General features: G+C 73.4%; 58 protein-coding genes and 1 tRNA gene (1 of these 59 only partly in view). 32 read left to right on the top strand and 27 right to left on the bottom strand.

The window, feature by feature from the left end; all coding sequences use genetic code 11:
• Positions 1–408: 408 nt before the first annotated feature.
• Positions 409–1,941, bottom strand: coding sequence for a MocR-like pyridoxine biosynthesis transcription factor PdxR (gene pdxR, locus ABD385_RS33950; RefSeq protein ID WP_425585540.1), 1,533 nt, complete (start codon positions 1,939–1,941; stop codon positions 409–411).
• On the opposite strand from pdxR, the gene ABD385_RS33955 reads away from it, so the two are divergent.
• From ABD385_RS33955 to ABD385_RS33965, 3 genes are all read left to right on the top strand, one after another.
• A complete protein-coding gene (locus ABD385_RS33955) occupies positions 1,940–2,980 on the top strand; it encodes a methyltransferase domain-containing protein (protein ID WP_344583201.1) in 1,041 nt (346 codons plus the stop codon). The genes pdxR and ABD385_RS33955 overlap by 2 nt on opposite strands.
• Positions 2,981–3,124: 144 nt before the next feature.
• Entirely contained in the window at positions 3,125–3,376 is a 252-nt protein-coding gene (locus tag ABD385_RS33960; protein WP_344583203.1) for a hypothetical protein, read from the top strand.
• An 11-nt stretch (positions 3,377–3,387) separates the two neighbouring features.
• Positions 3,388–4,551, top strand: coding sequence for an SPFH domain-containing protein (locus ABD385_RS33965; RefSeq protein ID WP_344583205.1), 1,164 nt, complete (start codon positions 3,388–3,390; stop codon positions 4,549–4,551).
• A 105-nt stretch (positions 4,552–4,656) separates the two neighbouring features.
• Here ABD385_RS33965 and ABD385_RS33970 read toward each other — a convergent pair whose 3' ends face one another.
• Positions 4,657–5,154: a MarR family winged helix-turn-helix transcriptional regulator gene (locus ABD385_RS33970; RefSeq protein WP_344583207.1), complete on the bottom strand. Its 498-nt coding sequence runs from the start codon at positions 5,152–5,154 to the stop codon at positions 4,657–4,659.
• 261 nt (positions 5,155–5,415) lie between these two features.
• Between ABD385_RS33970 and ABD385_RS33975 the strand changes: the two genes are divergently transcribed.
• Positions 5,416–6,627 (top strand): cytochrome P450, encoded by a 1,212-nt coding sequence (locus tag ABD385_RS33975; protein WP_344583208.1) that lies wholly within the window; start codon positions 5,416–5,418, stop codon positions 6,625–6,627.
• A gap of 51 nt (positions 6,628–6,678) precedes the next feature.
• Entirely contained in the window at positions 6,679–6,873 is a 195-nt protein-coding gene (locus ABD385_RS33980; RefSeq protein WP_344583209.1) for a ferredoxin, read from the top strand.
• A 126-nt stretch (positions 6,874–6,999) separates the two neighbouring features.
• On the opposite strand, the gene ABD385_RS33985 is transcribed toward ABD385_RS33980, so the two are convergent.
• Positions 7,000–7,845, bottom strand: coding sequence for a helix-turn-helix domain-containing protein (locus ABD385_RS33985; protein ID WP_344583285.1), 846 nt, complete (start codon positions 7,843–7,845; stop codon positions 7,000–7,002).
• A 139-nt stretch (positions 7,846–7,984) separates the two neighbouring features.
• Here ABD385_RS33985 and ABD385_RS33990 point away from each other — a divergent pair, with 139 nt between their 5' ends.
• The 9 genes from ABD385_RS33990 to ABD385_RS34030 all read left to right on the top strand — a co-directional run bounded on the left by ABD385_RS33990 (position 7,985) and on the right by ABD385_RS34030 (position 14,570).
• Positions 7,985–9,040: an NAD(P)-dependent alcohol dehydrogenase gene (locus ABD385_RS33990; protein ID WP_344583210.1), complete on the top strand. Its 1,056-nt coding sequence runs from the start codon at positions 7,985–7,987 to the stop codon at positions 9,038–9,040.
• Between the two features lie 217 nt (positions 9,041–9,257).
• The gene (rpmF, locus tag ABD385_RS33995) at positions 9,258–9,428 is read left to right on the top strand and encodes a 50S ribosomal protein L32 (RefSeq protein WP_344583211.1); all 171 of its coding nucleotides are present in this window, start codon (positions 9,258–9,260) and stop codon (positions 9,426–9,428) included.
• Between the two features lie 7 nt (positions 9,429–9,435).
• On the top strand, positions 9,436–10,665 hold the full coding sequence (locus ABD385_RS34000; RefSeq protein ID WP_344583213.1) for a GTP-binding protein: 1,230 nt from the start codon (positions 9,436–9,438) through the stop codon (positions 10,663–10,665).
• A gap of 122 nt (positions 10,666–10,787) precedes the next feature.
• A complete protein-coding gene (locus ABD385_RS34005; RefSeq protein WP_344583215.1) occupies positions 10,788–11,327 on the top strand; it encodes an LPXTG cell wall anchor domain-containing protein in 540 nt (179 codons plus the stop codon).
• Between the two features lie 26 nt (positions 11,328–11,353).
• Positions 11,354–12,028, top strand: coding sequence for an RNA polymerase sigma factor (locus ABD385_RS34010; protein WP_344583217.1), 675 nt, complete (start codon positions 11,354–11,356; stop codon positions 12,026–12,028).
• The gene (locus ABD385_RS34015; RefSeq protein ID WP_344583219.1) at positions 12,025–12,606 is read left to right on the top strand and encodes a hypothetical protein; all 582 of its coding nucleotides are present in this window, start codon (positions 12,025–12,027) and stop codon (positions 12,604–12,606) included. The genes ABD385_RS34010 and ABD385_RS34015 overlap by 4 nt, the downstream gene beginning before the upstream one ends.
• 45 nt (positions 12,607–12,651) lie before the next feature.
• Entirely contained in the window at positions 12,652–13,302 is a 651-nt protein-coding gene (locus ABD385_RS34020) for a DUF4232 domain-containing protein (protein WP_344583220.1), read from the top strand.
• A gap of 178 nt (positions 13,303–13,480) precedes the next feature.
• Positions 13,481–13,780, top strand: a complete 300-nt coding sequence (locus ABD385_RS34025; protein ID WP_016572550.1) for a type II toxin-antitoxin system VapB family antitoxin — start codon at positions 13,481–13,483, stop codon at positions 13,778–13,780.
• Between the two features lie 148 nt (positions 13,781–13,928).
• Positions 13,929–14,570: a LytR C-terminal domain-containing protein gene (locus ABD385_RS34030; protein WP_344583221.1), complete on the top strand. Its 642-nt coding sequence runs from the start codon at positions 13,929–13,931 to the stop codon at positions 14,568–14,570.
• A 60-nt stretch (positions 14,571–14,630) separates the two neighbouring features.
• On the opposite strand, the gene upp is transcribed toward ABD385_RS34030, so the two are convergent.
• Entirely contained in the window at positions 14,631–15,266 is a 636-nt protein-coding gene (gene upp / locus ABD385_RS34035; protein WP_016572552.1) for a uracil phosphoribosyltransferase, read from the bottom strand.
• Positions 15,267–15,483: 217 nt separating this feature from the next.
• Between upp and ABD385_RS34040 the strand changes: the two genes are divergently transcribed.
• The 4 genes from ABD385_RS34040 (at position 15,484) to ABD385_RS34055 (ending at position 17,962) form a co-directional block, all read left to right on the top strand.
• Positions 15,484–16,011 (top strand): tRNA adenosine deaminase-associated protein, encoded by a 528-nt coding sequence (locus ABD385_RS34040; RefSeq protein WP_344583222.1) that lies wholly within the window; start codon positions 15,484–15,486, stop codon positions 16,009–16,011.
• Positions 16,012–16,078: 67 nt separating this feature from the next.
• Positions 16,079–16,621: a tRNA adenosine(34) deaminase TadA gene (tadA, locus tag ABD385_RS34045; RefSeq protein WP_344583223.1), complete on the top strand. Its 543-nt coding sequence runs from the start codon at positions 16,079–16,081 to the stop codon at positions 16,619–16,621.
• A 68-nt stretch (positions 16,622–16,689) separates the two neighbouring features.
• Positions 16,690–16,777, top strand: a tRNA-Ser gene (locus tag ABD385_RS34050).
• A 297-nt stretch (positions 16,778–17,074) separates the two neighbouring features.
• Positions 17,075–17,962: a LysR family transcriptional regulator gene (locus ABD385_RS34055; RefSeq protein WP_344583224.1), complete on the top strand. Its 888-nt coding sequence runs from the start codon at positions 17,075–17,077 to the stop codon at positions 17,960–17,962.
• Positions 17,963–17,969: 7 nt separating this feature from the next.
• Here the strand turns inward: ABD385_RS34055 and ABD385_RS34060 are convergent, their stop codons facing one another.
• From ABD385_RS34060 to ABD385_RS34090, 7 genes are all read right to left on the bottom strand, one after another.
• Positions 17,970–18,713: an SDR family oxidoreductase gene (locus ABD385_RS34060; protein WP_344583226.1), complete on the bottom strand. Its 744-nt coding sequence runs from the start codon at positions 18,711–18,713 to the stop codon at positions 17,970–17,972.
• Between the two features lie 107 nt (positions 18,714–18,820).
• On the bottom strand, positions 18,821–19,597 hold the full coding sequence (locus ABD385_RS34065) for an oxidoreductase (RefSeq protein WP_344583228.1): 777 nt from the start codon (positions 19,595–19,597) through the stop codon (positions 18,821–18,823).
• 200 nt (positions 19,598–19,797) lie between these two features.
• The gene (locus ABD385_RS34070; RefSeq protein ID WP_344583230.1) at positions 19,798–20,982 is read right to left on the bottom strand and encodes a SagB family peptide dehydrogenase; all 1,185 of its coding nucleotides are present in this window, start codon (positions 20,980–20,982) and stop codon (positions 19,798–19,800) included.
• Positions 20,983–21,041: 59 nt separating this feature from the next.
• Complete coding sequence (locus ABD385_RS34075) at positions 21,042–23,165, bottom strand: YcaO-like family protein (RefSeq protein WP_344583232.1); 2,124 nt, start codon at positions 23,163–23,165, stop codon at positions 21,042–21,044.
• An 88-nt stretch (positions 23,166–23,253) separates the two neighbouring features.
• Positions 23,254–23,373 (bottom strand): azolemycin family RiPP peptide, encoded by a 120-nt coding sequence (locus ABD385_RS34080; protein WP_344583234.1) that lies wholly within the window; start codon positions 23,371–23,373, stop codon positions 23,254–23,256.
• A 402-nt stretch (positions 23,374–23,775) separates the two neighbouring features.
• Positions 23,776–24,258: a hypothetical protein gene (locus ABD385_RS34085; RefSeq protein ID WP_344583235.1), complete on the bottom strand. Its 483-nt coding sequence runs from the start codon at positions 24,256–24,258 to the stop codon at positions 23,776–23,778.
• Positions 24,259–24,286: 28 nt separating this feature from the next.
• Positions 24,287–25,072, bottom strand: a complete 786-nt coding sequence (locus tag ABD385_RS34090; RefSeq protein WP_344583286.1) for a DUF2127 domain-containing protein — start codon at positions 25,070–25,072, stop codon at positions 24,287–24,289.
• Positions 25,073–25,702: 630 nt separating this feature from the next.
• Here ABD385_RS34090 and ABD385_RS34095 point away from each other — a divergent pair.
• The 5 genes from ABD385_RS34095 (at position 25,703) to ABD385_RS34115 (ending at position 29,349) form a co-directional block, all read left to right on the top strand.
• The gene (locus ABD385_RS34095; RefSeq protein ID WP_344583237.1) at positions 25,703–25,867 is read left to right on the top strand and encodes a hypothetical protein; all 165 of its coding nucleotides are present in this window, start codon (positions 25,703–25,705) and stop codon (positions 25,865–25,867) included.
• Positions 25,868–25,922: 55 nt separating this feature from the next.
• Positions 25,923–26,216: a Dabb family protein gene (locus ABD385_RS34100; RefSeq protein WP_344583239.1), complete on the top strand. Its 294-nt coding sequence runs from the start codon at positions 25,923–25,925 to the stop codon at positions 26,214–26,216.
• Between the two features lie 264 nt (positions 26,217–26,480).
• On the top strand, positions 26,481–27,290 hold the full coding sequence (locus ABD385_RS34105) for an RNA polymerase sigma factor SigF (protein ID WP_344583240.1): 810 nt from the start codon (positions 26,481–26,483) through the stop codon (positions 27,288–27,290).
• Between the two features lie 190 nt (positions 27,291–27,480).
• Complete coding sequence (locus tag ABD385_RS34110) at positions 27,481–28,320, top strand: RNA polymerase sigma factor SigF (protein ID WP_344583242.1); 840 nt, start codon at positions 27,481–27,483, stop codon at positions 28,318–28,320.
• Positions 28,321–28,572: 252 nt separating this feature from the next.
• Positions 28,573–29,349 (top strand): hypothetical protein, encoded by a 777-nt coding sequence (locus ABD385_RS34115; RefSeq protein ID WP_344583244.1) that lies wholly within the window; start codon positions 28,573–28,575, stop codon positions 29,347–29,349.
• A gap of 42 nt (positions 29,350–29,391) precedes the next feature.
• Here the strand turns inward: ABD385_RS34115 and ABD385_RS34120 are convergent, their stop codons facing one another.
• The gene (locus ABD385_RS34120) at positions 29,392–29,619 is read right to left on the bottom strand and encodes a UTRA domain-containing protein (RefSeq protein WP_344583288.1); all 228 of its coding nucleotides are present in this window, start codon (positions 29,617–29,619) and stop codon (positions 29,392–29,394) included.
• A gap of 114 nt (positions 29,620–29,733) precedes the next feature.
• Complete coding sequence (locus ABD385_RS34125) at positions 29,734–30,885, bottom strand: methyltransferase domain-containing protein (RefSeq protein ID WP_344583246.1); 1,152 nt, start codon at positions 30,883–30,885, stop codon at positions 29,734–29,736.
• Between the two features lie 324 nt (positions 30,886–31,209).
• Here ABD385_RS34125 and ABD385_RS34130 point away from each other — a divergent pair, with 324 nt between their 5' ends.
• Entirely contained in the window at positions 31,210–31,686 is a 477-nt protein-coding gene (locus tag ABD385_RS34130) for a VOC family protein (RefSeq protein WP_344583248.1), read from the top strand.
• Between the two features lie 58 nt (positions 31,687–31,744).
• Here the strand turns inward: ABD385_RS34130 and ABD385_RS34135 are convergent, their stop codons facing one another.
• From ABD385_RS34135 to ABD385_RS34150, 4 genes are all read right to left on the bottom strand, one after another.
• The gene (locus tag ABD385_RS34135; RefSeq protein WP_344583250.1) at positions 31,745–32,890 is read right to left on the bottom strand and encodes a methyltransferase domain-containing protein; all 1,146 of its coding nucleotides are present in this window, start codon (positions 32,888–32,890) and stop codon (positions 31,745–31,747) included.
• Entirely contained in the window at positions 32,887–33,018 is a 132-nt protein-coding gene (locus ABD385_RS34140) for a hypothetical protein (protein WP_275463716.1), read from the bottom strand. Before ABD385_RS34140 ends, ABD385_RS34135 begins: the two co-directional genes overlap by 4 nt.
• 254 nt (positions 33,019–33,272) lie before the next feature.
• Positions 33,273–33,491, bottom strand: coding sequence for a DUF397 domain-containing protein (locus ABD385_RS34145; RefSeq protein WP_344583252.1), 219 nt, complete (start codon positions 33,489–33,491; stop codon positions 33,273–33,275).
• A complete protein-coding gene (locus ABD385_RS34150) occupies positions 33,488–34,312 on the bottom strand; it encodes a helix-turn-helix domain-containing protein (protein WP_344583254.1) in 825 nt (274 codons plus the stop codon). Before ABD385_RS34150 ends, ABD385_RS34145 begins: the two co-directional genes overlap by 4 nt.
• Positions 34,313–34,669: 357 nt before the next feature.
• Between ABD385_RS34150 and ABD385_RS34155 the strand changes: the two genes are divergently transcribed.
• Positions 34,670–35,008: a hypothetical protein gene (locus ABD385_RS34155; RefSeq protein WP_344583256.1), complete on the top strand. Its 339-nt coding sequence runs from the start codon at positions 34,670–34,672 to the stop codon at positions 35,006–35,008.
• Between the two features lie 243 nt (positions 35,009–35,251).
• Here the strand turns inward: ABD385_RS34155 and ABD385_RS34160 are convergent, their stop codons facing one another.
• Positions 35,252–35,992 carry an SDR family oxidoreductase gene (locus ABD385_RS34160; protein WP_344583257.1) on the bottom strand — a complete coding sequence of 247 codons (741 nt, stop codon included), beginning with the start codon at positions 35,990–35,992 and terminating at the stop codon, positions 35,252–35,254.
• A 71-nt stretch (positions 35,993–36,063) separates the two neighbouring features.
• On the opposite strand from ABD385_RS34160, the gene ABD385_RS34165 reads away from it, so the two are divergent.
• On the top strand, positions 36,064–36,990 hold the full coding sequence (locus ABD385_RS34165; protein WP_344583259.1) for a LysR family transcriptional regulator: 927 nt from the start codon (positions 36,064–36,066) through the stop codon (positions 36,988–36,990).
• Between the two features lie 26 nt (positions 36,991–37,016).
• On the opposite strand, the gene ABD385_RS34170 is transcribed toward ABD385_RS34165, so the two are convergent.
• Positions 37,017–37,250 (bottom strand): hypothetical protein, encoded by a 234-nt coding sequence (locus ABD385_RS34170; protein ID WP_344583261.1) that lies wholly within the window; start codon positions 37,248–37,250, stop codon positions 37,017–37,019.
• 433 nt (positions 37,251–37,683) lie between these two features.
• Here ABD385_RS34170 and ABD385_RS34175 point away from each other — a divergent pair, with 433 nt between their 5' ends.
• From ABD385_RS34175 to ABD385_RS34185, 3 genes are all read left to right on the top strand, one after another.
• The gene (locus ABD385_RS34175) at positions 37,684–38,166 is read left to right on the top strand and encodes a MarR family winged helix-turn-helix transcriptional regulator (RefSeq protein ID WP_344583262.1); all 483 of its coding nucleotides are present in this window, start codon (positions 37,684–37,686) and stop codon (positions 38,164–38,166) included.
• A gap of 110 nt (positions 38,167–38,276) precedes the next feature.
• A complete protein-coding gene (locus ABD385_RS34180; protein WP_486388774.1) occupies positions 38,277–40,808 on the top strand; it encodes an MFS transporter in 2,532 nt (843 codons plus the stop codon).
• A gap of 323 nt (positions 40,809–41,131) precedes the next feature.
• Positions 41,132–41,974 carry a YceI family protein gene (locus tag ABD385_RS34185; RefSeq protein WP_344583266.1) on the top strand — a complete coding sequence of 281 codons (843 nt, stop codon included), beginning with the start codon at positions 41,132–41,134 and terminating at the stop codon, positions 41,972–41,974.
• A gap of 83 nt (positions 41,975–42,057) precedes the next feature.
• Here ABD385_RS34185 and ABD385_RS34190 read toward each other — a convergent pair whose 3' ends face one another.
• A complete protein-coding gene (locus tag ABD385_RS34190; RefSeq protein ID WP_344583268.1) occupies positions 42,058–42,885 on the bottom strand; it encodes a TrmB family transcriptional regulator in 828 nt (275 codons plus the stop codon).
• Between the two features lie 499 nt (positions 42,886–43,384).
• Here ABD385_RS34190 and ABD385_RS34195 point away from each other — a divergent pair, with 499 nt between their 5' ends.
• Positions 43,385–44,629 carry a S53 family peptidase gene (locus tag ABD385_RS34195; protein WP_344583290.1) on the top strand — a complete coding sequence of 415 codons (1,245 nt, stop codon included), beginning with the start codon at positions 43,385–43,387 and terminating at the stop codon, positions 44,627–44,629.
• A gap of 192 nt (positions 44,630–44,821) precedes the next feature.
• Positions 44,822–44,980: a hypothetical protein gene (locus ABD385_RS34200; RefSeq protein ID WP_344583270.1), complete on the top strand. Its 159-nt coding sequence runs from the start codon at positions 44,822–44,824 to the stop codon at positions 44,978–44,980.
• Between the two features lie 38 nt (positions 44,981–45,018).
• On the opposite strand, the gene ABD385_RS34205 is transcribed toward ABD385_RS34200, so the two are convergent.
• From ABD385_RS34205 to ABD385_RS34230, 6 genes are all read right to left on the bottom strand, one after another.
• The gene (locus ABD385_RS34205) at positions 45,019–45,798 is read right to left on the bottom strand and encodes a TetR/AcrR family transcriptional regulator (protein WP_344583271.1); all 780 of its coding nucleotides are present in this window, start codon (positions 45,796–45,798) and stop codon (positions 45,019–45,021) included.
• 123 nt (positions 45,799–45,921) lie between these two features.
• A complete protein-coding gene (locus ABD385_RS34210) occupies positions 45,922–47,481 on the bottom strand; it encodes an MFS transporter (RefSeq protein WP_344583272.1) in 1,560 nt (519 codons plus the stop codon).
• 130 nt (positions 47,482–47,611) lie between these two features.
• Positions 47,612–49,936: an ArnT family glycosyltransferase gene (locus ABD385_RS34215; RefSeq protein WP_344583274.1), complete on the bottom strand. Its 2,325-nt coding sequence runs from the start codon at positions 49,934–49,936 to the stop codon at positions 47,612–47,614.
• Positions 49,933–51,312: a bifunctional glycosyltransferase family 2/GtrA family protein gene (locus ABD385_RS34220; RefSeq protein WP_344583276.1), complete on the bottom strand. Its 1,380-nt coding sequence runs from the start codon at positions 51,310–51,312 to the stop codon at positions 49,933–49,935. The genes ABD385_RS34215 and ABD385_RS34220 overlap by 4 nt, the downstream gene beginning before the upstream one ends.
• Before the next feature lie 90 nt (positions 51,313–51,402).
• Positions 51,403–52,878, bottom strand: coding sequence for a sensor histidine kinase (locus ABD385_RS34225; RefSeq protein ID WP_425585541.1), 1,476 nt, complete (start codon positions 52,876–52,878; stop codon positions 51,403–51,405).
• A 252-nt stretch (positions 52,879–53,130) separates the two neighbouring features.
• Complete coding sequence (locus ABD385_RS34230; RefSeq protein WP_344583292.1) at positions 53,131–53,832, bottom strand: response regulator transcription factor; 702 nt, start codon at positions 53,830–53,832, stop codon at positions 53,131–53,133.
• Between the two features lie 276 nt (positions 53,833–54,108).
• Here ABD385_RS34230 and ABD385_RS34235 point away from each other — a divergent pair, with 276 nt between their 5' ends.
• Complete coding sequence (locus tag ABD385_RS34235) at positions 54,109–54,726, top strand: NADPH-dependent FMN reductase (RefSeq protein ID WP_344583279.1); 618 nt, start codon at positions 54,109–54,111, stop codon at positions 54,724–54,726.
• Between the two features lie 160 nt (positions 54,727–54,886).
• Here ABD385_RS34235 and ABD385_RS34240 read toward each other — a convergent pair whose 3' ends face one another.
• A protein-coding gene (locus ABD385_RS34240) for an amidohydrolase family protein (protein ID WP_344583294.1) crosses the window boundary here: on the bottom strand, positions 54,887–55,251 show its 3' portion. It continues 511 nt past the right edge of the window; only the last 365 of its 876 coding nucleotides appear in the window; its start codon lies beyond the right edge, outside the window; it ends in the stop codon at positions 54,887–54,889.

Genomic DNA, 55,251 nt, shown 5'->3' on the forward strand with positions numbered 1-55,251 from the left:
GTTGTCCGGCTGGGCCGCGGTGCCCGGCGCCCCGGCGGAGGAGTCCGCCCCACTGGCATCGGCCGACCCCGCACCACTGGCCTCCGCGGCCACACCCGCACCCGACTGACCCCCCGCCTTGGAACCGCCCGCATCCGAACCCGAGCAGGCGGTCAGGGAGAACGCGGCGGCCGCGGTCAGGGCCGCAGCCGCGATGCGCAGGGTGCGACGACGAGCGGAACGGGTAGAGGTGCTGGCAGTCATTTCGGGTCCCCCCAGGGAAGTCGAAGTCGTTCTCTCCTCGGTACGACCACCACTCTGGTCGGGGCCGCTATCGCCAGGCTGCCGCCCCACTAACGCCCCACTAAGACGGGCGCGAGCCCGCCGAGGCCCCACCCCATGACGCGCCCGTCGAGCCCTCGTCCCCCACTAGCCACCACGGAGCACCTCCCCCAGGACGGCGACGCCCTCCGTCAGCTCCCCGGGGGCGCGGGCCGCGTAGCCGAGCACCAGGCCGGGGCGTCCGTAGGGGCGTTGGCCGTGCCAGGAGAGGGGATGGACCTTGACGCCGCGGGCCAGGGCGGCGGCGGCCAGCGCGGCGTCCGGCGGGGCGGTGGACGGGAAGGTGATCGTCAGGTGGAGGCCGGCCGCCGCGCCGTGCACAGTGGCGGTCGGGAGGTGGCTGCGGACCGCGGCGACCACGGCGTCCCGGCGGGCCCGGTGGCGCCGCCGCAACTGGCGGATCAGGCGCTCCAGTTCACCGGACGCCATCAGGTGGGCCAGGACGAGCTGCGGCAGCGCCGCGTTGCCGAGGTCGGCGAACCGTTTGGCGTCCACCAGCGCCTCCCGGTGGCGGGGCGGCGCGAGCAGCCAGCCCACCCGGAGCGCGGGGGCCAGCAGCTTGGAGACGCTGCCGACGTAACAGACCTGGTCGGGCAGGAGGGAGTGCAGCGCGGGGACCGGCGGGCGGTCGTAGCGGTGCTCGGCGTCGTAGTCGTCCTCGATGACCAGCCCGTCGCACGCGGTGGCCCAGCGCAGCAGCTCGCGACGGCGGGCGCCGCCGAGCACCACGCCGGTCGGGAACTGGTGGGCCGGGGTGAGCAGCACGGCCCGGGCACCGCTCGCCCGCAGCGCGTCGACGCGCAGGCCGTCCGCGTCCACCGGGACCGGCGGGGTGGCCGCGCCCCAGTACTGGAGGTGCTGCCGGACGCCGAGCGAACCGGGGTCCTCGACGGCGATGTCCGTGCTGCCGTCGCGGCGCAGCACCTGGGTGAGCAGGGCCAACGCCTGGGTCGTACCGGCGACGACCAGGACGTCGGCGGGGTCGGCCCGGATGCCGCGGTTGCGGGCCAGCCAGTGGACGACGGCCCGCCGCAGCTCGGGGGTGCCACGCGGGTCGCCGTAGCCGAGGGCCGCCGCCGGGAGCCCGGTCAGCACCGCGCGTTCGGCGCGGCGCCAGGCGGCGCGCGGGAAGGAGGCCAGGTCGGGGACGCCGGGCGTGAGGTCGATCCGGGCGGGCGCCGCGCGCAGGGCGTCGAAGACGTCGCGGGCGGGCGGGGCGGCGAAGGGTGCGGACGGCGGGTCAGGGGCCGGGGCGGGGGACGGTCCGGCGGCGGCCACCATCGGGGCAGCGACCACCACCGTGCCACCGCGCCCCCGCCCGGCCACCTGACCGTCCTCGCGCAGCCGTTGGTACGCCTCGGTGACCAGGCCGCGTGAAACCCGCAGGTCGGCGGCGAGCACCCGGGTCGCGGGGAGTCTGCTCCCGACCGGCAGCCGGCCGTCCGCGATGGCCCGCCGCAGTTCACCGGCGAGCCACTCCGCCCGGCCGCCGGCGGGTGCCGCCCCGATCCGCAGCTGGAGGAAGTCGGACCCGGTGGCGACGCCGGCGATTACGGACCCCTCGGGTGCCCCGTCTTTGGACCTGTCCACCGGACCATTCTCCCGCGACCGTGATCCCATGAACACGCCGATCCGGGCCGCCGGCCCCGCCCCCGACCGCGCCCGTCCCCAAGGGCCGGTCCCTGGCCAACTCCCCTTCCCCGCACCCGCATGCGCTGCCGCCGCACCCGATGGCTCAGCCCCCGGCACCCCCGCCTACGTGCACGGCTACTCCGACGGCGAGGCCCGCCGCCTCGGCGACCAGGCCGACACCCTCTCCCGGCTGCTGCACGCCGGCACCGCCTACCCCGCCGGGAGCCGGGTCCTGGAGGTCGGTTGCGGCGTCGGCGCGCAGACCGTCCACCTGGTGAACGGCAGCCCGGGCGCCCTGATCACCGCCGTTGACCGGTCCGCGTCGTCCCTCGCCCAGGCCCGCGCCCACCTGGCGGCCCACGCCCCGCACGCCACGGAACGGGTGCGCTGGCACCACGCCGACCTGCATGACCTCCCCTTCCCCGACGGCTCCTTCGACCACCTGTTCCTCTGCTTCGTCCTGGAGCACCTCCCCGACCCCGTCCGCGCCCTGACGGCCGTGCGCCGCGTCCTGCGGCCGGGCGGGACGGTCACCGCCATCGAGGGCGACCACGGCTCGGTCGTCTTCCATCCGGACAGCCCGACCGCCCGCCGGGTGATCGGCCACCAGGTCCGGCTCCAGGCGGCGGCCGGCGGAAACGCCCTGCTGGGGCGGCAGTTGCAGCCCCTGCTCGGCGCCGCCGGCTTCACGGAGGTCGGTGTGCGGCCCCGCACCGTGTACGCCGACGCGAGCCGGCCCGGCCTCGTCCGGGGCTTCACCCGCCGGACCTTCATCGCCATGGTCGAGTCCGTACGGGACGAGGCTCTCGCCGCCGGGCTGACCTCGCCCGCCGACTGGGACCGCGGCCTGGCCGACCTGCGCCGCGCCGCGGAACCCGGCGGCACCTTCCACTACACGTTCTTCAAGGCCGTGGCCGTCGCGCCGGCCGCCCGTCCGGCGGACGAGGCCGCCCCGGTCGCCGCCCCCGCGCCCCCGGCAGCCGCTGCCGCGTCCGGTCGTCGGCCGGCCGGCCCGCGGACGGCGTGACACCGCTCCGATCGGCCCGCCCCCGCGCGGCCCTGACACGTCGCCTCAACGGCGCACCAACTCGCCGCCCTCCCGCCATAGGCCGGCGCGGGCCGGAGCGCTATCGTCGGATTCCAAGAACGAAACGGGGGAGGGCAGCGGTCGATGGCCCAGGATGAAGCGGTGATCGGCTGTACCGGAGTGCTGCTGATCGGCACCCGCGGCACTGCCGGACCCGGTGAGGTTCTGGTGCGGATCCGGGGTGGCTCGGAAGCCTTCCTCGCCTGGTCCGCCGAACCCCTGCCCAAGGGGGTGACCGTGCTCGTGATCGACTCCCGAGGCAATCGCCAGGTCGACGTCATGGAGTGGTCTGATCCGTTGGACGCGTCGGCCGGTGCGACCGGCGACGCTGGTTGAGGAGACGAGTGATGTTCGGTTACCGCGTTCCTTCCCCCGATCAAGCGATGCTGATCTCCGGTGGCAGGCGGGGACAGGGCGGTGCGCCCTTCCGGGTGGTGACGGGCCACGGCAAGTTCGTGCTGCCGGTGTTCCGCAAGGTGCGCTTCCTGACCCTGGCGATGTGCGAGTCCGAGGTCGCCGAGAAGTGCGTGACCCGGCAGGGCATCGCCCTCACGGTGCGCGCCGTGATCGCGTTCAAGGTCGGCAACGACACCGAGAGCATCGTCAACGCCGGCCAGCGCTTCCTGTCGGACCAGGACCAGATGTCGATCCTGACCGGCCGGGTCTTCGCCGGTCACCTGCGTTCCATCATCGGCTCGATGACGGTCGAGGAGATCGTCACCGAGCGGCAGAAGCTGGCCACCGAGGTCCTGGAGACCTCCAAGACCGAAATGGCCAAGATCGGCCTGATCGTCGACTCGTTGCAGATCCAGTCGATCGACGACGGCGACACCGGCTACATCGAGGCGATGTCCGCCCCGCACAAGGCGGCCATCCAGCGCCAGGCCCAGATCGCCCAGGCGCAGGCCACCCAGGCGGCGGTCGAGGCCCAGCAGGAGGCGGTGCGCAACCAGGCCGAGTACAACCGGCAGACCGCGGTGGTCCAGGCCGAGTACTCCGCCGAGGTGGACCGCGCGCAGGCCCGCGCCGCCCAGGCCGGCCCGCTCGCCCAGGCGCACGCCCAGCAGGAGGTGCTGGCCGCCCAGACCGAGCTGGCCGAACGCCGCGCGCAGCTGCGCCAGCAGGAACTGGTCGCCGAGGTCGTCAAGCCCGCCGAAGCGGAGGCCGAGCGCATCAAGCTGCTGTCCACGGCCGAGGCCGAGCGGATGAAGATCCAGGCCGAGGCCGCCGCCTCGCACGACCGGGTGGCCCTGGACCGGATGCTGATCGACCAGCTCCCGCAGATCGTCAAGGAGGCGTCCGCGGGCCTGTCCAACGCCAACGTCAACGTCCTCAACGGCACCGACGGCCTCGGCGAGATCGCCGCCGGCCTGGTCGGCCAGGGCCTGACCATCCTCGACTCGGTGCGCCGCAACCTCGGCACCCAGTCCGCGTCCGACACCGCGGGCGGCGCGTCCGGCTCCGCCAACGGCAACGGCGGTGCGCACGGCGGCCGCGTCGAGATCGAGTAGAAGTCGAGGAGTCGGGCAGCGTCGCCGGTCACCGGTCACCGGCGGCGTCGTGCCCTCGCCCCCGGCGGGCCGCCGCACGGCCCGCCCCCGGGGCGCCGCGCCGTTTCAGGCCCCGCGCCCCCGCGTCCGCGGCTCCTCCAGGTGCTTGTCGCGGACGTAGTCCACGAGGCGGAGCAGGACCGCCTTGGTGACGTCCAGGTCGGCGTCGTCGAAATCGCTCAACGCCAGGCGCAATTCGGCCAGTCGGGCGGCCCGGAAGCTCGTCAGGACGGCCTTGCCGTGCGGCGTGATCGCGACCCGCCGGGCCCGCCGGTCCTGCGCGTCCGGCGTGCGTTCGACCAGGTCCTGCGCCTCCAACTGGCTGATCTGCCGGGTGACGTGCGGCGGCTCGACCATCAGCTGCACCGCCAGGTCGCCGACCCGGCTGACGCCTCCGCTGTCCTCCAGCGCCATCAGCAGGTGCAGGTCGGAACGGCCGGCCGTGATGCCCGCCTGACTCGCCTGGCGCTCGTGCGCCCGCGAGCGGGTGAGCAGGTAGGACAGCGTGGCCAGCACTCTTTGCAGTGCGGCGGTGGAGTCCTCGGGGGACGCGGGGTCCGACATGGGGGAACTGTAACCGGACCGGTCCGCGCAACCGGCGCGGTCCGGACCAGGATCCGGCCACCGCGCCCGCCCCGTCGGACCCGTCGGCGCATCGCCCCGCCGGCCGTCGCGCACCCGCCCTGCGGCCACGCGACCATGCGGTTTGAGCCAACCTCGGTGCTGCCGCGATCTGCCCTTCCCTCCCCCGCCGGGCCTGAGTTAGCGTGACGACATCTTAATTACCTAAGTTAGGTAATTAGCTCACGCGGAAGGACCGGCCGCATGACGACCGCAGAACGCACCGCTCCCCCCGACGCCCTCACCGTCCCGGCCAGCCGCGCCCCCGGCTGTCCCTTCGACCCCGCGCCCGCCGTCACCGAAGCGGCCCGCAGCGAACCGGTCACCCGAGCCACCCTCTGGGACGGCTCCTCCTGCTGGCTGGTGACGCGCCATCAGGACGTCCGCGCGGTGCTCGGCGACCCGCGCTTCAGCGCCGACGCCCACCGCACCGGCTTCCCCTTCCTGACCGCCGGCGGCCGCGAGATCATCGGCACCAACCCGACCTTCCTGCGCATGGACGACCCGGAGCACGCCCGGCTGCGCCGGATGCTCACCGCCGACTTCATCGTCAAGAAGGTCGAGGCGATGCGCCCCGAGGTGCAGCGCCTCGCCGACGACCTGATCGACCGGATGACCACCGGACGCACCTCCGCCGACCTGGTCACCGACTTCGCGCTGCCGCTGCCGTCCCTGGTGATCTGCCTGCTGCTCGGCGTCCCCTACGAGGACCACGCGTTCTTCCAGGAGCGCAGCCGGGTCCTGCTCACCCTGCGCTCGACGCCCGAGGAAGTCCGGGGCGCCCAGGACGAGTTGCTGGAGTACCTCGCCCGGCTCGCCCGGACCAAGCGGGAGCAGCCGGACGACGGCATCATCAGCCGGCTGGTCGCCCGCGGCGAGCTCGACGACACGCAGATCGCCACCATGGGCCGCCTGTTGCTGGTCGCCGGCCACGAGACGACCGCCAACATGACCGCACTCTCCACCCTCGTGCTGCTCCGCAACCCCGAGCAGCTCGCCCGGCTGCGCGCCGAACCCGCACTCGTCAAGGGCGCCGTCGAGGAGCTGCTGCGCTACCTGACGATCGTCCACAACGGCGTCCCCCGGATCGCCACCGAGGACGTCGTCATCGGCGACCGCACCATCCGCGCCGGCGAGGGCGTCCTGTGCATGATCAGCTCCGCCAACCGGGACGCCGAGGTCTTCCCCGACGGCGACGCCCTCGACGTGGCCCGCGACGCCCGCCGCCACGTCGCCTTCGGCTTCGGCGTCCACCAGTGCCTGGGCCAGCCGCTGGCCAGGGTGGAGCTCCAGATCGCCGTGGAGACCCTCCTCCGCCGCCTGCCGGACCTGCGCCTGGCCGTGCCCCACGAGGAGATCCCGTTCCGCGGCGACATGGCGATCTACGGGGTGCACTCCCTGCCGATCGCCTGGTAGCCCCGTCCGGCACCTCCCCCCACCGCCCACCACGCACCACTTGGGAGCACCATGCGCATCCACGTCGACCAGGAGAAGTGCTGCGGCGCCGGCAGTTGCGTCCTCGCCGCGCCCGACGTCTTCGACCAGCGGGAGGAGGACGGCATCGTGGTCGTCCTCGACGTCGAGCCGCCCGCCGCGCTGCACGACGCGGTCCGCGAGGCGGCGACCATCTGCCCCGCCGCCGCGATCACGGTGACCGGCTGAGCGACCGGTCGCCCCGCACGCCCGCGCCCCGGTTCCCGCCTTCCCCCCGCGGGGCCGGGGCGCGCCCGCCACGACGCCGCCCCGTCCGACGGTGGGGCCCGCCCCTGTCCCGCCCCTATCCCGCCGTCATCCCGCCGTCGCGCGCGCCGCCAGTGCCCGCAGCGCCGCCTCGGACGACGAGCCCGGCGCCGCGTGGTGGGTCACCAGTGTCTGCCCCGGTTCGGCCGCCACGCGCAGCGTCCCGTATGTGAGGGTCAGCGGGCCCACCACCGGGTGGTCCAGCTGCTTCGTCCCGAAGCCCTTGTCCTCGATGTCGTGCCGGGCCCAGAGCCGCCGGAACTCCTCGCTCTGCAGGGTCAGTTCGGTGATCCGCGCGGTCAGCGCGGGGTCGTCCGGGATCCGCGCCAGTTCCTGCCGGAGCAGCGAGACCGTCACCTCCGCCTTGTCCTGCCAGTTCACGTACAGCGCGCGGGTGGCCGGGTCCAGGAAGACCTGCCAGGCCAGGTTGCGCCGCTCGGGCGGCAGCGCCGGGAAGTCGCCGAACACGGCGCGGCCGAGCCCGTTCCAGCCGATGATGTCCAGCCGTCGGCCCACCACGAACGCGGGGACCAGCTCCAACGCGTCCAGCAGCTGCCGGCACGCGGGCCCCACCCGCTGCGGGCCGGCGACCGGCCGGGCCCGGCGGGCGGCCGGGCGGACCAGGTGCCGGAGGTGATCGCGCTCGGCCGGGGTCAGCCGCAGGGCGGTGCCGAGCGCTTCCAGCACGGCGTCCGAGACGTTCTGGCCGTGGCCCTGCTCCAGCCGCGTGTAGTACGCCACGCTCACCCCGGCCAGCTGCGCCAGCTCCTCGCGGCGCAGCCCCGGCACCCGGCGCCGCCCGCCGCGCTCGGGCAGCCCGACGTCCCCGGGCCGCAGCCGGGCCCGCCGCGAGCGCAGGAAGTCGCTCAGCTCGGTGCGCCGGTCGACGACCACGGGCACCGGCCGCCCCGCCCGGCCGCCGGGCCCCGCGGGCTTCCCGCCCCCCAAGGGGGTTCCGTCAGTAGTAGGCACACCATGCATATGTTCAAGAGTGCACTGGTTAGCACCGTCGCAGCCACGCATGCTCGGTGGCATGACCCACACCTCTGTCGCCGCGTACGCCGCACCCGCACCGAAGGCACCGCTGGAGCGGACCACCGTCCCGCGCCGCGAACTGGGTGCCCACGACATCCTGATCGACATCAAGTTCGCCGGCATCTGCCACTCCGACATCCACACCGTGCGCGCCGAGTGGGGCGACGGCGGCAACTTCCCGATCGTCCCCGGCCACGAGATAGCCGGCGTGGTCTCCGCGACCGGCCCCGAGGTCACCCGCTACCAGGTGGGCGACCGGGTCGGCGTCGGCTGCTTCGTCGACTCCTGCCGCACCTGTGACAACTGCCGCGCCGGTCTGGAGCAGTACTGCACCGGCGAGCTCGGCACCGTCAACACCTACAACGACACCGACCGCAACGGCGAGGCCACCTACGGCGGCTACGCCACCCACGTCGTCGTCGACGAGAACTACGCGCTGCGCATCCCCGACGCGCTCCCGCTGGACGCCGCGGCCCCGCTGCTGTGCGCCGGCATCACCCTCTACTCCCCGCTCGCCCACTGGCAGGCGGGCCCCGGCAAGAAGGTCGCGGTGGTCGGCCTGGGCGGCCTCGGCCACATGGGCGTCAAGATCGCGCACGCGATGGGCGCGGAGGTCACCGTCCTGAGCCAGTCGCTGCGCAAGAAGGACGACGGCCTGCGCCTCGGCGCCGACCACTACTACGCGACCAGCGACCCGGCCACCTTCGAGGCGCTGGCCGGCACCTTCGACCTGATCGTCAACACCGTCTCGGCCAACCTCGACATGGGCGCCTACCTCGGGCTGCTGCGCACCAACGGCACCCTGGTCCAGCTCGGCGTCCCCGAGCAGCCGCTGCCCATCGCGCCGTTCGCGCTGATCGGCGGCCGCCGCTCGATCGCCGGCTCGCTGATCGGCGGCATCGCCGAGACCCAGGAGATGCTCGACTTCTGCGCCGAGCACGGCCTGACCTCGGAGATCGAGGTGATCAGCGCCGACCGGATCAACGAGGCGTACGAGCGGGTGCTGGCCAGCGACGTCCGCTACCGCTTCGTGATCGACACGTCGACGATCTGAGCCGTCGCGCCGGCCGCACCGACCGGCCGCGCTGACGACCCGTCATCCCCGCGCCGCGGCGCGGGCGAGCGCCCGGGGCCGCCCCCACAGGCTGCCCCGGGCGTGGTGCGTGCCGTGACCCCCGGCACCGCACCGCAGTCTAATTGAAAACGGTAGCCATTTCCATATAGCCTCCGTCCCGTCCGGCTCCCACCCGATCGACGGAAGGCCCACCACCATGGCCGTGCCCAAGCGCAAGCTCTCCCGCAGCAACACCCGCCACCGCCGCGCCCAGTGGAAGGCCAGCACCCCGCAGCTGGTGCCGGTCACCGTCGACGGCGCCGTGTACCAGGTCCCGCAGCGGCTGGCCGCGGCGTACCGGCGCGGCCTGATCGACCCGAAGGGCTGACCGCGCCGTGCCGACCCGCCCCCGCCTGCCCGTCACCGTGCTCTCCGGCTTCCTCGGCGCGGGCAAGACCACGCTTCTGAACCACGTCCTGGCCAACCGGGAGGGCCGACGGGTCGCCGTCATCGTCAACGACATGAGCGAGGTCAACATCGACGCCGCCCTGGTCCGTGGCGGCGGCGCGGCGCTCTCCCGCACCGAGGAACGCCTGGTCGAGCTGACCAACGGGTGCATCTGCTGCACCCTGCGCGACGACCTGCTGACGGAGGTCGACCAGCTGGCCCGGGCCGGCCGCTTCGACCACCTGCTGATCGAGTCCAGCGGCATCTCCGAGCCGATGCCGGTCGCCGCGACCTTCGCCGCCGCGCGCGAGGACGGCACCACCCTGGGCGACCTGGCACGCCTGGACACCATGGTCACCGTCGTCGACGCCGCCGCCTTCCTGCCCGAACTCGCCGGCGGCGACGCCCTGGTGGAGCGCGGCCTGGCCCCGTACGAGGACGACGAGCGCACCGTCAGCGACCTGCTGATGGACCAGATCGAGTTCGCCGACGTCCTCGTCCTCAACAAGACCGACCTGGTCGAGCCGGCCACCGCGGACCGCCTCCGGGCCGCCCTCGCCCGCCTCAACCCGGCCGCCCGGATCGTCCCCGCCCGGCACGGCCGGGTCCCGCTGGCCGAGGTCCTGGACACCGGCCGCTTCGACCTCGAACGCGCCGGGCAGGCGCCCGGCTGGGTGCGCGAACTCAACGGCGACCACGTCCCCGAGACCGAGGAGTACGGCATCTCCAGCACGGTCTTCCGCGCCGACCGCCCCTTCCACCCGGGCCGCCTCTGGCAGTTCGTCACCACCGGGATGGACGGCGGCGACTACGGCGACGTCCTCCGCTCCAAGGGCTTCTTCCGGCTCGCCACCCGGCCCGGCGTCACCGGCCTGTGGTCCCAGGCGGGCGCGGTCGCCCGCTTCGAACCGGCCGGGACGGACGCCGCCGACGCCGCCGACAGCCCCGCCGCCCCGCTCGCCCCGTCCGGTCAGGAACTCGTCTTCATCGGCACCGACCTGCGCCCGGCACCCCTGCACGCCGCCCTGACCGCCTGCCTCCTCGCCCCCGACGAGCCCGTCCCCGCCACGGCCGACGACCCGTTCCCGGCCTGGGCGGTGCACGGCCCGGCCGACGCCTGCGCGCACGACCACGCCGACCCGGACCGGCTGGTGGGCACGGCGGCGGCGACCGGCTAGGACCACCCGGGCCGGGAAGGGGGCGCAGGCCGCCACGGGATACGGTCACGAACGCGGAGCCGGCCCGCGAAAAGTTTTTCGGCGCGGGCGGCAACCCCGCCCCCGGCCGCACGTCGTCTCGGGTGAGGGCGCCCCCCGGCGCCACCGTCGACGAACTGGAGCAGCCGACCGTGAACCCGTCCCGTACCGCCCGTCCCTCCCGCACGCGCCGTGCGGCCGGTGCCGGCCTCCTGGCCGCCATGGCGCTCGCCGCCGTCTCGACGACCGGCACCGCCTACGCCGCCTCCGCACACGCCTCGGGCCCGGCCGCCAGCGCCAGCCCGTCGCCCGCCCCCACCCAGCCGCCCGGCCACGGCAGCCGCCCGAGCGCGGAACCCTCCCAGCCCCCCGGCCACAGCAGCGCCCCGAGCCCCGAACCGACCTACCCCGCGGGCCACCGCGCCACCCCGTCCCCGGTGCCGCCCGGCGCGACCGCCACCCCCTCGCCGGTCCCCAGCCGCCCCGGCAGCCAGCCGGCCCCCGGCAAGGACGCCGGTGACGGCCAGCAGCTCGCCAAGACCGGTGCCTCCTCCGGGACCACCCTCGCCCTGGGCGCCGGCGCGGCCGCCCTGATCGCGGTGGGCGGCGGCGCGCTCTACGTCGTCCGCCGGAACCGCGCCTGACCGACCGGGTACGCCCGAGGGAACGCATGGCCCACTACGCACCGCACCCGGCCCCGGCAGGTTTCGCCCTGCCGGGGCTCCGGCGTGCCGCCTGGCGCCGCCTGCTGCGCGCCGTCCGCCGCGAGTCGCCGGCCCACCACTCCACCTCCGTCCACCAACTCCCCGCTGCCGCACGGCAGTCGGCCCACCACTGGGACGACGCCCCGGAGCCGCACCGGCCCACCCTCACCGAGCTCTACCACGCCCACCGGCTGAGGATGGTCCGGCTGGCGGTCCTCCTCGTCGACGACCGCGCCACCGCCGAGGACGTCGTCCAGGACGCCTTCGCCGCCCTCTACAAGCGCCACGGCGAACAGCTCGGCGAGGTCGACAACGCCCTCGCCTACCTGCGGACCGCGGTGGTCAACGCCGCCCGCTCGGTACTGCGCCGCCGCCGCACCGCCCGCGAGTACACCCCGCCGCACGAGACCGACGCGCCGTCCGCCGAGGAGCGGGTGGTACTCGACGAGGAACACCGCGAGGTCCTCGCCGCGCTCGGCGCCCTCACCGCCCGCCGCCGCGAGGTACTGGTCCTGCGCTACTGGGGCGACCTGACCGAAGCGGAGATCGCCACGACCCTCGGCATCAGCCGCGGCGCGGTGAAGTCCCTGGCCAGCCGCGCCCTGGACGCCCTGGAGAAGATCCTGGAGGAACGGTCTTGAGCACCCGCGACACCGCCCCCTGGGACGCCACGGGCGAACGCCCCGTCGAGGACCGGCTGCGCCGCGCCCTCGCGGCCCGCGCCGACGCCGTCGACGTCCACGACCTGCGCCCGGCGGCGCCCCCCGGTCCGCACCCCGGCCGCAGCCGCCCGTCCTGGCCGGCCCTGCGCACCCGCGTCCGGCCACGCCGCCTCGCGCTGCCGCTGGCCGCCGCGGCGACCGCCGCCGTGGTCGCCCTCGCCGCGCACCTCGCCACCACCTCCGACCGCGCCCCGGCCCCGCCGCAGCCGGCCGCCCCGCCGACCCCGGCCACCCGGTCCCCGCACAGCGCCACCCCGAGCCCCGCCCCGTCCCCGTCCTCCCCGGACCGCTCCGCCGAACCAGGCCGCGGCCCCCTCCGCACCCCCCCGGGCAGCCCCGCCAGCCGTCCCACGCCCAGCATCGCCCCGCCCGTCCCGACCCACCGGCCGTCCGGCCGCGCCACCGGCGACGCCACACCCAGCGGCCGCCCCATGCCCGGCTCGTCGAGCCCGTCCCCACCCCCGCCCACGGGCAAGGCGTCGCCCGGCGTTCGCTGACCGGCCCCTGTCCGCCCCGGCCCCCCTTCCCCGAGAATCGTGCCCATGCCCCTCCGGCCCGCACCTTCGCCCCCGGTCCGGTCCCGGTGCACCGGCGCCGCCCGCCCCGCCCGAGCCCTCGCCGCCGCCCTCCTGACCGCCGCGACCGCCCTCCCCCTCGCCGCCTGCCAGAACGCCGGCGGCGAGTGGGACGCCACCGGCCCGCGCACCGCCTCCGCCCCGGCCCCCACCGCCGGCACGCACCTTGGCGACCGGAACGCCTGCACGCCCGACATGCTGCGGTTCCACGCCGGCGCGGAGCCGCACCGGGACCGCCGCATGCTGCTGACCGTCACCAACATCGCGGACCGCACCTGCACCTTCGCCGCGCAGCCCTACCCCCTGCTGCACTTCGGCGACCGGCTCCCCGGCCCGCTCCCGCCCCTGCCGTACAGCAGACCGCGCACCCCGGTCGTCCTCCCGCCCGACGGCACCGCCTACGCCGAAGTGCTCACCGCCGCCGCACCCGGTGGACCGGGCGGCCGCAGCGCCCCGGCCAGCACGGCCGAAAAGGCGTCCCAATTCGGCATCGCCCTGACCGCGCGCACCACCCCGGCGCAGGTCGGCGTGGACGGCCGGGCACCGGTCCGGGTGGACCCGGGCACCGCCGCGGTCACGTACTGGCAGCCGGGCCCACCGGTCACCGGACGGTGGTGATCCGGCCACGTTCCGCGGCGTCGCACGACCGCTGCGGGCGGACGAACGAGCGATAGCCCGTTCGTGCCGTATCAGCCAGCTCATCACCCACCAATGATCCAATTTTGCCGCGATTGCTCTCGTTTGCTCCGCCGCCTCCTGGCTGCGCCCGGTGCCTTTGGCCCGGTAGGCTTTCCGTGTGATCTTCAAGCGCATCGGAAATGGGCGGCCGTACCCCGACCACGGCCGGGAGAGCACCCGCCAGTGGGCGGACGTCGCCCCGCGCCCGGTACGCCTCGACCAGTTGGTGACCACCAAGCAGCAGCTCGACCTCGAAACGCTGCTCGCCGAGGACTCCACGTTCTACGGCGACCTCTTCGCCCACGTCGTGAAGTGGGAGGGCGACCTCTACCTGGAGGACGGCCTGCACCGCGCGGTCCGCGCGGCCCTCCAGCAGCGCCAGGTGCTGCACGCCCGCGTCCTCGAACTCGACAACTGACGCTCGGGGGACCGCGCCCGCCGGGCCGTTCGGGCGTCAGCACCAGAACCCGCCGCGGCGCCAGTCGAATTGGCCCACTCGGGTTTCCCTCACACAACGCACTGATCATCTAGTAGGCACGGCACACGCCCGGGACTACGCTGCGGCCATGAGCATGCTGACGCCTCCAGGAATGGGCGGTAAGTACCGCATCACAGGCGACAGGTACCCGCGGATGCGCCGCCCCCGCCACCGTCGCCGCATCATCCTCGGCATCGTCGCCAGCGCCTGCGCCCTCGGGCTGGTCGGCTGGGGAACTCTGCAGCTCATCGACGTCTTCGGCGGCCGGGGCAGTACGGCCCAGGCCGCGCAGGACACCAGACCGTGCCCGGACAGCACCGCCGGTCCCGCCAAGGCCGCCCCGCCGGCCGCCGCACCGCCCGCCCCGGCGTCCCTGACCGTCAACGTCTACAACGCCACCCCGCGCTCCGGTCTCGCCAAGCGCACCGCCGACGAACTCCAAAAGCGCGGCTTCAAGATCGGCAAGGTGGGCAACGCCCCGGCCGCCTACGACAAGAAGGTGGCCGGCACCGGCATGCTGCTCGGCCCGGCGGCGGCCGGCGAGGGCGCGTTGAAGGTCCTGGCCACCCAGCTCGCCGGCGCCCAGCTGAAGACCGACGACCGCAAGGGCGCCGACCTCGACCTGATCATCGGCGGCACCTTCAAGGAGCTGACCGCCCCGCAGCAGGCCGCCAAGGCCCTGGCCCTGCTGTCCCACCCGGCCCAGGCACCGGCCCCCGCGAAGTGCTGAACGCCGCGGGGCCCCGCACCACGGCGTGGTGCGGGGCCCCGTAAGTGGCGAAGAGGGCCGTCAGCCGGCCGTGCCGTACATGCGGTCGCCCGCGTCGCCCAGGCCCGGCACGATGTAGCGGTCCGCGTTGAGCTGCTCGTCGACGGCGGCCGTGACCACCGTGACCGGCGTGCCGGCCAGCTCGCGCTCCATGACCTCGACGCCCTCGGGCGCGGCGAGCAGGCAGATCGCGGTGACGTCGTCCGCCCCGCGCTTGATCAGCTCCTTGATCGCCGCGACCAGCGTGCCGCCGGTGGCCAGCATCGGGTCGACGACGTACACCTGCCGCCCCGACAGGTCGTCGGGCATCCGCGTCGCGTAGGTGTGCGCCTCGTAGGTCTCCTCGTTGCGCACCATGCCCATGAAGCCGACCTCGGCGGTGGGCAGCAGCCGGACCATGCCGTCCAGCATGCCCAGCCCGGCCCGCAGGATCGGCACGACCATGGGGCGGGGGTGCGACAGCCGCACGCCGGTGGTCGCCGTCACCGGCGTCTCGATGTCGACCTGCTCGGTGCGCACATCACGGGTGGCCTCGTAGGCGAGCAGGGTGACCAGCTCGTCGGCGAGCCGCCGGAAAGTCGGGGAGTCGGTGCGCTTGTCGCGCAGAGTGGTGAGTTTGTGCGCCACCAGCGGGTGGTCGACGACGTGGATCCGCATACCTCGACACTAACCGAGCCGCAAGGCCCCGGCGCCCGCCGTACGCCGCCCGCGCTCCGGCACGTGAGCGACATCTCTCACAACGTCCGCACGACGCAGCGTCGAAGACGCCGCGCGGACGCGATGTTTCTGCCACGATTCCGAAGGGGGCGGGAAGCAGCGGCGTGCAGCGCCGCCCCGCCCGGCCCGGCACGCCTCTACCAGTGGGAGAGTCACGGTGTACTTCGCCGCACTGCTCGCGCGCACCGAAGACGGGTGGGAAGCGAGCGACACAGAGCTCGACGATGTGGAAACGCTGACCGATCTGGCCGACCTGGCCCGAGAAGCAGCGGCCGACGACACGGTAGTGGTCCTCATCGAGCAGGAGGACGCCTGGTTCGGCGTCGTCCGGATCGACGGCGAGGACGACCCGAAGGTCTTCGTCTCCAACGCCGCGATGGCGGCCAGGAGCTCGTACGGCGCGATGCTGACCGACGAGCTGCTCGGCCGCGACGACGGCGACGAGGACGACCTCGACCTGCTCGACCTGGACGGCACCGAGGACGGCGAACCGGAAACGGAGGACGAGGACCCCGAGGGCGGGGACCCCGACGAGGCACCCGTGGCCCGCGGCCCCCTCGGCGACGCCCGGCTCCTGGAGGACGTCGGCGTCGGCGAGCGCGAGCTGCTGACCCTCGACGGCGACGCCCTCGCCTCGATCGCCGAGGCCCTCGGCTGCTCCGACCTCCTGGAAGCCGTCCGCTGAACCCGCCGGGCCCTCGCACCGCCGGGCCCGGCACCGGCCGCACCACCTGGTCCCCGACACTGGGGACATGACCGTCCCTCCGTCCGCCTCCCTCCCCTCCCCCACGCCCGACCCGCTGCGCGACCCCTGGACCGGGGCGATGCGCCGGGCACTGGTGGAGGCCGCCCGCGCCCCCGGGACCGGCGACGTCCCGGTGGGCGCCGTCGTGCTGTCCGCCGACGGCACGGTCCTGGGCACCGGCCACAACGAGCGCGAGGCCACCGGCGACCCCACCGCACACGCCGAGGTCCTCGCGCTGCGCGCCGCCGCCCGGACCCTCCGGGAGGGCGCCGCTCCCGGGGACGGCGACGGGCGCCGGCCCGGCGAGTGGCGGCTCACCGGCTGCACGCTCCTCGTCACCCTCGAACCGTGCACGATGTGCGCCGGCGCGATCGTGCTCTCCCGCGTCGACCGGGTCGTCTACGGCGCCCGGGACGCCAAGGCCGGCGCGGTCGGCTCCCTCTGGGACGTGGTCCGCGACCGCCGGCTCAACCACCGTCCCGAGGTCATCGACGGTGTCCTGGAAGCGGACTGCGCCGCCCTCCTCACCGCCTTCTTCCGCGACCGCTGACCGCCGCCCGCCCCGCTGACGGCCATCCGATTTCGGCGCACGGGGCCCCTTGGGCTAAGCTCTCTCTCGGTAGCGTGTCCGAGCGGCCGAAGGAGCTCGCCTCGAAAGCGAGTGTGGCGCAAGTCACCGAGGGTTCAAATCCCTCCGCTACCGCCAGTAACACCCCCCTGAACTGCGGAAACGCAGATCAGGGGGGTGTTGTGCGTGGGGGCTGCGTGGCGATCGGCGCGGGTGGGGGACGAGGCGTTGCCGCGGCAGCCGTCCGGCGCTTCCCCATCTCCCGTTGAGGGCAACGGAGTTGGTGGCTCACGCGGCGGCGGATCGGCGGCGGCGTCGCCGCGGCCCGGGGCCCACGGACGGGGCGCGGGAATCTCCGCCGGCGGAACCGGGTTGCCCGCTGTGACAGCGAGGACGACGGGGGCCGCGGTCCCCGCGGGGAGGGGACGGGCACCGATGAGCCTGCGTCAGTTCGAGTACGCCCTGGCCGTTGCCGAACAGGGGTCGGTGACGGCGGCGGCGGAGCTGCTGCACGTCGCCCAGCCGTCGGTGTCCCAGCAGATCCGCGGGCTGGAGCGGGACCTCGGCGTGGAGTTGTTCGCCCGCACGCCGACCGGACTGGTGCCCACCGTGGTCGGCCGGGCGTTCCTGCGGGAGGCGGAGGCCGCGGTGAGCGCGGCGCGGCGGGCCCGGGCGACGGCACGGGCCGGCGCCGAGGAGCTGGTGGGAGAGCTGGTGGTCGCGGTGCAGATGGGGTTCGGCACGCGGCAGCTGCCGGGCGCACTGGCCGCGCTGCGTCGCCGCTTCCCGCGGGTGGAGGTCACCGTCTTCGAAGAGCCCAGCTCCGCCGAGATGGAGCAGTTGGGGCGGCGGGGCGTGCTGGACCTCGCCCTGATGGCGGCGTGCAAGCGGAGCCCCTCCGACGCCCACCACCTCGGCGACGAAGAGTTCGTGGTGGTGCTGGGCGCCGGGCACCCGCAGCTCGCCGCGGAGCGGGTCGAGCTGCGCGAGCTGGCGGGCGAGCCGTGGGTGCGGTTCGACCGCGACAGCGCCCTCGACGGCGTGCTGCTGGAGACGCTGGGGGACCACGGGCTGACCCCGACCACGGCCGCCCGCGTGTCCCAGACGGCGACGGCCGTGCGCTGGGCCGCCCACGGGCTGGGGGCGACGCTCGTGCCGGCCTCCGCGGTGCCGCACGGTCACGAGCACCTGGTGCGTCCGGTGTTCCCGGCCGTGTCCCAGCCCGTCCTCGCCGTGGTGCGGCACGGCGCGGGTCCGGCGGAGACGGCCCTGCTCGAACTCCTGCGCCAGGAGCGCTGGTCCGTGCCCCTGGCGGACCGGTAGGGCCGGCTCAGAGCTGGGTGGCGCCGCCGTCCACGACGAGTTCGGCGCCGGCGGTGTACGTGGCGTCGAAGGCGAGGAACGCGGCCGCCCCGGCGATCTCCTCGGGGGTGCCGAAGCGCCGCATGGGATTGCCCGCGACCTGCTGCGCCTTGAACTGCTCGGCGGCCTCTGCGGGCATCGCGGCCTCCAGGACCCCCGTGTCGACGGGGCCGGGGCTGACCGCGTTGACGCGGATGCCGCGCGGCAGCAGCTCGCGGGTCAGGCTGCGGGCCATCGAGCGCAGCGCCGCCTTGCCGGCCGCGTAGACGCTGGTCTCCGGCACGCCCATGACGTTCGCGACCGAGGTGGTGAGGACGACGCCGGCACCGGTGCTCAGATGCGGGGCGAGCTTCTGGACGGTGAAGTAGGCGCCCTTGACGTTGATCGCGAACAGCTCGTCGTACGCCTCCTCGGTCGTCGTCGCGAAGGGCGTGAGGGTGGCGATGCCGGCGTTGACGAACAGGGCGTCGAGCGTGCCGAATTCGTCCCGCACGCGGTCGGCCAGCGCGTCCAGGTCGGGGAGCGCGGCCACGTCGCCCCGGACGGCCACCGCGTGCGCGCCGAGGCGTTCCAACGCCGCGTCGAGCGTGGCCTGGGAGCGGCCGGTGATCATCACCCGGGCCCCCTCGTCCACCAGCAGCTGTGCCGTCGCGAGCCCTATGCCGCTGCCGCCGCCCGTGACCACTGCGTTCTTGCCGCTGTACTTGCCCATGCCGGGATTCCTTCTTCTCATTTCTCCGGAACGCGGTGCCGCGACCGACTCACGTCCATTCCTTGAATTCGTCTTTCCGAAAGCGGTGTTCCGGAATGCCGTCGGCGTCATCCCCGGGGGAATTCGCCGCCGTCCACGACGAGGTTGCTGCCGGTCAGCCAGCCCGCCTGGTCGGACACCAGGAACAGCACGGCGTCGGCGATGTCGTCGGGCCGGCCGTCGCGCCCCAGCGGTGGGCTGTCGGCGGCGTTGGTCTGGCCCGGCGCCGCGGCCAGGCGCGCCCACTGATCCCGCGTCGCCTCGCCGCCGGGGGTGGCGGTCCGGCCGGGCGACACGGTGTTGACCCGGATGCCGAACGGGGCCAGTTCCAAGGACAGGCCCCGGCTGTAGTTCTCCAGCGCCGCCTTCGCCGTGGTGTAGTGCAGGAACGGCCCCACCGGGGTGCGGACCGCGGCCGAGGAGACGTGCACGATCGCCCCCGAACGCCGTTCCCGCATCCCCGGCACCAGCAGCGCGTCCAGCCGCACCGACGACAGGAAGTTCAGGTCCAGCGCCGCCTGCCACTCCTCGTCGGGAATGGCCGCGGCGCTCGCGTGCGGGCCCGCCCCACCCACGTTGTGGACGACGACGTCCACCCCGCCGAGCGTCTCCTGCGCGGCCGCGGCGAGCGCCTCCACGCCGGCCCGCGTCTGCACGTCGGCCGTCACGAAGGCGGCCCCCTGCGGCACCGTGCTCGTCGCCGACCTGGCGGTCGTGAGCACCTCGGCGCCCGCGGCGAGGAGTTGGCGCACCACGGCCGCTCCGATGCCGCGCGTGCCGCCCGTGACCAGTGCCCGCTTTCCTGCGAGTGCTGGCGTTTCCCGTCCGGTTTCGCTCGTGGTCATGGTGCCGGTCCTTTTCGCTCGTGTGGTCCGCTCGACGGAACGAGAAAGCGATGTGCGCCGGGCGCGAATCTTCGGAGAATTCGCGGTGCGCACCTCGTCGAGCGGTTTCACGGTAGATCCGGAAAAGAACGCGAGGCAAAGACCAAATTCCAGCGGGCGCCATAGGGGATTCCTATGGCGTCACGGCAACTGATCGGGCGTCAGGGGGCGAGGGGGGTGACGTCGGGGGCCGCCAGGGGGCTCGTGGGGAGGCCGAGGGCCATGTTGCCGACGTGGCTGAGGTGGGCGCGCAGGGACGGCGGCAGGAAGGGGGCGGTGAACGGGGCCTCCATGCGGCCGGTGAGGCAGGAGGCCAGGCCCAGGTCGGTGGCGGTCAGCGAGAGGGTCTGCATCAGGCAGCCGGTGTCGCGGTAGATGAGGCTGAGGGCCATCCCCTCGTACTTCCAGGTGGTGCGGGCCGCCACGGCGGTCAGGCAGAGGCTGGCCGGGGGCGCGTGGTCCAGCAGTGCGGGGTCGGTGACGGTGCGCTGCTGGAAGGCGGCCAGTTCGTCGGTCCAGGGGGCGAGCCGGTGCAGGGCGTGGGCGAACGGGTCGTAGTGGTAGGCGCCGGGGGACAGTCCGGTGACCGCCCGGGCCACCAGGTGGATCTCCAGGCTGTGGCGGGCGCCGCCGGACGGCGCGGGGCGCTGGGTCTGCTGGTAGGCCCGCGGCGCCAGGTGGCCGCGGACCCGCGCGGCGCGGGCCAGCAGGGCGGCGAGGAGCGGCAGCGGCACGGGGTCGGGGGCGTAGCCGCGGACGCTGCGGCGCGCGGCCAGGACGTCGGCCAGCGGGCGGCTGGGCGCGTCGGCGCCGTCGGGCAGGGCGATCGCCGCGTCGACGCCGGGGTGGTGGAGGCGGGCCGGCGGCGGGGTGCCGCGGCCGGCCGCGGCGTCCGGGCCGAGGCCCGAGCGGGCGTGCACGGCGCGCTCGTACGCGGTCCAGCCGGCGCCGGGGTCCCGCACGTCGTCCCCCGCGTCGTCCCCCGCGTCGTCGACGGCCCCCTCGACGGCGGCCTCGGCGGCGTCCGTCGGGGGCGGGGCGCAGCGCCGGAGGATGCCGGCCGCGGCGAGCCGGGCCAGCAGCGTGCGGACGTCGCCGCCCGGGGCGGACTCCTGCCAGCGGCCTTGGAGTTGGTCCGCGGTGTGCGGGCGGTCGAGTTGGTTGAGCAGGTCGACGAGGACGGGCTTGGCGGCGAACTTCCGCCAGCTGCCGCAGTCGACGAGGACCGGGCCGCCGCCGTCCGCCCACTCCAGCAGCAGGTCGGGGTTGCGGCGGTAGGGACGGGCGTCGTGGTCGGGGGCGCCGTGCGGGGCGCCCGGGGCGTCGTGGGCCGTGGTGTCGTCCATGCGGTGGTCCGGTCCCTCCGGCGGGTCGGCGGCGGTCGGCTGGTGGCGGTCGGCGGGCTTCACAGGAACGGCAACGGCCACGGGTTGAGTTGGTCCTCCGTCAGCGCGGTGCTGCGCACGCCCATGGCGACCGGGGCCTGGCGGACGCGGGGGCCGCCGCGCCGGTGGAAGTCGCTGCGCAGGGTGAGCGGGCACAGGCCCGGGACCACCGTGCGGACCACGCTGACGCCGCATTCGGCGACGTCGATGGGGGTCAGGTCGACGGCGATCGCCTCGTGGCCGCGGGCGGCGAGCCGGCGGACCGCCTCGGCGACGTCGTCCTGGAGGCTGCCGGCCGGCCGGGCCGCGGGCAGCGGGTGCCGCGGCCCGTCCGCCCAGAAGGCCAGGTGGTGCTGGCGGTCGGGCGCGCAGTAGTAGAGGCAGAACTCGCTCAGGCTGCTCAACGCGGCGTCGGCCGCCGGCACTTCGCCCTCTTCGAGCCAGATGCCGGCGCCGGTCCGGCACAGGCACGCCTCCTCCAGCGCGCCCAGCAGCGCGGTGTGCGGGTCGAGGTCGGCGCGCGCGGCGTGCACCACGACCGGCCGTTCGGCGGTGCCTCCGGCGAACCGCACCGCGACGGCCGGGATGCCCAGGTCGGTGGTGAGGTCCTTGCAGGTGACCGTCGCGCCCTCGGCGGTGATCCGGTCCACGATGCGCCGGGCGGGCCCGTCGGGCAGGCCGGTCAGGTCGAGGCTGGGCAGGGTCAGCCGGTTCTCCCAGAAGACCAGGGTGGCGTCGCGTTCGACGCTCTCCATCAGGCCGCCGAGGACGGCGTGGTGGTACGAGCCGCCGGCCGCGAGCCCGGTGGAGATCGGGTCGAACCACGGCTTGTGGGCGCGCGGGAAGCGGTAGGGCAGGTAGACGGCGCAGGCCGGGACGTACCGCGGGCGGCCGGTGGCCAGGGAGGTCCCGGCCACCCAGTCGATCGGCACGGCGGGGTCGAAGGGGGCGTAACGGCGCTGGGCGGCGTACTCCTCGGCGGAGCCCAGCGGCAGGCTGCGCGGGTCGACGGCGGCGTCGCCGAGTTCCGCGAGGGTGGCGCGGACCAGCCGGTCGGGGTCGTACACCCCGGCCGCGTACCGCTCCATGGTCTCGCCCACCGCGCAGACCCGGGCGTTGACCGGGTCGCTCTTGACCGCTCCGCCACGGGCCTCGGCGGCCACCGGGGAGAACCACGTGGTGGTGGTCATGCCGGCGGTGCGCGCGTAGGTGGTGCCGTCGGGGCCGCTCGGCCGGTCCACCCGGAGTTCGGGCACCAGCCCGGTCAGCGGGTCGACCGCGCCGCGCATCAGCCGCCAGCTCTCCGCGACGTCCACGGTGGCCGTCCCGTCCCGTTTGGGGGGTACGGCGGCGGTCGCGCACGCGGGGCAGCCGGGGGTGTGGAACAGGGCGTGCCCGGTGCGTTCCCAGGTGGCGTGGTCGAGTTCGGTCAGCTCCGGAGGTCCGGTGGGCGCCTCGGGGGCGGCGAGGGCGGTGAGCACCGCGTGGGCCACCGCGCCGGCCGCGACCGCGGTGGTCGGCCACGCCTCGCTCTCCGCCGCGCCCAGCAGCACCTCCAGCGGCAGTGCGGCCACCGGCTGCCAGGTGTGGTTGGCCCGGATCCGCCGCACGAGGCAGACCGGGCAGGGCGTGCGCGGCGGGCTGAGGGTGGCGAGCAGCAGCCGGGTGGGGGTGCTGAGGTACGTCACGAGCGGTGTCCCGCGGTCCAGCACCAGGGCGGTGCGGCGGCGGAGTTCGTCTTCGGGCCGGCCCAACGGGAGGACCACGGCGCCGGGTTGGTCGGTGGTGTCGGGCGGGGCGGTCCGTGCCCCGGCCCTGTTGAGGAGGGCGGCCACCTCGCTGGCCAACGGGCCGTCCCCGACCACGACGACCGGCCGACGGGCCCGTTCGGCGCCGGCCCCGTAGAGCGGGTGCGGCAGCCGGCCGTCCCCGGGGTGGGCCAGGCCGCGGGCGTGCAGCGCCTCGGCCACCCGCCCGGGCACCGCGTCGAGGGTGACCGTCTGGTGGTCCGCGTCATCGACCGCAAGCGGGACGGGGACCCGCAGGGTGCCGGTGCTCGCGCAGACGTAGAGGTGCCGGCCGCGACGGACGAGCCGGACGTCGCGGCGGAGGGTGAGCGGGGCGGGGGGCCGGGGGGTTTCCAATGCTGTCCGCCTTCGAAAGCCGTGGGGTGGGGGGCGCGGAAGTGCCTCCCGGCCGGTTCGTCCGCCGGCCGGGAGGCACGTCGCGCCGTTACTCCGCCGACTCCGCGTCGTCGTATTCGGTGACGAAACAAAGGCAGCTGTGGCCGGCGAAGGCCGTTTCCGACTCCGGAATGGCCATCTCCTCGAACAGGTCGTCTTCCTCGGCCATGACGATTCCCCTTTCCGTGGATTTTTCAATTACCCCACGAGTCACACCCGCCAACGCTCCGGGTGAGTGCTCGACAACCATTGCTGCGGACTGCGGTAATCCTCGTCAAGAAAAACCGATGAAATGACTCGATTCCCCATTAGTACGATAGTGCGACGCATTTCTTTACGTTTCGCATGCGCCTCCGACCTGGGGTTTTGCTCAACATTCAGGCCGCTCACGGCGACCCCGGGCGACGCAAGCGCGCGAACCGGCCGCCGGCCAGCGGCGCCCCCTTTTCAGCCACTCGGAAATCCCCGGGAAAATCGCACGGAAAACGAAAACGGGGGCGGCCGGAGTCCGTTGTGGACTCCGACCGCCCCCGTAGTGCGCGGACGGCGCAGAAGGAATTGACGCGATCCGTCAGTCCCGGCGGCGGAAAGCCTTCCGGATGAAGTGCACGATCAACCAGATCAACAGGATCACGATGACGATGATGACCACGACGATCACGATCAGGAAGACGCCGAGCTTCTTGAAGAAGCCCATCTTCTTTTTCTTCGGCTTGTCGTGGGACGTGAAGGACGCCTGGTGCGTCACCTGGTGGTGGCTGCTGTGCGCGCTGTGCCGCCACTTGGCGGGGGCCGCGGGGGCCGCCGCGACGCGCTCGGCGGCGTCGGCGACGGTCGTCCGGGCGCCCGACGCGGCGTGCGGGGCGGCCACGGCGGCGGGACGGGCCGCGGCGGCTTCGGACAGTCCGGCGGCTGCCGCGGGGCCGGCGGCGGCGGCCACCATGCCGAACAGCAGCGCCAGCACCACCATCGGGCGGCGACCCCAGGTCCGGCGGGTGGGTGCGTGCGGCGAACCGGACTGCCGGTGCGCGGAGTTCGTGTGCTTCGGTCGCATGGGTTGCTTTCCCCCTCGTACGGTGCGTTCAGCCATTATGGGCGGGCGCGGGCGCGGACACCCCGGCGGACGTCTCGACCTCCATCAAGGAAGCGCTGTGCCGCTCCTCGTCGAAGGCCGCGCGACCGCCCCGCAGCCCGAACAGCCGCTTGGCGACCGCGATGTAGAGCACCGCGAGGATGTTGATGACCAGGGTGGCGATCTTGACCCAGCTGACCTTCTCGGTCAGCTCGTAGATCTCCAGGGGCAGGAACGCCGCGGTCGCCACCACCGCCAGGTACTCCGCCCAGCGCTGGGACCACCACAGGCCGACGCCCTCGACGATCTCCACCAGGGCGTACGCCAGCAGGAGCGCGGCCACCAGCAACAGGGTGGAGTGCTGGTAGCCGAAGGTCTTCCGGATGGTGTCGACGACCGGGGAGTGGTCCAGGTCGTAGTGGAAGTGCACGGCGACCGGACGGACCACGTCCAGGTTCTTGTCGAAGAACTGGCGGACCGCGTCCTGGCTGTTGCTGAACTGCCAGACGGCGAGCGCCGCCAGCACGACGAACAGCCCGCGCAGCGCCCGCTCCACGGCCAGGAACCGCAGGATGAACAGGTCCCGCAGCGCCTTCCCGCGCGGCACCAGCGGGGCGTCGCGGGCCGGCCCGGAGCCGTGCGGCTCGCCCAGCACGAAGTCCCCGCAGCGCAGGCAGCGCCAGGCCGTGCCCAGGGCCGTGCTGGCGTGCAGCCTCTCCTGGAGGTGCGTCTCGTGCGGGAGGTAGGTGATGTGTCCGCGCCGCGCACAGGTGCGCCGGTTCCAGTCGATCTTCACCGTTGGAGCCCCGTGTTCCTCTCGTCGTCCCGCGCGGGCCGTCGTGCCGCGGCGGTCGGCCGCCGCGGCGCGGGTCCGCGCTCCGTGCCGGCCGATTGTCGCGTACATGCAGCAATCGCCGGCGTACGGGGATGCCTTACGGGGAGAGGGACGAGAAGAACGGTCCCGAGGTTGCCGGGAGGGCGGCCCGGACGGGTGCGCGCGCCCGGCGCACGGGGCGCGGGGGCGTTGGCCGGGGGAGGCGGGCCAGGGGGTTGGTTCCGCCTCCCCCGATGAGGACCGGCCCCGATGTCCACGCCGCACCGTCAGGGAACGCGCGACGCGGACCCCGCAGTGGGGCGCTGGTCCCAGGGCCCCGCGGATTCCTGCCAGATCCGCCGTGGCCCGTGCCTCCATCCTGCCGCCCGCGGGCCACCCCAACAGCCGGGCGAAGGACCCCCCTTGGTGGGCCTTTGGTCCATAAGGCCCATGTGAAGGACAGGGCCGGACGGCCCGCATCACCCACCCCGCTCGAACACCTGTGGTTACACTCGCCCGACCGCACCGGCAACCGGAGCGGCCCCGGGGGCCAGGGGGCCCGCGGGGAACGCCGTAGGGGCACAGGGCCCCGCCGCAGGGGAGACGGAACTGATGGCGACAGCGAAGAAAGTGGCGTTGTACCTGGTCGTCGCCTTCGTGCTCTGGACGATCATCGCCACCCCCAAGCGGGCCGCCGGGCTGGTCCAGATAGGCTTCGAAGGCATTTCGACCGCCGCGCAGAGCGTCGGCCAGTTCATGACCCAGCTGGTCAGCTAGGTCCCAGTCGGCCCGCCGGACCGGCTGCGCATCGTCCCGCCGCACGGAGGCCGCCGTGATCCGCCACCTGGTCCTGTTCAAGCTCAACGAGGGCGTCGCGCGCGACGAGGAGCGGGTGCAGGCCGGCGTCCGCGCCTTCGCCGCGCTGGAGCAGGAGATCCCGGAGCTGACGTTCTGGGAGTGCGCCTGGAACATCACCGACCGGCCGATCGCCTACGACTTCGCGATCAACTCGGCCGTCGCCGACACCGACGCCCTCAAGCGCTACATCGAGCACCCGGCCCACCAGGCGGCCGCCGCCCAGTGGCGCGAATTCGCCACCTGGGTGATCGCCGACTACGAGTTCTGACCCCGCCCGGCGCCACCGCGCCCCCGCCGGCGTCCCGGCCCCCCGCCCGCCCGGACGGGGGGCTTCGCCATGCTCCCGGGCCCCCCACCGCACCCCCGTCGCGCGCGACCCGCGCGTGACCCGCACGCGACGCCAACTCTCTCTTCAACACGGCGTTATGGGGTGCTTGCACACAGTGCACATGTCTTGTGATGCTATGACCGCTTTTGCCAGATAGATGCGATACGCGATACATGCTGCGATACATGCACTGTGAAGGGTGGCGTGACCGTGACGGCCCGTACTGCGCCCAAGGCTCCGGCCCGCGAGAGCCGTAGCGCGGACACCCGGGCGCTGACGCAGGTGCTCTTCGCGGAGCTGGCGGGCCTGGTACCCGGCACCCCCGAGCACTCCCGCGTCCGTGCCGCACTGATCGAGGCCAACCTCCCGCTGGTCCGCTACGCCGCGGCCCGCTTCCGCAGCCGCAACGAACCGATGGAGGACGTGATCCAGGTCGGCACCATCGGCCTGATCAACGCCATCGACCGGTTCGACCCGGAGCGCGGCGTGCAGTTCCCCACCTTCGCGATGCCCACCGTCGTCGGCGAGATCAAGCGCTACTTCCGGGACAACGTCCGCACCGTCCACGTCCCGCGCCGCCTGCACGAGCTGTGGGTCCAGGTCAACGGCGCCACCGAGGACCTCACGGTGCTGCACGGCCGCTCCCCCACCACCGCCGAGATCGCCGAGCGGCTGAAGATCGGCGAGGACGAGGTGCTGGCCTGCCTGGAGGCGGGCCGTTCGTACCACGCCACATCGCTGGAGGCCGCCCAGGAGGGCGACGGGCTGCCCGGCCTGCTGGACCGCCTCGGCTACGAGGACCCCGAACTGGCCGGCGTCGAGCACCGGGACCTCGTGCGGCACCTCCTCGTCCAGCTCCCGGAGCGCGAGCAGCGCATCCTCCTGCTCCGTTACTACAGCAATCTGACGCAGTCCCAGATCAGTGCGGAACTCGGGGTTTCGCAGATGCACGTGTCCCGGCTACTGTCGCGGAGCTTCGCCCGGCTGCGATCCGCAAACAGGATCGACGCCTAACCGGCACGGGCGACCCGCTCCTGCACGGATATGTCGACAAGACGCTACAGCGCGTTGCCGACATGTGACATTCTGCTGGAACCGCGTTTGCCGTGGTGCTGCTTCCGGTATTCAGGTGGAGGCATAACTCCTCGGTCCGCCCTGGGCCGAGGACGCCGCAGCGACCCGTCCGCGACCTCAAGGGGGTGGCATGTCCGTAGAACTGGGCAGCTCGAAGGTGCTTCCCGCGATTCCCGCGCCGGCACCACACGTGCATGACGACGTCGACGCCATCAACACCCGCTCGCTCTCCCGGTCCCTGTTCCTGCGGCTCGCCACGCTCGACAAGGACTCCGCCGAGCGCGCGTACGTGCGCGACACACTCATCGAACTCAACCTCCCGCTCGTGCGTTACGCGGCCGCGCGCTTCCGCAGCCGCAACGAGCCGATGGAGGACATCGTCCAGGTCGGCACCATCGGCCTGATCAAGGCCATCGACCGTTTCGACTGCGAACGCGGGGTGGAATTCCCGACGTTCGCGATGCCGACCGTGGTCGGCGAGATCAAGCGCTTCTTCCGCGACACGTCGTGGTCCGTGCGCGTCCCGCGTCGCCTCCAGGAACTCCGCCTGGCCCTCACCAAGGCCAGCGACGAGCTCTCCCAGAAGCTGGACCGCTCGCCCACCGTGCCCGAACTCGCCGTGTGCCTGGGGGTGTCGGAGGAGGACGTCGTCGACGGCCTGGCGGTGGGCAACGCCTACACCGCCTCCTCGCTCGACTCCCCCTCGCCCGAGGACGACGGCGGCGAGGGCTCCCTGGCGGACCGCCTCGGCTACGAGGACACCGCGCTGGAGGGCGTGGAGTACCGCGAGTCCCTCAAGCCGCTGCTGGCCAAACTCCCGCCCCGGGAGCGCCAGATCATCATGCTGCGGTTCTTCGCCAACATGACGCAGTCCCAGATCGGCGAGGAGGTCGGCATCTCCCAGATGCACGTCTCCCGGCTGCTCACCCGCACGCTGGCGCAACTCCGGGAAGGTCTGATCTCGGACTGAGGCACGGTCCGCCGAGGGGCATCGGCGAGCGCCGATCCGGTCGCTCGGCGGACAGCAACCAAGACGACGGCGCGCCACCGCGCGACGCCCGACTCGGCCTCCACCGGCCGCGTGGCGTGACTCCCGTCACGCCCCCACCTCTGCGGCCCCGCGCCGACCCTCGCGCGGCGCAGCCCCGCGCTCCGCCGCCCTTCACTTCTGATGGTTCGTCAGCAACACTGTGCCCAGCTACCGCTGGGAGGTGTCCGCACCATGCCACGGACCACACCTGCTGCCCACGTTGCCGCCGCCGCTGCGGCCGCGCTCTGCCTGGGCGGCGTCCTCACCGGCTGCGGCAGCGCGGCCGGATCCGGCTACGCCGCAGTGGGCGCGGCAGGCCCCACCGACCCGACCGCGCCCCCACGCGGCGGCGTCGAGCTGACGCCCCTGCCAGGCAACGACGCCACCTCCGGCCCTACCGGCTCCCCTGGCTCCCCTGGGACATCCGGCCCTCCCAGCCCTCCCGGCTCTTCCGGCCCTTCCGGCCCGAACGCACCGGGGGCCACGGGCACCACCCCGCCCGGCTCCCCCACCACACCACCCGCGGGCCAGGGCAACGGCAACGGCCACCACGGTCCGGGCTCCAACACCCCGCCCCCGTCGGACGGTTCACCCGCCCCGCAACCCGGCGGTTCCACCGCACCCGAGCCGCCCTCCCCGACCATCCCGGCCGGCCCGAACGCCCCGTCCGGCCTGGTCGTCGGCAAACCCGCGCTCGCGGACACCGACGTCCGCTGGTGCCAGCGGGTCACCATCGACTTCCTCAACACCGGCCCACGCCCGGTCACCACCGGCACCGTCACCTTCGGCAGTCACGTCATCGGCGCCCTCGGCATCGACTGGGCCACCCTCGACTCCACCCGCGCCCTCCCGCTCCCCCTGCCCCCGGGAAAACCGGCGGCCGGCTCCTGGCGGGTCTGCGTGGACGCCTGGCGCGTACCGCTCGGCATGCACCTGGACACCAAGGACGTCACGTTCAAGTGGAAGTGAGCGGGCGGGGGTTGGCGGGCGATGGCGGTCGGCCGGCCATCGCTACGCCTCGACGTCGTAGGTAAGGACGTAGGCGGCCGAGTCCAGGACCATCTCGTTGACCTCCACCGCACGACCGCCGGCCGCGAGGGCGGTGCGGACGACGACGATCACCGGCGTGCCCGCGCCGAGGCACAGCCGGTCCGCCTCGTCCCCGGACGGCATCCGGCTGCGGATCTCCTCCCGGAAGTGCACGGGTGGGCAGCCGAGTTCGGCCGGGCGTGCGGAGATGCCGCCGGGGCTTCAACTGACGGTCGTCGGCCTTGGCGGTCATGCGTCCTGCTCTCCGTGCACGGCCGGAACGGGCACCCTAGGCGAGCCTGCCGCGCGGGGCCCGCTGACGCGTCAGGCCGGCGGACCCACCTCGTGCCGTGTCTCCCGGCCTTCGGGCCAGATCCGAAGACGAAGCCGGCCGATGCCGGGGCGATCGGCGGCCACGTACTGCTCGTACGCCCGGGCGACCTCGTCCCACAACTTCCGGACGCCGTACTGCGCCACCGCGAAGGTCGAGGTCTGCCGGCCGTCGTAGTCCACGCTGGCCCAGCTCGTCGCCTGGTCGTCCGCCAACCACAGCCGGGTACGGGCCCCTTCCACCTCCGTGTCCCAGGAGTGCCACGCTCCGGGCACGTGCAGGCCCACGTACATCTGCGCATCGAGATCGTTTCCGGCCACTGACCATGGGGAGAGGCGGGTCGTGGACCGGTCGGGGTGTTGTCCGTCGCGCAGCACGTCACGGCGCAGTTCGACATGGGTCTGCTGGGCCCGCATCAGCATGAAGGAACCGTACGGAGCAAGGGCGCCCTCGGCCGTACCGTCCGCCTGCTTGGTGGCGACGAGGGTGCCGTAGTTGCACCATGCGGTGTCCCAAGGGGTGACGATGCGGCCGCCTGCCGCGACCTGCTCCAGCCAGGGAAGCGGCACGGCCCTCACGGCGCAGGTGGAGATGATCGCGTCGTACGGGGCGGCCGGTTGCCAGCCGCCCGCACCGTCCGCGCAGTGCAGCTCCGGCCGCTGGCCGCTCGCCCGCAGCGCCTGCTCGGCCCGGCGGACGAGCCCTGGATCGACGTCGAGCGAGGTCACGTTCTCGGCGCCGAAGAGGTACGAGAGCAGAGCCGCGTGGAAGCCGGTGCCGGTACCGATCTCCAACACCCGTTTTCCCCGAGGGCCGTTGAGGGCCGTCAGCATGCGGACGACCACGCTCGGCATCGAGGCGGAGGAGGCGGGGACGCGATCCCCGTCGGGCAGCACGGTGAACTGCGTGACCAGAGGGACGTCACCGTAGGCCGCGCGCCACCAGCGTTCGGGCTCCTGCGCGCGGTCGCACGGCTCGTAACCTCCCTTTCCGTCGCGCAGCCACAGTGCCGACGGCAGGAAGAGATGACGGGGTACGGCGCGGAGGGCCGCCCGTAGACGGGCGGGGACGGGCGCTCCCAGTTGTTCGGCGATCTGCGCCAGCAGGCCGTCAACGGCCTCGTCGGGCGCTGGAGGGGTGTCCAACGGACCTACTGCGGTTGCGGCGGCGGAGCGGGCTCCGGAGGCGGGACGGGCCGACCCGGCTGCTGTCCGTCGTCTCCGATCGGGGAGCGGTGTTTGCCCACGGTGCGCCTCCTCCGTCGGTCCTCAGGTCATGCCGAGCGTAGGGCCCGCGCCGAAGAGGGCGTAAGGGCGTGGAAGAGCGCGGCGGCGCGGGACGGCGCATCCGCCACCCGAACGGCGATGAGTTTCCGGAAGCGTGACGGTCGATACAGGTAGATGAGTCGCAACGAACCCACGCGAGCCGAGCCCGTCCGACGGGCCGGCCACCCCCTCCAGGAGCGCGTCATGCCGAAGATCACCCCCAACCTCTGGTTCGACACCCAGGGCATGGAGGCCGCCGAGTTCTACTGCTCGGTCTTCCCGAACTCGAAGATCAAGAACGTCACGCACTACACGGAGGGCAGCCCGGGCACGGCCGGCACGGTGCTGACCGTCGAGTTCGAACTGGACGGCCGCGAGTTCACCGCGCTCAACGGCGGTCCGCAGTTCACCTTCGACGAGGCGATCTCCTTCGCCGTCACCTGTGCCGACCAGGGCGAGATCGACCACTACTGGGCCAAGCTCTCCGAGGGCGGCGAAGAGGGCCCCTGCGGCTGGCTCAAGGACAAGTACGGGCTGTCCTGGCAGATCGTCCCGGACGGGATGGCCGACATCCTGAACGACCCCGACCGCGCCCGTGCGGCCCGCGCGATGCAGGCCGTGATGGGCATGAAGAAGATGGACATCGCGGCGCTGGAGGCGGCGGCCGACGGCAGAGGGTGACCGTCCGCGGACATGCACGGCCCTGGCTGCGGGGTCCTCCGGTCGCGGGAGCGGGGAGCTACTTCTCCACCCACACGTGGTGCCCGTCGTCATCAACGGTCAGGCCGAGGCGGCCGAGGCCGGGGCGGCCCTGCTCCCGCCACCAGCCGTAGGCGGCCTCGACCTCGTCCCAGAGCCGGCGGTCACCGTACTGGTAGACCGTGGAATGCTGCCTGTCCTCGCGGAACAGGACGCACGCCCAGGATCGGTCGTCGGCCACACTGCACAGCCAGACCGGCCGTTGCCCCTCCTGCGGCTCGTCGAGGACGACGGTGCAGTCGGGGACGAGCAGGCCGAGGACGAGCCGGCTGCTGTCCCATTCACCGCCGATCGTCTCGGCCAACGTGAGCGTCGTGGCGCTGCGCTCCGCTTCGTCCCTGGACTCGGTGGTCACGTAGTCCGCGTACTCGGGCACCGCACGACGCTGGGCCCGAAGGCTCATGAACTGCACCAGGTCCTTGAACGTCCCGCTGGCGCTCCGGCCGTCCTCCGCGACCGTGAGCGCGACCGTGGCCTCCGTAGGCGTGAAGCGGGTGCCCCACGGCACCACGATCACGCCCCCGGGGCGACACTGCTCCCACCAGGCACGAGGGAAGGTGTGTACCCCGCAGGTGACGATGATCCTGTCGTACGGTGCGCGGGCCGGGTATCCCTGGAAACCGTCGCCGCAGACGACCGTGACCGCCCCCAGCCCCTGCCGTTCCAGGGCGCCTCGGGCCGCTGCGGCGACGGACGTGTCGACCTCCACCGTGGTCACGTTCTCGGCACCGAGGCGGGACGCGAGGAGAGCGGCGTTCCAGCCCGTCCCGGTGCCGATCTCCAGTACCCGCTGCCCAGAACGCACGGTGAGGTCGCGCAGCATCGCGGCAACGACAGGCGGCGCCGACGCCGACGACGACGCCACCCGGCCCCTCCCCGGCCCTTCGTGCTCCCCGTCGTCCCACTGCGTCACCAGAGGGTGGACGGAATCGGCCGCCTCGCGCCACCGCCGCGGATCACGCATGCGGTCGACCGCTTCGACTTCTCCGGTCGCCACATGGTGCTGCCAGAAGAGATCGGGCAGGAACCCGGCCCGGGGCAGGCCCTCGAAGACGGGCTCCCATTCGGCGGTCAGTGCGCCGTCCGCCACGAGCCGCGCCGCCATCCCCCGCCACTGCCCGCTCACTTGCCGCGCTTCCCGCCGCCCTTGGGCGCACCGCCGTCGGTCTGCGGCGGTTCCTTGGGCGGGGTCCACGGCTGCCCTGGCAGCTTGTCGGGCTTGCCGCTGTCATCGGGCTTGTCGCGCTTGCCCATGGCACCTCCTACTTCCGCCCCTATGGGACGGATCACCCTAGTGGGCGGCTGATGGCGGAGGGAAGGTCGCACTGACGGGGCGCACCATGCCGTGTGCGTCCCGCGGGCGCCGAGACGTGAACCGTCCCCGGTACACCGGACGTTCATGACGGCGACCGTAGCCGGGCCGGCGAGAGGCGGCGGACTCCTTCCGTACGGATACGACAACGGCCCCCGGTCGGGGGCCGTTCTGCTGCTCGTTCAGCGCACCAGGGTCAGTGGGAAAGCGCGTTGCCCTTGACCGCCGCGATGAAGGAGGAGAAGGAAGCCACCGGGAAGGAGAGGACCGGGCCCTCCGGGGTTTTGCTGTCCCGGACCGGGACCACCCCATCCGGCGCGAAGGTCAGGCAGACCTCGACACACTGGCCGCCGTCGGATCCGCTGTACGAGGACTTGACCCACGCGGCGGCGGCGAGGTCTATGCCTGCGCTCATGAGATGAACTCCTTGTGCAATCCCTTGACCATTGCGAGCGAATCATCCGGAGACAAGGCGTGCGCCCGCAGCCGATCATAGTTGCGCACGGCGGTCGCGACAGTTGGCTCCCTGTCGTAGAGCTTGCCCCCGAGTGGGCCATCCGAGTAGAGGATGGTGGGCTCGGAGTGGAACGTGAGCAGAGTGAACGGCAACACGTGCGCCGCAGCAGCCCCAGCAGCGAACGTGATCACTTGCATGTCGATGCCGGGGCTCTCGGCCGAGGCGATCAAGTGCCCTAACTGGGCGGCCATCACTGCGGGTCCGCCGACGTGCGTTCTCAGGCACGCCTCGTGCAGGACCACCCACAGTGTTGGCGGGTCTTCCTGGGCCATCACGGTGCGGCGACCTATGCGGGCATCGACCTTGCCCTTGATCACGTCCGCTGGCGCGTGCGGGTGCCCGGCGCGGAAGATCGCATGCGCGTACGCCTCCGTCTGCAAGAGGCCCATGATGCCGTGGACCGAGTAGTCGAGGATGCTGGCCGCCTTCTTCTCCTTCTCTAGGTACGAGACGAACCAGCTCGGGTGATCGGCCTCATCAAGTCTCTTCAACAAGCCGGCAAACAGGCCGTTCGTGCCGAAGGCCAGGTCGCACCCACTGGCGAACTTCGCGCTGGGCATCTGCTTCCCCGCCTCCACCATGCTGACGTAGCCATCGGAATAGCCCACGGCCTTGGCCAGGTGCTTCTGCGTCAGCTTGCGGCCGAGTCGTACGCGCTTCACGTCCGCACCGAAGCGTTGAAGAGGATTGAAGCCCTCAGGGGCCGTCGTCTCATCCAACCCTGTGACCTCCCACTTTTACCGCTGGGCACCGCAGCACAGCGCAGCATGAATCTCAGTTTCGCTACTGAAGTCCGCCCAACCTATTGGAACTTGGGCCTCCATGGTGACCAATTGACTACACCCGGTACACGACCGGGCGACCAAATCGACGCCAGATCACCCGCCACACGCAAGACCCCCGCGACCGTTGGTGGACGGCCCGGGGGCGTGGCCCTCAACCCCATGGAGGTTGACGACAGTGCTGCACACTAACCGAACGATCTTCGAAACGCTGCTGGACCTGTTACTGCCCGCCCACGGCTGCCACCGGGCGGTCGGGCCGCGTCGGCTGCACGGAGTGGAGGTGGCCGCCCGATGAACGCCATCGACGGCGCGCGGCTGCTGCCGTGGGCCAGTTGGGACGGGAAGCCGTGCTATCTGCTGCGCGGCAACGGGGTCGGGTACGTCTCGCGGCTCGCCGATCGGGTCGAGGCGGAGCAGATGGCCTCGGCGGCCGAACTCATCGAGGACGCCTACCGGATCCTGGCCGACCGGGCGTGGACGCCGGGAGAAATCCACCTTCTGGCCGTGGAGTTGAACGACCGTCTGGCCAAGGTGCACCGGGTGTCGGAGAGTCGGGGCGCTCGCCTGCTGTGGTTGCAGGAGGACGAGGACGACCTCGACGCTGAGGACGGGGCACCGTCCGCCCCATAGCCCCCGACCGGACAGCCCGAGAAGCAGCCCGGTCCGTCCTGCGGGGAGCGTCCCGGGCGCTCCCCTGAAGGATGCCGCGGTGGGTTCGCCCGCGCGGTGAGGGAGAGCGGTCCCGCTCGGTGGGCGTGCGCGCCGGGCGGGGCCGCGTCGGCGGTGGGGTGCCGGGCGAGGCCCGGCGGGATGTCGAGCCCGGGCGGACGGTGGCCGTCGGGCGAACTCCCTCCGCTGGCCGGATCGTTGGCCTCAGGCCACTTGGGCTGTGGCCGCCAGGACCAGCTCGCGCAGGGTGACGCGCTGCGGCTGCTGGTACGCGAAGCCGATCGCCGCGGCCACGTCTTCGGGGGCGAGCACCTCGATGGAGTCCTTGAACGCCTGGTAGTCGGCCTTCACCAGCTCGTCGGTGGTGTGCGAGAGCAGTTCCGTCTCCACCGCCCCCGGGGCGATGGTGACGACGCGGACCCCGTGGCCCGCGACCTCCTCGCGCAGGCTCTCGGACATGCCGTGCACGGCGAACTTGCTGCCGCTGTAGACCGTGTGGTTGGCGTAGGTCCTGCGGCCCGCGACCGAGCTGACGTTGATCACCGTGCCGCGGCCGCGCTCGATCATGCCGGGCAGGACCGCACGTACCCCATGGAGCAGCCCCCGCACGTTGACGTCGAACATCCGCTCCCACTCGTCGGCCGGCTGCCTGGCCACCTCGCCCAGCAGCATCACGCCCGCGTTGTTGACGATCAGGTCGGCGGGGCCGTACAGCGCCTCGGCTTCCCGGACGGCCCCGGCCACCGCCTCGGCGTCGGTGACATCGACGGACCTGGCGAGCGTGTCGGGGAGGCCGAGCGCATCGATCCGCTCCACCCTGCGGGCCAGCAGCAGGAGGGGGTGGCCGAGTGCGGAGAGGGTACGGGCGGTGGCGGCGCCGATGCCCGAGCTGGCTCCGGTGATGACGGCGAGGGGCTTGGCGGCGGTGTTCAGGTCGGCGTTCATGTCCTCAACCTTGGTCGTCCGGCGGAACCCGAACAACGGCCGGTTCCGCAACGATCGATAACCTGATGGTTATGGAACGCCGCGACGTCGAGATCTTCCTGGCCCTCACCGAGGAGCTGCACTTCGGCCGCACCGCGCAGCGCCTGCACGTCTCACAGGCCCGGGTCAGCCAGACCATCAAGCAACTGGAACGGCGCATAGGCGCGGCGCTCTTCGAACGGACCAGCAGACGCGTGGAGTTGACGCCGATCGGGCGCCGCCTCGCGGACGACATACGCCCCGGCTACGAGCTGATCAGGGCTGGCGTCGAGCGGGCGGTCGCCGCGGGACGCGGTCTGGCCGAGCCGCTGCGCGTCGGGTTCAGCAGTCCGCTCGCCGGTGAGCTCGTGCTCTTCGCCGCCTCCGCCTACCGCGAGCGGCATCCGGCGGCCGGCGAGGTCCTGCTGCACGAGACCCCGCTCTCCGACCCCTTCGGCCTGCTGCGCTCGGGAGAACTCGACCTGCTGCTCGCCCAGTTCCCCGTCGTCGAGCCCGATCTGGCCACCGGGCCCGTACTGATCTCCGACACCCGCGTGCTGGCCGTCTCCACCCGGCACCCCTTCGCGAAGCGGCCCTCCGTCCGGGTCGAGGACCTCGCCGGGGACAAGGTGCTCAGTCTCTCGGGGCCCGTACCGGAGTACTGGCTCGACCATCTCCTGCCGCGCACGACTCCGGCGGGCCGTCCCGTCGAGCGTGGTGAGCGGGCGGCGACCCGGCAGGAGCTCCTCGCCCTGGTCGGGGCGGGGCGAGGAGTACATCCGGCCGCCGCGCACGAGGTCAGGTACTACGCCCGGCCGAATATCGCGTACGTCCCGTTCGACGACGCTCCCCCACTGGAGTACGGCCTGGTGTGGCGGGCCGCGGCGGACACCGGACGCATCCGCGCCTTCGCCGAGGCGGCAGCGGAGACGGTGCTGCGGCAGGGCGGTCCGGGGGACGTCTGCGCGGAGTGCCGCTGATCCGGCCCGGGTTCGGACCCGGGCGCTCAGCCCAGCGCCAGCCAGGCCGCGCCGGCCACCACCACGAGGGCGACGACGACGCCGACGATCAGGCCGACGCGCGGCCCCGAGGGCGCCTGCTGGGGTGCGGGTGCGCGGCGGCCGCCCTGGGGGGCGCCGCCCTGCGGGGTGCCGCCGTCGTCCACGAAGGCTTTGAACATCTGCGTGCTGCCCGCCGGGTCGTAGTTGCCCTCGGCCTGGTTCTGCGGGTTGGTCGCCATGGGGAAGGACCCTAGCGAACCCCGGACGTGGGGGCACCCTTGGGGCGCGTATCCTCCGCGTGCCCGCGCGGGGGCGGCGGACAGGGGCGCCGGGACCCGCCTACGGAGCGCATACCGCCTGGTCACGGAGTGTAGGCGGGGCGTCTACGCGGGGGCGCGTGACGCGTACATGGCGTGAGGGGTGGGGTGGACACGGGGGGACGGGGCGGCACAAAGGGCACGCGGCCGTCGAGTTGATCTTTCACTACCGCATTGACCAGCACCTTTACGTGCCAAAACGAGTTTCTTGGGATTTACATGGGTCAGGCTTTGCCTTTTCCATGCCGTTCTCGCCATCAAATCGTTTGCCTTCAGCAACCAACTTTGCCTATGGTTGCCCCAAGCAACAAAACAACCGCGTAGGTTGCGCAGGTGAAGAGGCGTGGAGGAGCCGGTGGCCGCTCACAGTCAGTACGAAGAGCTGGCCCGGCAACTCAGCGCCGTCGGGGCCGTCAAGCGGGAGATGGGGCGGATCCTGCCCCAGGACTGCCCGCCGGCGTCGGCCGGGGTGCTCACGCTCCTCGACCGGCACGGCGAGATGCGGATGAGCCAGCTGGCCGAGCTGCTCGCGATCGACATGTCGGTGACCAGCCGGCACGTCGCGCACATCGCTGAGCGCGGCTGGATCGAGCGCGAGCCCGATCCGGCGGACAAGCGGTCGCGGCTGCTGCGACTGACCCCGAAGGGCAGGGAGCTCCTGGCGGAGCTCGCCGAGCGCTACACGCAGACGCTCGCCCGGTACTTGGACGACTGGACCGACACCGACGTCGGGCACCTCATCGAGCTGCTCGCCAGGCTCCGCACGAGCTTCGGCGACTGCCGCACCCGGGCACATCACGACTCCCCCTCCCCCACCCGCTCACCCGCCGCCGGATGAGAAGCGAAGCAAAGGAAGTAAGGAACTACATGGCTACGACCTCACCAGCAGGTGTGCGGGGCGGGCATGCCAAGCATGGGGGCGGCCACGGCGGCTCCCACGACGGCCCCATGACACACCGTCAGATCATGGAGGCGCTGTCCGGGCTGCTGCTCGGCATGTTCGTCGCCATCCTGTCGTCGACGATCGTCTCCAACGCGCTGCCGCACATCATTCACGACCTGCACGGCGGGCAGAGCGCGTACACCTGGGTCGTGACCGCGGCGCTGCTGGCGATGACCGCGACCACGCCGCTGTGGGGCAAGCTCTCCGACCTGTTCAGCAAGAAGGCGCTCGTCCAGGTCGCGCTGATCATCTACGTCGGCGGGTCGGTCGTCGCCGGTCTGTCGCAGAACACCGGCATGCTGATCGCCTGCCGCGTGGTGCAGGGCATCGGCGTGGGCGGTCTGTCCGCACTGGCCCAGATCGTCATGGCCGCGATGATCTCCCCGCGCGAGCGCGGGCGTTACAGCGGCTACCTGGGCGCGACCTTCGCCGTGGCGACCGTCGGCGGCCCGCTGCTCGGCGGCGTCATCACCGACACCAGCTGGCTCGGCTGGCGCTGGTGCTTCTACGTCGGCGTGCCGTTCGCCATCATCGCGCTGATCGTGCTGCAGAAGACCCTGAAGCTCCCGGTCGTCAAGCGCGAGGGCGTCAAGATCGACTGGGCCGGCTCGTTCTTCATCGCCGCCGCGGTCACCCTGCTGCTGGTGTGGGTCACCCTGGCCGGCAAGAACTACGACTGGATCTCCTGGCAGACCTTCGCCATGGTCGGCGGTGCGCTGCTGCTCGCGGTGGTCTTCGTGATCGTCGAGTCCAAGGTCGAACAGCCGCTGATCCCGCTGCGGTTGTTCCGGAACAAGACGATCACCCTGGCGACCATCGCCTCCCTGTGCGTCGGCGTCGGGATGTACAGCGGCACGGTCTTCTTCTCGCAGTACTTCCAGCTGGCCGAGGGCAAGACCCCGACGATGTCCGGCGTCATGACCATCCCGATGGTCATGGGCCTGTTCCTCGCCTCGATGATCTCCGGCCAGATCATCACCCGCACCGGGCGCTGGAAGGTCTTCCTCGTCAGCGGCGGCGTGCTGCTCACCGCGGGTCTCGGCCTGCTGGGCACGCTGCGCGCGGACACCCCGTACTGGCACGCGGCGATCTACATGGCGCTGATGGGCCTGGGCGTCGGCATGATGATGCAGAACCTGGTCCTGGCGACCCAGAACCAGGTCGCGCCCCAGGACATCGGATCTGCCAGTTCGCTGGTCACTTTCTTCCGTACCCTCGGTGGTGCGGTGGGCGTCTCGGCGCTCGGCGCAGCGCTCGCCAACCGCGTCACGCACTACGTGACCGACGGGCTGACCGCCCTCGGCCCCAAGGCCGCCGCGGCGGCGAGCCACGGCAGCACCGGCAGCGACGGCATTCCGGACCTGTCCGCGCTGCCGGCCCCGATCCGGTCGATCATGGAGGACGCGTACGGGCACGGCGTCGGCGACGTCTTCCTCTACGCGGCTCCGTTCGCCCTCATCGCCCTGCTCATCACCCTGTTCATCAAGGAGGTCGCCTTGCGCAGCAAGTCCGGTACGGAGCGCGCCCTCGCCGGCGACGGCGACAGCGACGCGTCCCAGACCCCCGCGGCCGCCGCGGCACCGGCCCCGCTCGCCGCGTCCGCCCCGGCGTCCGCCGCCGCGGTCGAGGAGCGGGAGCCCGCCCTGGTGGGTGCCGCCCCCTCCATATCCGACGACGACGGCCTGCACACGCCGTCCTGGGCCAAGCCGGCCCAGGCGACCCAGCCCCTGGCCGCCTTCGCCTCCGCCGGCGGCGGTGACGCCGCCCCGGTCGGCCCCGCGGTCCACGGCTTCGTCCGCAACGCCGAGGGCAGCCCGGTCCCCCGCTCCGCCGTCACGCTGATCTCGCTCAGCGGCCGGCAGTTGGGCCGCTCGGTCGCCCAGGCCAACGGCTCGTACGCACTGCAGGCGCCCGGCGCCGGCTCCTACGTCCTGATCGCGGCGGCCGACGGCCACCAGCCGCAGGCGTCCACGGTCGTCATCAGCGACGCGCCGCACGCCTACGACATCCTGCTCAGCGGCACCAGCGGCCTGGTCGGCCTGGTCCGCAGCGCGGTGACCGGCGAGGCGGTGGGCGGCGCGATGGTCGTCGTCACCGACGTCCGCGGCGAGGTGCTCGCCACCGGCCTGACCCCCGCCGAAGGCACCTTCGCCTTCGCCGAACTCACCCCCGGCACCTACACCGTGGCGGTCAACGCGGCGCACTACCGGCCCACCGCCCAGCCCGTCGAGATCGGCGGCCAGGGCACCACCCGGACCGAGATCGAGCTGCTGTCCGGCGCCCGGGTGCAGGGCGTCGTGCGGGCCGGTGCGGACCGCACCCCGCTGGCCGACGCCCGGGTCACCCTGGTCGACGCGGCGGGCAACGTCGTGGCCACCTCCACCACCGGTGCGGACGGCGCCTACGCCTTCACCGACCTGGACGCCGGCGACTACACCGTCATCGCGAGCGGCTACCCGCCGGTCGCCAACGGGCTGGCGATCAGCGCCGGCGGGGTGGACGGCTACGACGTCCAGCTCGCCCACCCCGGGGACTGACCCGGACCCGGGCCCCGCGACCGCGGCGGCCCGGGCGACACACCCCGGACCGGGGCGCGCGTCGAGCGGAGACGCGCCCCGGACCGGACCCGGGACTCCGGCGGCGGCGCTGCGCACAGGCAGGGGACGGCCTGCAGCGCCGCCGCCGGAGTCCGACCCCCACCGACCGGCCGGGGAACGGCGGCGACCGGGGGCCGGACCGGGACCACCCGGGCCCGCAGGGCCCGACGGACCACCCGCTCACACGGACACACGCACGGACAGGCACGGCACGCACCGGCACCACGCGGTACGGACCGGCACTGAACGGGAGAGGCACGTAAATGACTTCGACGGGCGCGGGAGCTGCGGGAGTACGGGCGCAGGTCCGCACGCGGGACGGCTGGGCGGTACAGCACGCCGTGCTGACCGTCACCGACATGACGGGCGCGCAGGTGCTGCGGGCGTCCGCCGACCAGGAGGGCGCGGTGCGCAGCGCGGAGCCGCTGCCGGCCGGCCCCTACACGGTCATCGTCACCGCGGTCGGCTACGCGCCGATCGCCTCCAGCGCGATCGTGACGGCCAGCGGCCGGATGGACGTCGGCAACGTGGTCCTGGCCCGCCAGGGCGGCGTGGAGCTGCCGCCGCCGGGCCCCTGGACCATCGACCCCATGCACTCCACCGTGGCGGCGGTCGCCCAGCACCTGGGCATCTCCAGCGTGCACGGCCGCTTCACCGAGTTCAGCGGCCGGATCGACATCGCCGAGGACGTCGAGAAGTCCCGCGTGGAGGCGGTCATCAAGGCCGCGTCGATCGACACCGGCAACGGCATGCGCGACGGCCACCTGCGCAACGAGGACTTCCTCAACGTCGAGGTCTACCCGCAGATCACCTACCGCAGCACGGGTCTCGAACCGGCCGGCCCGGACCGCTGGACGGTGCACGGCGACCTCTCGCTGCACGGCGTGGTCCGCCCCGTGGACCTCGACCTCAGCTACCTCGGCACCGGCCCGGACCCGTGGGGCGGCGTCCGCGCTGCCTTCCGCGCCACCGCGGAACTGCGCCGCGAGGACTTCAAGATGAACTACAACCAGGTCGTGGCCGCCGGCATCGCGGCCATCGGCACCACCCTGAAGGTGGAACTGGACATCCAGGCCGTGCAGGGCGACAGCCTGCCCATGGGCTGAGCGGCGTCCGGACGCGGGTCCGTGCGCGTCCGCGCGAAAGGGGCGGGCCCCGGCGATTCCTTCGCCGGGGCCCGCCCCTTCGGCTACGACCGGAGCGCCTCGCGCGGCTCGGGCGCGGTGGCGGCGCTCTCCCACACCGTGAAGAAGGCCAGCCGCAGGCAGGCCGCGAGCGCCGGGTGCTCGATGACCAGGGCGGTGGTGGAGTCCCCGCCGGCCACCGGGTCGGGCATGTCGCACAGCACCAACGAGGCGTCGGCGATGACGAGTTTGAGCGGCAGGTCCGCGGTGAAGCGGGCCTCCTCGCCGGCCTCCGCGAAGCTGCGGACGTTGGCGAGCATGCCGGCGTCCTCCAGCGCCCCGGAGGAGTAGATGGCGCGGACGGTGCCGCCGGCCCGGTGCAGACGACGGGCGGCGGTCATGCCCTCGGCGTTCTCCGCGGGGGCGACGAACGGCGGCTTGCAGAAGCTCAACAGCTCGTGGCGGGCCTGGCGTTGGATGTCCGCGAACCGTTCGGCGATCACCGTCGGATCGCGCAGCACCTCGACGTAGTCGAGCGGGTCGCTGTGCCGGCGGCCGTCCGCCCACAGCGGCTGGAGGGAGGCGGCCAGGGTGTCGGAGGCGCGTTCCAGCCGCTCCAGGGACTCGCGTTGCAGCGCCACCAGCCGGGCGACGGCGAGTTCGGGCGCGACGGCCGAATAGGTCGCCACCCGCCCGGGGTGCGCATTGGCCAGCCGCCGCCGGACCAGCGCGTCCAGCACGTCGTACACCCGCTGGCGCGGCACGTCGGCCTCGCGCGCGACCTCGGCGGCGGTGTACGACTCCCGTCGGATCAAGGCGAGATAGACCCGTGCTTCGTAACGGGCCAGGCCCAGCGCGACGAGGTTGCCCACCGCGTCTTCTTCCCACTCCATGACGCACCAAGGTATCGGGCCGCGCCGCCCGGTGGGTCGGTGTCCGGGAGGCTGCCAAAAGCGGTCGAGAGGAAGGCTTTGCCGTAACCGGGTGTCCCTTTGACGGTGTGTTCACTACTTTCCTCATAAGCCACCACTGACCGGGGTGGCACCCATCGAGTGCATGTGCGCGACGCACCACCGGAGTTGCCCGGAGTCCACGGGGGGCCGGACGTCATGCCCGCGACGTGACGGGGGGCCTGCGGGGGGCTGCACCTCACCCCTTCGCATCGTTGCCTGTCATGTCCGTGACATGCCGCCCGGACCACGCGACGCCGCTGCTCCGGTCCCCACCCGCACCACCGGCACCACCGCGTTTCAGCACCGCACCCGCATCCCCCCACCCGGCGTCCGCGGACCGTGGGTCGCCGGCTTCCCCACTCCCCCCACGGAGGTCATTCCCTTGCCTTCCCTGCGACAGCGCACGGCGGACAGCAACAGAGCGGACCGCACCGGAGGGCTGGCGCGCCGCGGCGTCCCGGCCCTGCTCTCGGCGGCCACCCTCGTCGTCGGCGGTCTCATCGCGGCCGCCCCGGCGGGCGCCGCCCCGGCCCCGGCCGCCCCGCACGCGTCCCCCACCGCGTCGACGTCCACCGCCGTCCACACCCACCGCCTGTGCTCGGAGCCGACCAAGCCCGGCTACATGGCGTGCAACGCGGTGGCCCGCACGGACGTGAAGCAGAGCCTGTCCCTCGGCCGCCACCTCACCCCGTCCGGCTTCGGCCCCAGCGACCTGCAAAGCGCGTACAAGCTGCCGAAGACCGGCGGTTCGGGCCAGACGGTGGCGATCGTCGACGCCAACGACGACCCCAACGCCGAGAAGGACCTGGCCACCTACCGCAAGCAGTACGGCCTGCCCGAGTGCACCACCGCCAACGGCTGCTTCAAGAAGGTCGACCAGAACGGCGGCACCAAGTACCCGGCACCGGACTCCGGTTGGGCCGGCGAGATATCCCTCGACGTCGACATGGTCAGCTCCGCCTGCCCCTCGTGCCACATCCTGCTGGTCGAGGCGAACAGCGCCAACATGGACGACCTGGGCGCGGCGGTGAACCGCGCGGTCACCATGGGCGCCAAGTTCGTCTCCAACAGCTACGGCGGCGGCGAGGACTCCACCGACGCCACCTCGGACGAGAAGTACTTCAAGCACCCGGGCGTCGCGATCACCGTCAGCTCCGGTGACAGCGGCTACGGCGTCGAGTACCCGGCGGCCTCGCAGTACGTCACCGCGGTCGGCGGTACCTCGCTCAAGAAGGACAGCAGCACGCGCGGCTGGAGCGAGTCGGTCTGGGGCACCAAGGCGGGCGGCGAGGGCGCCGGTTCGGGCTGCTCGCAGTACGACGCCAAGCCGTCCTGGCAGAAGGACACCGGCTGCGCGAAGCGCGCCGTGGCGGACGTCGCCTCGGTCGCCGACCCGGCCACCGGCCTCGCGGTCTACGACAGCTACCAGGCCACCGGCTGGAACGTGTACGGCGGCACCAGCGCCGCCGCGCCGTTCATCGCCGGCGTCTACGCCCTCGCGGGTGCCCCGGGCGCGTCCGACACCGCGGCCTCGTACCCGTACACCCACGCCTCCGCGCTGAACGACGTCACCAGCGGCGCCAACGGCTCCTGCTCGCCGGCGTACCTCTGCACGGCGGGCAAGGGCTACGACGGCCCGACCGGCCTCGGCACCCCGAACGGCACCGCGGCCTTCACCAAGTGAGTCACCCCCCGGTGGTCTGACCCGGCTTTCGGTGCGGTCCCGCGACCGCACCGGAAGCCGGGCCGGCCGCCCCACCGACCGTCGCAGTCCGGTGCCCGTCCGACGAACCGGACTGCGACCCTCAACCCGTGGGCCCGGACCGTTCCCGACCGGTCCGGGCCCGCACCCGTACCGACCTGGTGACGGTGTGAGATGACCCAGTCGTGCCCGGCGCGGCAGCCCCGGCTCTGCGGGGCGACCCGGCCGGAGGACAGCAACAACCCGCGGCCCTGCGCCCGGACCGAACACCGCGGCGGCCAGCACATCGACCGGCAGGGCGTCGCGTGGCCCGAGCGGGCCGAGGCGCGGTAGCCGCGGGTGCGGCCCCCCTCGCGGCGGTGGTCGGGTGCTCAGTCCGCCCGGCCGGCCCGCATCGCCTCGATGCCCGCGATCTGGAGGTCGAGGGCGAAGGCGAAGTCGCGGTCGAGCATGTCGAGGGCGCTGGCGTCGGGCATGGCGTAGCCGGCGCGGGTGGAGAGCTCCATCGTCTCGGCGAAGTCGGGACGGTCCGAGATCGCGGTGATGACGTGGGCGAAGTAGTCGTCGATGCTCAGGCCGGCGGCGCGGCAGCGGGCCTCGTGCAGGCTGCGGATGGTGGCGAAGCCGTAGACGAAGTGGAAGAGCGAGGCCAGCGCGCCGGAGGTGCCGTCCGGGCCCAGCCCGCTGCGGGCCATGACCCGCAGGGTGGCGTTGGAGAAGGCCGTGGAGCGCGGGCCGATGTTGGGGTACTCGCCGAGCAGGCGCGGCGCCCACGGATGCCGCAGCAGGACGTCGCGGTAGGTGGTCGCCAGGCCGCGGAGCTGGTCGCGCCAGTCGGCGGTGGCGTCCGCTTCGGCGTCGTCGGGCAGCGCCAGCTCGCCGGCCACCGCGTCCACGGCCAGTTCGAGCAGGTCGTCCTTGGTGTCGACGTACCAGTACAGGGACATCGCGGTCACGCCGAGTTCGGCGGCCAGGCGCCGCATGGAGAACTTGGCCAGGCCCTCGGCGTCGAGCAGCCGGACGGACGCCTCGACGATCTTGTCGAGGGCGAGTCCGGCCGGCTGCTCCGCCTTCCTTCTGAGCGGGGGGCGCTCGGTCAGCCACACGCTGTGCGGTAGCTGCTCGGCGCGCTCGTTCGTCGCCGCTGCCATGGCGCCCCTCCTTGGGTCGTGCGATGGGACCGGACCTTTGGGCGCGCCCCGTCGGGACGACCGTCGGCCCGGACGACGGGACGGACGACGGGACGGGCGGGGCCCCGTCTTCCGACTCCGATGCTATTCCGCCGCCGCGGTGGCCGGATCTTGGCCGGTGCTCGCCGCCGGAACCGCGGCCGCGCGCTCCACGCGCTCCGCCCGCCGCAGCAGCACCGCGGCGGTGAGCCCACCGAGGAACACCGCCGCCGCACCGACCAACTGGCTGGTGCCGATGCCGGACGCGAAGGCGTCGTGCACCGCGGTGCGCTCGGGGGCGGAGTGCGTACGGGCCAGGGCCGCGGGGAGCGAGCCGGCGCCGGCGGCCACCACCGGGAGCAGCGCGGCGAAGCGGGAGTTGAGGACCGCGCCGAGCACCGCGACGCCCAGGCCCTGGCCGAACTCCATCAGGGTGCCGTTGACGCCGGCGCCGACGCCCGCCTTGGCCGGCGGGATCGCGGACATGACGGCGTTGGCCATCGTCGGCATCGCGATCGCCACGCCGACGCCCATGACGACCAGGCCGAGGAGCATGCCGCCGTAGCTGTGGCCGCCCAGCAGGGATATCGCGGCGAGGCCGACGGCCAGCAGGGACATCCCGGTGACGATCATGCCCGGGGTGCCGAAGCGGGGCATCAGCCGGGCGCCCAGGCCGGTGAAGTTGATCAGCACGACGGTGAGCGCGAGCGGCGCCATCCGCAGACCGGCGTCCAACGGGCCGAAGCCGAGCACCAGTTGGAGGTGCTGGGTGAGCAGGAACATCGAGCCGCCCATGCCGAAGGCGACCAGGATGCCGCCGGCGACCGCGCCGACGAACCGGCGGTTGCGGAAGAAGTGCATGTCCAGCATGGGGTGCGGGATGCGCAGCTCCCAGAAGGCGAAGAGCGCCAGGCCGACGACGCCGACGGCGGCCGAGAGCAGCACCCGACCCGACAGCCAGCCGTGCACCGGCCCGGAGATGATCGCGAAGACCACCGCGACCATGCCGACCATCGACAGCAGCGCGCCCAGCACGTCCGGGCGTTCACCGCCGCGGCTCTTGGATTCGGGGACCAGCGCGAGGACGGCGACCAGCGAGATCACCACGACCGGGAGGTTGACCAGGAACAGCGAGCCCCACCAGAAGTGGTCGAGCAGCGCGCCGCCGATCAGCGGCCCGGCGGCGAAGCCCAGCGAGTTCACCGAGCTCCAGATGCCGATGGCCTTGGGCCGCTCCGCGTCGTCGAATATCTGCATCACGACGGCGAGGGTGGTGGTCATCAGCAGCGCCCCGCCGACCCCCATCCCGGCCCGGGCGGCGATCAGCTCGCCGGGCGAGTGGGCGAGGGCGGCGGCGAGCGAGGCGATGCCGAACAGCGCCAGGCCCACGGCGAGCATCTTCTTGCGGCCGTAGCGGTCCGCGGAGTTGCCCGCGATCAGCAGCAGGCCGGACTGGACCAGCGAATAGGCGTTGAGCATCCACTGGACGTCGGCGGTGGTCGCGCCCAGTTCCTCGGTGAGGGAGGGGACGGCGACGTTCAGCACGGTGTTGTCGAGGACGACCGTCAGCTGCGCCAGGCAGATGGCGGCGAGGATCAGCCAGCGCGTGGCGGGCCGGCCGGGGGGTTGGAGGGTGACGGTGGCGCCGGGGGCCACGGCGGGCATACGAGCTCCCTGTACGGTGCGAGCGGATGGCTTACACCGTACAGGGACTCTTATACGCCGTACATTCGTTTGTGGCGGGGTGGGCCGGCGGCCCGATGGAGCAGGGGTCCGCCGGTCCGCCCGGCCGCCGCTACGCCTTCCGCTGGGTCAGGTCGTAGAAGGTGGCACCACCCGCGGTGACCTTCGTGAAGGTCTTCTCGACCCAGGCGCTGATCTGCGTCGCGGTGCCCTGCTCGGCACCACCGCCGCCGGGCGTCCCGCCACCGGTCGGCCCGCGGCCGGTCGCCCGCTTGCCCTCGGTGCCGCCCGGAGCGCCGCGGAACCCGCCCCGCTCCCCCACGAGGAAGTAGTGGATCCTGCCCTGCGCCACGTACCGCTGGAACTGGGCGAGGGTCGGCGACGGATCGCTGCCGTTGAAGCCGCCGATGGCCATCACCGGCTTCTGGGTGGCCAGTTGGTAGCTGGCCGCGTTCTGCGAGCCGACGGCCGCGGCCGCCCAGGTGTAGTGGTCGGCGTTCCGCTCCACCAGCCGCTGGGCCTGGGTGCTCACCGAGGCGCCGTCGAGCAGACCGCCCATGCCGCCCGCGCCGCCCCCGCCGCCCATGCCGCCCGCGCCGCGCGAGCGGCCGCCGTGCCCGGCCACGCCGCCCGGCAGACCGGGACCGCCGCCCATCCGGCCGCCGCCGGGGAAGCCCGGGAAGCCCTGACCGGCCTTGCCCCGTCCGCCGGTGCCGCCCGGCATCGCGAAGCCCTTGCCGCCCTTCCAGGACATCCGCCCCCGGCCGCCGCCGGGGAAGCCGCCGCCGCCCTGGACCGCGGGGCCGGCGGTGATGATCGAGCCGCCCTTGGCGGTGTTGACGGTGTCCAGGGTGTACGCGAGGGGGCCGGCCAGTGCCGTCGCCACCCCGAGCCCGGCCGCCACACCGGCCACCACCCCGACCCGCCGCCGCGCCCGCCCCGGCACGGGGCCCGGGGCCTGGGTCGCGCCGCCCGCGGCGTCGCCGTCGGTGACCGGGTCGCCGTCCGCGGCCGACGGCGCACCGTCGCGCGCGGCCGACCCCGCCGTCAACAGCAGCCCCAGCGCCGCCAGCAGGCCGAGCACCAGCACCACCCACCGCAGCCACGGCAGCCACTGCGGCGACCGGTCCAGCAGCACGTACGACCAGAGCGCCGTCACCGCGACGACCACCGCCAGCACGCCCCGCGCCAGCCGGCCGCCGCGCCGCCACAGCAGCACCGAGCCCATGCCGACCAGCGCCGCGACGTACGGCGCCAACGCGATGTTGTAGTACTGGTGGAAGATCCCGGACATGAAGCTGAAGATCGTGAACGTCATCAGCAGCGCGCCGCCCCACACCAGGAACTCCGTGCGCTGCGCGGCCCGTTCGGCGTCGACGGCGCGCCGCGCCCGCCACAGCACGCCGACCGCGACGACCAGCAGGATCAACGCGGCGGGCAGCAGCCAGGAGATCTGACCGCCCATGTCGGAGGAGAACAGCCGGGTGATCCCGGTCTGGCCCCAGCCGCCGCCGGTGCCGCCGCCGTGGTGACCGCCCCCGACGCTGCCCCGCTCGTTGCCGTCGATCCGCCCCAGGCCGTTGTAGCCGAACGTCAGCTCCAGGAAGCTGTTGGTCTGCGAACCGCCCACGTACGGCCGGGCCGACGCCGGCAGCAGCTCGACGATCGCGACCCACCAGCCGCCGGACGCCACCAGCGCCAGCCCGGCCAGCAGCAACTGCCCCAGCCGCTTGGGCAGCCGCACCGGCGCGCAGCAGGCGTAGACCACGGCCAGCGCCGGCAGGATCAGCCACGCCTGGAGGGTCTTGGTCAAGAACGCCAGCCCGAAGCAGACGCCGGCCAGCACCAGCCACTTCGTCCGGCCCGCCTCCAGGGCGCGCAGCACGCAGGCGACGGCGCACACCATCAGCAGGCACAGCATCGCGTCCGGGTTGTTGAAGCGGAACATCAGCGCGGCGACCGGGGTGAGCGCCAGCGCCCCGGCCGACAGCAGCCCCGCCGCCGCCCCGAAGCGCCGCCGCACCGTCGCGTGGAGCACGCCGACCGCGGCGACGCCCATCAGCGCCTGCGGCACCAGGACCGCCCACGGGCTCAGCCCGAAGAGCCGCACGGAGAGCTCCATCGGCCACAGCGAGGCCGGCGGCTTGTCCACGGTGATCGAGTTGGCCGCGTCCGAGGAGCCGAAGAAGAACGCCTTCCAACTGACGCTGCCGGCCTGTACGGCGGCCGAGTAGAACTGGTTGGCGTACTTGGACGCCGAAAGGTCCCAGAGGTAGAGCGCGGCGGTGACCACCAGCAGCGCCACCAGCGCGGGCCGGGCCCACCGCGGGTCCTGCGGTCGGCCCCGCACGACCCGCTGGACGAAGCCGCGCGGTGCGGCCGCGTCGTCCGGGGCCGCGGTCGGCTCCTGTTGCGTACGGGGTGGGCGGGTACTCATCGAGCGCTCCTGCTGCAGTCGTTCCGGTCGTGCGCGTCCTGTGCGTGGGGGGTGTCATGCGGCGCCGTCGGCCCGCGCCGGGCGTGCTGGGTGCCGTCCCCCGCCGCCCCGCCCGTCGCCTCCCGCCGCTCGCGCTCCGGGAACACCCAGGCGCGCAAGAGCAGGAAGCGCAGCACCGTGGCCGCGAGGTTGGCCGCCACCAGCACCGTCAGCTCGCTGCCGGGCGAGGGGCTGACGGTGGCGGCGTCCAGGGCCGCGAGCGACCCGCTGGTCAGCGCCAGCCCGATGGCGAAGACCACCAGGCCCTGCGCCTGGTGGCGGACCGCCCGCTCGCGCCCCCGGACCCCGAACGTCAACCGCCGGTTGGCGGCCGTGTTGGCCAGCGTGCTCACCAACAGGGCGGCGGCGTTGGCCAGTTGGGGGCCCACGCCGAGCCGGCAGAGGGAGTACAGGCCGAGGTAGAGCAGCGTGCTGAGCGCGCCGACGACGGCGAAGCCGACGAGCTGCCGGGCCAGGCCGCCCGGCACCCCGGCCAGTTCCCGGTCCCGGGGGTCGTCGCCGAACGGCCGGGCCAGCCGGTCCAGCGGCAGCGCGCCGGTGGCCAGCGCCCGCCCCACCCGCCACACGCCCTTGAGGTCGTCGGTCGCGGTGCGCACCAGGTGCACGGTGCTGTCCGGGTCGTCCACCCAGTCCACCGGCACCTCGTGGATGCGCAGCCCGGCCCGTTCGGCCAGCACCAGCATCTCGGTGTCGAAGAACCAGCCGGTGTCCTCGACCATCGGCAGCAGCCGCCCCGCGACGTCGCCGCGGATCGCCTTGAAGCCGCACTGCGCGTCGGAGAACCGCGCGGCGAGCGAGCCGCGCAGGATCAGGTTGTAGGTCCGCGAGATGAACTCCCGCTTCGGCCCGCGGACCACCCGCGCGCTACGGCTGAGCCGCGACCCGATCGCCAGGTCCGAATGCCCGGAGATCAACGGCGCCACCAGCGGCAACAGCGCATTGAGGTCGGTGGACAGATCGACGTCCATGTAGGCCAGCACCGGCGCCTCGGACAGCGACCACACCGTGCGCAGCGCCCGGCCGCGACCCTTCTGCTCCAGCCGCACGGCGGTGACGTGGTCCATCTCGTCGTCGAGCAGGGCGGCGATGCGAGGCGTGTCGTCGGTGCTGGCGTTGTCCGCGATGGTGATCCGGAACCCGTAGGGGAAGGTGCGGACCAGGTGCTCGTGCAACCGGCGCACACAGGGTTCCAGGTCCTTCTCCTCGTTGTAGACCGGGATCACGACGTCGAGGACGGTCCCGGTCTGGCCCGGGCGCAGGTGCTCGCGTGGCGGCAGGGAACCCAACGGCGTCGGGCTCAGCGGAGGCGTGGTCATGCCCACGACGGTCGCCAACCGGGCTGTCACGGCCGTGTGGTGCGGCTGTGGGCCCGCTGTGAGTCCGCGACCGAGGGCCCCGCGCCGCCCCTACGGGCGCTCGGCGCGAACCGCCGGCAGGGTCACCGTGAACACCGTCCGCCCCGGCCCGCTCGCCACCGCCACCGTCCCGCCGTGCGCGGTCACCACCGCCTGCACGATGGCCAGCCCCAGCCCGGTGCTGCCGCCGCTCCGGCCGCCGCCCGCGGCCCGCGCCCGGGACGCGTCGCCCCGCGCGAACCGCTCGAAGACGTGCGGCAGCAGCGCGGCCGGAATCCCCGGCCCGTCGTCCTGCACCTCCAACCGGACCGCGTCCGGCGCCGCGCCGACCGGCAGCACCCCGCCCGGCCGGGGCCGTCGGGGGCTGCACACCCGGGCGGTCACCGTCGTCCCCTCGGGCGTGTGGGTGCGCGCGTTGGCCAGCAGGTTGACCAGGATCTGGTGCAGCCGGTCGGCGTCCCCGCGCACCAGCGCCGGCTCGTCCGCGTCCGGGAGCTCCAGCCGCCAGCCGTGGCCGGGGCCGGCCGCCCGCGCATCGCTCACCGCGTCCACCACCAGCGGCGACAGGTCGAGGGTCGCGTACGACAGCGGGCGCCCGGAGTCGAGCCGGGCGAGCAGCAGCAGATCCTCCACCAGGCCGGTCATCCGCTCCGCCTCGGACTCGATCCGCCCCAGCGCGTGCCGGGTCTGGGGACCGGGCCGCTCCTGCCCGCGCCGGGTCAGCTCGGCGTAGCCCCGGATCGACGCCAGCGGCGTGCGCAGTTCGTGGCTGGCGTCGGCGACGAAGCGCCGCACCCGGGTCTCGCTCTCCTGCCGCGCCGAGAGCGCCGAGCCGACGTGCCCCAGCATCCGGTTGAGGGCCGCCCCGACCTGCCCGACCTCCGTACGGGCGTCGGCCTCGGCCGCCGGGACACGCACGTGCAGCGCCACCTCGCCCTGGTGCAGGGGGAGTTCGGACACCCGGGTGGCGGTCGCGGCGACCCGCCGCAGCGGCCGCAGCGCGATCCCGACCATGGCCGAACCGGCGATCCCGGCCGCCACGAGCCCGGCGAGCGTCACGCAGCACTCGATGAGCACCAGCCGCCCGACCGTGTCGTCCACCTCGTTCAGCGGCACCCCCAGCACCAGCGCGCCGTCCTTGGCGTACTGCACCCGGTACGAGCCGAGGCCGGGCAGGTCCGTGCTGTGCGGCCGGCCGTCCCGGCTGACCCCGTCCAGCGCCGCCAACTGGTGCGCGTCGAGCGGGGACAGCCGCTGTGAGGGCAGTCGGTTCGTCGAACGGTTCATCCGCGCGCCGGCCCCGAGCGTGCCGTCCGGAGCCACCCGCGCCCCCACGGTCCCGGGCGGCTGCCCGGGGACGGCCACGAAATCCAGCCCGCCGTCCCGCAACGGATCGTGCGGGCGGGGGCCTTCGGCCCGCCCGATGCCGTCGCCGAGCCGATGGTCCAACTGCCCCTGGAGGTAGGAGTGCAGCGCGACCGCGGTGACCGTGCTGATCACCGCCCCCACGACGGCGATCAGCGCCACGGCCGACACCACGAGCCGGGTCCGCAGCGTCCAGCGACCTCCCCCACGCCCGAACGGGCCGGAACCGAAGCCCGAACGGAACCCGGCCCGGAACCCGGAACGGCGGCGCCGCTCGGTGCGGCTGCCGGACCCCGGAACCTCGGTGGGACCGGCACCGACACCGGCCCGGACACCGACACCGGAGGTCCCCCCGGCCCCGGAGGTCGCCCCGGCACCGGAGGTCACCGCGGACGCGGCGGAACCCACGGCCCGCTACCCGGCCGGCTTGATCAGGTAGCCCGCACCCCGCCGGGTGTGGATCATCGGCTCCCGCCCCGCGTCGATCTTCCGCCGCAGGTACGAGATGTACAGCTCGACGACGTTGGCCTGGCCGCCGAAGTCGTAGCTCCACACCCGGTCCAGGATCTGCGTCTTGCTCAGCACCCGCCGCGGGTTGCGCATCAGATAGCGCAACAGCTCGAACTCGGTGGCGGTCAGGTGGATGTCCGTGCCGTCCCGCCACACCTCGTGGCTGTCCTCGTCCAGCACCAGGTTGCCCACGGTCAGCAGCGACTCGCTGCGCACCGCCGCCGCACCCGCCCGCCGCAGGAGTCCGCGCAACCGCGCCACCACCTCCTCCAGGCTGAACGGCTTGGTGACGTAGTCGTCGCCGCCCGCCGTGAGCCCGGCGATCCGGTCCTCGACCGCGTCCTTGGCGGTCAGGAACAGCACCGGCACGTCCGGCACCTCATGGCGCAGCCGACCCAGCACCGTCAGCCCGTCCATGTCCGGCAGCATCACGTCGAGCACCACCGCGTCCGGCCGCCAGCTCCTGGCGCACCGCAGCGCCCCCGCGCCGTCGCCCTCCGCCCGGATGTCCCAGCCCTCGTACCGCAGCGCCAGCGACAGCAGGTCCGCGAGCGAGGACTCGTCGTCGACGACCAGCACCCGCACCGGACTCCCGTCCGCCCGCAGCAGCTCCGGCTGCCTGCCGGGCGCCTTACCGGTCGCCCTTCCAGAGGACGTGCCCGAGACCGGCGCACGGTACGAAGCTGAGGACGTCGACGAAGTCAGGGTCATGGCCGGCAGCCTGGCCCCGGCCCCTGAAAGCTCCCTTGCCGGTTCCTGTGAATCTCCTGAGAATCTCCCCTGTCTTCGGTCAAGGCCGCGCCGGGCGGGCGGGGACGCCCCGCCGGCCCCGCCCCCGCAACTCCCGCCCGCCCCACCGCACCACCCCGTAACGTCGCCCCCATGCCCCGACTCCTGGCCCTCTCCGGCAGCCTCCGCGCCCGTTCCTCCAACGGCGCCGTCCTGCGCTCCGCCCTGGAACTCTTCGACGGCCCCACCGGCACCACCGACCTCGGCGCGCTCCCGCACTTCAACCCCGACCTGGACGGCGAGGGCGCCACCCCGCCCGGCCCGGTCGCCGCGCTGCGCACCGCCGTCGCCGCCGCGGACGCCCTGCTCCTCGTCAGCCCCGAGTACGCGCACGGCGTCCCCGGGGTCCTGAAGAACGCGCTCGACTGGCTGGTCAGCAGCGGCGAGTGCGTCGACAAGCCGGTCGCCGTGATCACCGCCTCGCCGTTCCCCACCGGCGGCGACCACGCCAACGCCCAGCTCCGCGAAACGCTGCGCATGATGACCGGCACGGTCGTCGCCGACGCCTGCCGGGAGATCCCCGCCATCGGCCCGAAGGTCGACGCCGCCGCCGAACGCGTCACCGACGGGCCCACCCTCGCCGACCTCCGCACCGCCATGACCCACCTGGCCGCCGCGGTCCCCCGGCCCGACAAAGCCCCGACCGCCCCCGAAGCCCGCACGACCCCCGCCGCCGTGGCCGAGACCGCCGTGGCCGAGACCGCCGGCTAGGGCGTTTCTGATGGATATCCGTGGAGGAAGGAGCGGCGTCTGGTGCGTGCGATCGCAAGGCGCCGGGATGTCTCCATAGCGGAGCTACGGAGACATCCCGGCAACGCAGCGAGCGTGCGTGCCAGGCGCCGCGACGCCGCGGAGATCCGTCAGAAGCGCCCTAGCCCACCCCGAACAGCCGCGCCGCGTTCCCGTAGCAGACGGCGCGCAGCCACTCCGCCCCCAACTCCAGCCGTGCCAACGCCTCCAGCGCATGCGCGTACCCGTACGGGATGTTGGGGAAGTCGCTGCCGAACAGCACCCGGTCGCCCACGTCCAGCAGGCGCCCCCGCTCCGCCCTCGGGAACGGCGCGGTCTGCTCGGCGAAGTCCGTGAAGGTCATCGTGGTGTCCAGGCACACCCGCGGATGGCGCGCGGCCAGCGTCAGGAAGTCGACGTACTCCGGCATCCCCAGGTGCGCGACGACCAGCCGCAACCGGGGGTGCCGGGCCAGCACCCGGGCGATCGGCTCCGGCCCGGTGTGCT

The organism is Streptomyces lunalinharesii (assembly GCF_039532155.1).
Lineage (GTDB): Bacteria > Actinomycetota > Actinomycetes > Streptomycetales > Streptomycetaceae > Streptomyces > Streptomyces lunalinharesii.

What these genes read in the sequence shown, in the direction of transcription:
- ABD385_RS33955 (WP_344583201.1), top strand. Translation starts at nt 1,940, where the DNA reads ATGAACACGCCGATCCGGGCCGCCGGCCCCGCCCCCGACCGCGCCCGT.
- pdxR (WP_425585540.1), bottom strand. Translation starts at nt 1,941, where the DNA reads ATGGGATCACGGTCGCGGGAGAATGGTCCGGTGGACAGGTCCAAAGAC.
- ABD385_RS33960 (WP_344583203.1), top strand. Translation starts at nt 3,125, where the DNA reads ATGGCCCAGGATGAAGCGGTGATCGGCTGTACCGGAGTGCTGCTGATC.
- ABD385_RS33965 (WP_344583205.1), top strand. Translation starts at nt 3,388, where the DNA reads ATGTTCGGTTACCGCGTTCCTTCCCCCGATCAAGCGATGCTGATCTCC.
- ABD385_RS33970 (WP_344583207.1), bottom strand. Translation starts at nt 5,154, where the DNA reads ATGTCGGACCCCGCGTCCCCCGAGGACTCCACCGCCGCACTGCAAAGA.
- ABD385_RS33975 (WP_344583208.1), top strand. Translation starts at nt 5,416, where the DNA reads ATGACGACCGCAGAACGCACCGCTCCCCCCGACGCCCTCACCGTCCCG.
- ABD385_RS33980 (WP_344583209.1), top strand. Translation starts at nt 6,679, where the DNA reads ATGCGCATCCACGTCGACCAGGAGAAGTGCTGCGGCGCCGGCAGTTGC.
- ABD385_RS33990 (WP_344583210.1), top strand. Translation starts at nt 7,985, where the DNA reads ATGACCCACACCTCTGTCGCCGCGTACGCCGCACCCGCACCGAAGGCA.
- rpmF (WP_344583211.1), top strand. Translation starts at nt 9,258, where the DNA reads ATGGCCGTGCCCAAGCGCAAGCTCTCCCGCAGCAACACCCGCCACCGC.
- ABD385_RS34010 (WP_344583217.1), top strand. Translation starts at nt 11,354, where the DNA reads ATGGCCCACTACGCACCGCACCCGGCCCCGGCAGGTTTCGCCCTGCCG.
- ABD385_RS34020 (WP_344583220.1), top strand. Translation starts at nt 12,652, where the DNA reads ATGCCCCTCCGGCCCGCACCTTCGCCCCCGGTCCGGTCCCGGTGCACC.
- ABD385_RS34030 (WP_344583221.1), top strand. Translation starts at nt 13,929, where the DNA reads ATGAGCATGCTGACGCCTCCAGGAATGGGCGGTAAGTACCGCATCACA.
- upp (WP_016572552.1), bottom strand. Translation starts at nt 15,266, where the DNA reads ATGCGGATCCACGTCGTCGACCACCCGCTGGTGGCGCACAAACTCACC.
- tadA (WP_344583223.1), top strand. Translation starts at nt 16,079, where the DNA reads ATGACCGTCCCTCCGTCCGCCTCCCTCCCCTCCCCCACGCCCGACCCG.
- ABD385_RS34055 (WP_344583224.1), top strand. Translation starts at nt 17,075, where the DNA reads ATGAGCCTGCGTCAGTTCGAGTACGCCCTGGCCGTTGCCGAACAGGGG.
- ABD385_RS34060 (WP_344583226.1), bottom strand. Translation starts at nt 18,713, where the DNA reads ATGGGCAAGTACAGCGGCAAGAACGCAGTGGTCACGGGCGGCGGCAGC.
- ABD385_RS34065 (WP_344583228.1), bottom strand. Translation starts at nt 19,597, where the DNA reads ATGACCACGAGCGAAACCGGACGGGAAACGCCAGCACTCGCAGGAAAG.
- ABD385_RS34070 (WP_344583230.1), bottom strand. Translation starts at nt 20,982, where the DNA reads ATGGACGACACCACGGCCCACGACGCCCCGGGCGCCCCGCACGGCGCC.
- ABD385_RS34080 (WP_344583234.1), bottom strand. Translation starts at nt 23,373, where the DNA reads ATGGCCGAGGAAGACGACCTGTTCGAGGAGATGGCCATTCCGGAGTCG.
- ABD385_RS34085 (WP_344583235.1), bottom strand. Translation starts at nt 24,258, where the DNA reads ATGCGACCGAAGCACACGAACTCCGCGCACCGGCAGTCCGGTTCGCCG.
- ABD385_RS34095 (WP_344583237.1), top strand. Translation starts at nt 25,703, where the DNA reads ATGGCGACAGCGAAGAAAGTGGCGTTGTACCTGGTCGTCGCCTTCGTG.
- ABD385_RS34110 (WP_344583242.1), top strand. Translation starts at nt 27,481, where the DNA reads ATGTCCGTAGAACTGGGCAGCTCGAAGGTGCTTCCCGCGATTCCCGCG.
- ABD385_RS34115 (WP_344583244.1), top strand. Translation starts at nt 28,573, where the DNA reads ATGCCACGGACCACACCTGCTGCCCACGTTGCCGCCGCCGCTGCGGCC.
- ABD385_RS34130 (WP_344583248.1), top strand. Translation starts at nt 31,210, where the DNA reads ATGCCGAAGATCACCCCCAACCTCTGGTTCGACACCCAGGGCATGGAG.
- ABD385_RS34140 (WP_275463716.1), bottom strand. Translation starts at nt 33,018, where the DNA reads ATGGGCAAGCGCGACAAGCCCGATGACAGCGGCAAGCCCGACAAGCTG.
- ABD385_RS34145 (WP_344583252.1), bottom strand. Translation starts at nt 33,491, where the DNA reads ATGAGCGCAGGCATAGACCTCGCCGCCGCCGCGTGGGTCAAGTCCTCG.
- ABD385_RS34155 (WP_344583256.1), top strand. Translation starts at nt 34,670, where the DNA reads ATGAACGCCATCGACGGCGCGCGGCTGCTGCCGTGGGCCAGTTGGGAC.
- ABD385_RS34160 (WP_344583257.1), bottom strand. Translation starts at nt 35,992, where the DNA reads ATGAACGCCGACCTGAACACCGCCGCCAAGCCCCTCGCCGTCATCACC.
- ABD385_RS34165 (WP_344583259.1), top strand. Translation starts at nt 36,064, where the DNA reads ATGGAACGCCGCGACGTCGAGATCTTCCTGGCCCTCACCGAGGAGCTG.
- ABD385_RS34170 (WP_344583261.1), bottom strand. Translation starts at nt 37,250, where the DNA reads ATGGCGACCAACCCGCAGAACCAGGCCGAGGGCAACTACGACCCGGCG.
- ABD385_RS34180 (WP_486388774.1), top strand. Translation starts at nt 38,277, where the DNA reads ATGACACACCGTCAGATCATGGAGGCGCTGTCCGGGCTGCTGCTCGGC.
- ABD385_RS34185 (WP_344583266.1), top strand. Translation starts at nt 41,132, where the DNA reads ATGACTTCGACGGGCGCGGGAGCTGCGGGAGTACGGGCGCAGGTCCGC.
- ABD385_RS34190 (WP_344583268.1), bottom strand. Translation starts at nt 42,885, where the DNA reads ATGGAGTGGGAAGAAGACGCGGTGGGCAACCTCGTCGCGCTGGGCCTG.
- ABD385_RS34200 (WP_344583270.1), top strand. Translation starts at nt 44,822, where the DNA reads ATGACCCAGTCGTGCCCGGCGCGGCAGCCCCGGCTCTGCGGGGCGACC.
- ABD385_RS34205 (WP_344583271.1), bottom strand. Translation starts at nt 45,798, where the DNA reads ATGGCAGCGGCGACGAACGAGCGCGCCGAGCAGCTACCGCACAGCGTG.
- ABD385_RS34210 (WP_344583272.1), bottom strand. Translation starts at nt 47,481, where the DNA reads ATGCCCGCCGTGGCCCCCGGCGCCACCGTCACCCTCCAACCCCCCGGC.
- ABD385_RS34215 (WP_344583274.1), bottom strand. Translation starts at nt 49,936, where the DNA reads ATGAGTACCCGCCCACCCCGTACGCAACAGGAGCCGACCGCGGCCCCG.
- ABD385_RS34220 (WP_344583276.1), bottom strand. Translation starts at nt 51,312, where the DNA reads ATGACCACGCCTCCGCTGAGCCCGACGCCGTTGGGTTCCCTGCCGCCA.
- ABD385_RS34235 (WP_344583279.1), top strand. Translation starts at nt 54,109, where the DNA reads ATGCCCCGACTCCTGGCCCTCTCCGGCAGCCTCCGCGCCCGTTCCTCC.